Origin of the sequence: Kitasatospora sp. NPDC008050, from assembly GCF_042957465.1 — a bacterium.
In the GTDB taxonomy this organism is placed as follows: domain Bacteria; phylum Actinomycetota; class Actinomycetes; order Streptomycetales; family Streptomycetaceae; genus Kitasatospora.
This window is the reverse complement of record NZ_JBIBIJ010000028.1, coordinates 33,657-91,327: the sequence shown is the minus strand read 5'-3', so window position 1 is coordinate 91,327 and position 57,671 is coordinate 33,657. Positions and strand designations below refer to the sequence as shown.

Here is a 57,671-nt window from a genome sequence, read left to right as displayed (position 1 = left end):
CCTGGACGGGCATCGTCTGCGGCACCGCCACGCTGTACGGCTTGCCCTGGCCCGCGATCGGCGCCGGCACCTGGAAGTGCACCGGGGTCGGGTCGGCCTTGCCCTTGAAGTCGAACATCGAGGTGAGGTCACCGCAGACGGACCGGCGCCAGTCGCTGATGTACGGCGAGGCGATGCCGAAGCGCTGCTCCAGGAAGCGCAGCACCGAGGTGTGGTCGAAGGTCTCCGAGCAGACGTAACCACCGCGCGACCAGGGCGAGATGGCGATCATCGGTACCCGCGGGCCGAGCCCGATGGGCTGCAGCCCGGTGGGGCCCACGGTGCCGGCCGGGCTGGTCCACGGAAGGTTGGTCATGTCCAGGAACTCGTCCTGCAGGCCGGCCGCGAGGCTGTCGGAGACCATGCCCTCACCGCCGGGCGCGCTGTGCAGCGGCGGCACCGGCGGCAGGACGTGGTCGAACAGGCCGTCGTTCTCGTCGTAGTCGAGCAGCAGCACGGTGCTGCCCCACACCTCCGGGTTCGCGGTCAGCGCCTCCATCACCAGGTTGATGTAGTAGGCGCCGTCGGTCGGCGAGGAGGACGGGTGCTCGGAGTACTGGGCCGGCGGCACGATCCAGGTCACCTGGGGCAGGGTGCCGTTCTTCACGTCCTGGGCGAACTCGACCAGCGTGTGGTCGCAGGCGCCCTTCTTGACCAGCGGGCTGTTGGGGTCGGCGCCGTCGGCCGGCTGGAAGTTGTGGAAGAACATCAGCGAGTTGTCGGTGAAGTTGTCCGTGGGCTGGCCGGGGATCCCGCTGCCGCCCTGGTACAGCTTCCAGCTGACGCCCGCCTGCTCCAGCAGCTCGGGGTAGGTGGTCCAGGTGTAGCCGTTGGTGTCGTCCCGCTCGCCGGTGGCCGGCCCGTTGAGCTTGGTCTTGCCGTAGACGTTGCGCGGGTCCATCGTGCCGGTCCACAGGTAGATGCGGTTGGGCGCGGTGTCGGCGTGCACGGAGCAGTGGTAGGCGTCGCCGATGGTGAACGCCTCGGCCAGCGCGTAGTGGTAGAGCAGGTCCTGCCGCTTGAGGTGGCCCATCGTCAGGACGTCCTGCTTCTGGGTGACCCAGGAGTCCCAGCGCCCCCCGTTCCACGCCTGGTGGCCGCTGGGCCAGCCGTGGTCGGTGCCCGCGGTGTGCTCGGTGGTGCTGCGCGGGTCGATGTACCAGGGCAGCACCTCGCTCTCGCTGGCCGGCAGGTTGCGGCCCTGGTAGCGGGCGGTCTTGATGGTGCTGGTCGGCTGGTGGAAGACCGGCTTGCCGTTGGGCAGCAGCGCCGGCCGCGGGTCGGCGAAGCCGCGCACTCCGCGCAGGGTGCCGAAGTAGTGGTCGAAGGAGCGGTTCTCCTGCATCAGGATCACCACGTGCTGGACGTCCTTGATGGACTTGGTGCGGGAGATGGCGGGCAGCGCCATCGCCTTCGCGATGGCCGGGGGGAACATCGACAGGCCGGCCGCGGCGGCACCGGCGCCGCCGAGCTGCAGGAACCTGCGACGGCCGAGCTGGGGGGAGGTCTCGGGGGTACCCATGGATCTGCCATTTCTGAGCGGACTTGGCTGGACAACTAAAACCCTTCAGTTGAATGGGGACCGGGAAGGGGCGAGCAGGGGACGGCTGCGTGAGCATCGGCACAACTTTGGCTTCGTGCACGGCTTTTCCCTTTCGGGCACGGCCCCCTTCCCCGGCCGGTGCGGCCCCTTCCTCGGCCGCCCCTTCCCCCAGTGGGCCCGGCCCCTTCCCCGGCGTGCCCGTCGGCCGGTGGAACCGGACCCGCTGCTTCCGGCGTCCCCTCCGGCTGGGCGCCCGGTATGGGCCGACTTCCCGATGGGCCGAATTCCCGGTTGGAGAGGCTGGACGGTGTGAGCGGTGGGCTGCGGGTGCTGGTCGTCGACGACGATCCCGAGGTGCGCGACGCGCTGGAGACCGGTCTCGCGGTCGAGGGCTACCAGGTGCGCGGCGCCGCCGACGGGCTGGCCGCGCTGACCGAGATCGCCACCTGGCAGCCGGACGCGCTGGTGCTGGACGTGATGATGCCGGTGCTGGACGGGCTGGCGGTCTGCCGGCGGCTGCGCGGCCTCGGGGACCAGCTGCCGATCATCGTGCTCACCGCCCGGGACTCGGTCAGCGACCGGGTGGACGGGCTGGACGCGGGCGCCGACGACTACCTGGTCAAGCCGTTCGCGCTGGACGAGCTGACGGCCCGGCTGCGTGCGGTGCTGCGCCGCACCGCGCCCGACGCCGAGCTGCGCGAGGGGCGCGAGGACGGCGGCGGGAGCGACGGACGCGACGGGCGCGAGGGGTGGGAGCGCTGGGACGACCGGGGCGTGCGCGGCTTCGAGGACCTGAGCGTGGACCCCGCCAGCCGCACCGGCAGCCGCCGCGGACGCCCGCTGTCCTTCTCGCGCACCGAGTTCGCCCTGCTGGAGCTGCTGCTGCGGCACCCCGGGCAGGTGCTGACCCGGGAGACGATCATGGACCGGGTCTGGGGTGCCGACTTCGGCCCCGCCTCCAACTCGCTGGCGGTGTACATCGGTTACTTGCGCCGCAAGTTGGAGGCGGCCGGCGAGCCGCGCCTGGTGCACACCGTGCACGGCGTGGGGTACCGGCTGGACCTGTGCTGAGCCGGCGCCGGCGCGTCCCCGCGCGCCGGCGCCGTTCGCCCCGCGCTACTTCAGCGGCGCCTGCGGCAGCGTGGTCGGGCAGAGCCGGCGCGGCTGCCGGTCGCCCTTGAGCGTGGCGTCCACGCAGCCGCCCGGCAGCGCGTCGGGGCCCGAACCGTACGCGGTGCTGCCGAAGTTGGCGGTGACCTGGAGCACGCCGTCGCCGAAGGAGCTCTGCTGCACCTGGTGGTCGGCGCTCAGGTAGCGGAAGCCGGTCATCGGCTGGGTGCCGGCGGCCTCGTGCAGCGGCGCGAAGTACTGCTGCAGCGCGGCCAGTTGCTTGCCGTCGGTGTTCAGCACCGGGCCGTCGAGGACCAGGTTCAGCGGGGTGTTCTGGAGGATCGCCTGCAGTGCCCGGGTGGTCTCCAGCGCGGGGAGCTTGGTGTAGGACAGCTCCCAACGGTCGAGGTTGACCTGGACGTCGTGCAGCGCGGTCTCCAGCAGCGGGATCCGGTAGGCGGGGTCGAACATCTGCTTGGTCAGGTCGGCCGGCAGGTCGGCCGGCTTGAAGAAGACCCCCGGAGCGCCGGCCGGCGCGTAGCCGCCCCAGAGGTCCTTGTTCTTCTCCAGCGGCCACAGCCCGTCCGCGGGCGGGGTCAGCGAGCCGTGGCTGAAGGCGACGACCGGGCTCGCCCAGCTGTGCGCGGCCTCCGAGCCGAGCACCAGCTTGTCCGGGCCGGACAGTTGACGCATCCGGGCGATCCGGTTGGCCTCGTCCTGCTGCTGGTTCATCGGGTGGTCGGCGCTGAAGTCGTCGTACAGCTCGCCCGCCGCGTCGACGTCCAGGAAGTAGCTGTTCGACCCGTTGGCCGTCATCTGCGTGGTGCGCTGGGCGAGGACGTCGTCGTGCTGCGCGAAGGCCTGCGAGCTGAGGTAGCAGCCGCGGTCGTGGAAGCCCGCGAGCACCGAGCCGTCCTGCTGGTGCACGCAGTAGTCCGGGTAGACCGGGGCCGGCCAGACGGAGGTGGGCGCGTCGGCGGTGCTCGGGTCCTGCCCGTTGGCGAACGAGTCGTACGGGCCGACCAGATAGCCCGCCTGCTTGGCGGCGGCCACCGCCGAGGCGTCCATCGGCTGGTCGTCGGCGTCGTAGCCGAGCCAGAGCCGGGACAGGCCCAGCGCCTGCATCTGCTGCACGCCCTGCGCGGTGCGGGCGCTGCCCCAGGTGTAGGCGTGGAAGGCGCCCAGCAGCTTGCCGACCTCCGGGTTGGCGGCGATCTTGCTGTTCAGGGTGACCAGTTGGCCGTGCTCGCTCAGCCAGCGGCGGTAGTCCTGCGCGGGGGCGACGGGGGAGGGGGCGGTGAGGGCGAAGGTGACGGTGTAGTCCTGGGTGCCCGCCCGCTGGGAGAAGGTGTGCACGGCGGTGCCGCGTAGCCGGCCGCCCTGCGAGGCGAGGCCGAGCGAGGTGCCGATCGGCTGCGGGACCAGGTAACTGACGCCCTGACCGCCCAGCGTGTAGCCCCACAGCGGCATGCTCAGGTCGGCTTCGAGGTCGTAGCTCTTCCCGGCCACCCCGGTGTCGGCGGAGTTCTGATACGGGTCGTCCACCGGCAGGCCCAGGCCCTCGCCGCTCGGCAACTGCAGCTGGGTGGCGGCCGGATCGGTGCCGGTGACCGGCCAGGGCAGCGTGGCGCCGTCCTGCTCGTTGTGGACGGTCACCTGCAGCCGGCCGCGCACCGCGGCGGCGGTGATGCTCAGGCCGTGCTCCGGCAGCGTCCAACTGGCCGTGCTGTTACGGACGGTGACCCGGCCGGGCTGCCCCAGCGACTGCGCCGCGGGCGCCGAGAGCGTCAGGGTGCGTCCGCCCTGGCCGCGCGCGGTCAGGGCCAGCGAGTCGGTCCGCAGCTGCGCGAGGCCGCCGTTGACCGGGATCTCCAGAAGGGTGCCGTGCACTCGGATCGCGCCGTCGCCGTGCGCTGCGCCCGCGGGTCGGGCGCTCGCGCCGTAGGCGGTGGACCAGGTGGCGCCGGTCAGTGTGCAGGCGCTCACCAGGGCGAGCGCCGCCAGCGCCGCCCGGCGGCTTCGGGCGCGGGTTGCTGGACGCGGGGTCGTGGTTGTCATGTGCTGAAAGGATGCTGACTGGTCATAAGAACAGCTCTTAGGAATATCTGTGGACGTCTCGCCGGGTATCGGGGGAGCGGTACGGTGACGAGGTGACACCGGACGATACGCTGCGTGCGCTGGCCGCCCTGGAAGCCGCCTGGCGGCAGGACAGTCGCGCCCTGGAGGCGCTGGCGGAGTGCGGACCGGGCGAGACGCGGCTGCCGGTCCTGGTCGCCGACTACGGCGACCTGGTCCTCGACTCCATGCTCTCCCTGGCCTGCGGCATCCACGGCGGGATGGACGAGGCGGAGTTCGACGCCGCGATGGAGCGCAAGGAAGCCGACGTGACCGTGCGGATGTGCGCCGCGCTCGGCCGGACGCTGAAGAGCTGGGCCGCCACCGCCCCCGACAGCGCCTCGGGCGACGTGGCACGCGCCGTGGTGGACGCCGTGCACACCTTCACCGCGGCCGGCGAGGAGGACGTGCTGCGCCTGCTCGCGGCCCTGCGGGCCGGCGTGCTGGGCGGCAGCTGACCGGTCGTCCCCACCATCCCCGCTGGGGGCGGGGCCTGTTCGGGCCGGGCCCGAACGGATACCGTGTGCCAGGCCTGTCCGGCGACCCGGAGGAGACCTGATGGCCGTCGACCCCACCATGCCCGCCGCGCCCGCCCGTTCCGGCGACACCGCGCCCGCCCGTTCCGGCGACACCGCGCCCGCCCGTTCCGGCGACACCGCGCCCGCCCGTTCCGGCGACACCGCGCCCGCCGCGCTGCCGACCGGCGGCGAGGCCCCGCGGCCCGACCGGACCCTCGCCTACGGCCCGCACCCCGACCAGGTGATCGACCTGCGCCGCCCGACCGGCCCGCCCCGCGCCCTGCTGGTACTGCTGCACGGCGGCTTCTGGCGCCCCGCGATCGATCGCACCCACGCGGCCCCGCTGGCCACGGCCCTGGCCGGAGCCGGATACCTGGTCGCGGTGCCCGAGTACCGGCGCACCGGGTTCCCGGAGATCTTCGACGACGTCGCCGCCGCCATCGACCTGCTGGCCGCCGGCGAACCGGCTGCTGGGGACCCGGCCGTGGGGGACTCAGCCGTGGGGGACCCGGAGTGGGCGGGCCTCCCCGTCGTCCTGGTCGGCCACTCGGCCGGCGGCCACCTCGCGCTCTGGACTGCCGCCCGCCCGCACCTGCCCGCCGACTCCCCGTGGCACACCGACCGCACCCCGGACGCCGTCCTCGCGCTGGCCGGCTGCTCCTGCCTGACCCTGTGCGACGAATGGAAGCTGGGCGAGGACGCCACCGCCGCGATGATGGGTGGCCGGGCGGCCGAGCTGCCCGCCCGCTACGCCCTCGCCGACCCCGCGCAGCTGCTCCCGCTCACCGTCCCGACCACGCTGATCCACGGCACCGACGACGAGCGGGTACCGGTCGAGCTGAGCCGGGTCTTCACCGACCGGGCCCGCGCAACCGGCCCGGCACCGGCACTCATCGAGCTGCCCGGCGCGAGCCACTTCACCCTGATCGACCCGCTCTCGCCCGCCTGGCCCGCCCTGCTCGCCGCCCTGGACGGCCTGCGCGAGCAACTGGGGTAACGCGCCGGCCGGCCAGGCACTCGGCCAGGGAGCAGCAGGGTTCGTTGAAGGTTGCCCGCCGCAGCGATCGCGGCGGGCACTTCGGGGCGGTCTCAGTCCTGCCAGCCGTCCGGCAACCGGTAGAACGTGGTCGGCAGCACGTCGACCTTCCGCACCAGATCGGGGCCGGCCTGCGTGATCGTGATCGGGATCCTGACCTTCACCAGGTCATCGAGGTGGATCTGCCCGGTCTCCAGTGCCCGCATCGCGATCGCATGGTGCTCCAACCACTTGTGCGCCTCGAATGGGGCGCTGCTCTTCTCGGTCATGCCCCCGATCCTGCCAGCAGCTCAGCCGTTGCCGGGCTTGTTCATGCAGGACACCTGGCAGTCAGGCGGCGAGTGCTGGCAGTTCGCCGCAACAACGATCTCCCCGGAGGCCGGGTTGCCCCACAGGAACCGGTCAGCGGGGTAGCCCGAGGCGGCCATCAGCTCGATCGTGCGCTCGATGATGACGCCGTTGAACCGGGCCGGGTCCGGGCGCTCCGGGTAGTGGTGGACTGGGCCGCCGACCTGGGCGCACAGGTCCTCGTAGGCCTTGGTGTGGAGGATGAGGGCGTGCCAGCCCTCGTCGACGACGCGGGAGGGTGCCATGCGCCGGTCCCGGTGCTCGCCCACAGCGGCGATGAACTTGAGGGCCTCGGCGACGATTCGGTCGGCGAGTGGCTGCTCCATGCCCGGGTTGTTGTCGCGGACGGTCGCGGAGACGGCGGCGAAGGTCTCGGGCGGGCCTGCACCCTGTTTGCGGGCCGTGCACACGGCGTGCATGGTTGGCCGACGGAGCGTCAGCGAGTACCGTGCGGGTCACCGATTGGGGAGGCTGCTGCCGTGAACGGCATCGACATCGGCTCAGTGATCCGCGGCGCCCGATCCGCAGCACGGATGACGCAGAATCAGCTGGGGGAGAAGGTTGGCTATTCGGGGTCGGCGATCTCCCGGATCGAGTCCGGGCGGCTGCGACCGGACTGGGACACTGTCGCCAGGATCGCCATGGTGCTGAATATCGCCCCAGGACAGCTCGGATTACAGGAGGGCACGGTGCGCCGCAGAGAACTGCTCGCCGGAGCCGCGGGCGTCGGCATCACTCTCGCCGGTCTGCCGGCGGTGGCGGCCGCTGCGCCAGGCCCGACAACCGGGGCCCCCGCCAGTGGGCTGGAAGTGGCACTGTTCTCCCTGCCCGCTGTCGAGGCGGTCCCGCTGCCGAAGCTCGTGCGAGGCCTGGCCGCCGCCAGAGCCGAATTCACAGGCGCCCGCTACGGGGCTCTCGGTGCCCGCCTGCCGGCTCTCCTGGCTGCTGCCGAGGCCGCTCGTGATGCCGCGTCGGGGCAGGCTCGGGAAAGGGCGCAGGCGGCCGTCGCGCGCGGCTACGTTCTGGCGACGGAGCTGGCGCTGAAGGAGCATTCGGAGATCGCGTGGGCGACCGCGGACCGGGCTCTCGCCGCCGCGCGCACGAGCGGCGACCCGATCGTCCTCGGCGAGGCCACCCGCGTCCTCGCGATCACCATGCGGAGGGCCGGGCGCACCGGGGCCGCCGTCGACCTGCTGCGCCGCACCGCCACCGGCCTGGACGACGACGCCCGCCAGCGGGCGGTCGGGGCCACCCTCCTGATGACCGCGGCCTATACTGCCGCAACGAGCAGCCAACGTGCGGACGCCCTGGACCTGATGGGCGGCGCCGAGGAATCGGTCCGGGCGTTGTCGGCCGGACCGGGCGGCCCGCTGTACACCGTCGATGCCTCCAGCGCCCAGGCGGACCTGTACTGGGTAGGCATCCACAACGCGCTCGGTACCCCGGACGAGGGCGTCGGCTACGCGCAGCGCCTCACCGCGGTCCGCTGGCCCACCGTCGAGCGCACGGCCCGGGCCGGTACGGACGTGGCCCGCATGTGGCAGCAACTCGGCGACCCCAGGAGGACGTTCGCGGCACTGAGGCAGGTCGAGCAGGCCGCGCCAGAGGAGGTGCGGCGCCCGGCACTGCGGGCGATGACGTCGAGCCTTTTGTACGGGCCGACCGCGCTGCCAGGGTTGCGGGAGTTCGCGCAGCGCACCGGCGCGATCTGAGCGGACAAGGCGCCCACCGTCGTGGTGAGCGCCTCCGCCAGGTGGATCGCCGGACAGGTCCTAATCGAGGCGGGAGACCTGGTAGTGGGCGAGGCGCCAGGTGCCGTCGTCCGCTCGCTGGGCCAGCACGCTGAGCCAGATGCCCAGGGTGGGGCGGTCGGTGAAGGAGAAGTCCACGCTCAAGTAGCCGAGGACGAGGTCGTCGGTGGGTTGCCTGGTCTCCAGGATCCGGTAGGTGGCCGTCATGCCGAGGGGCTGGGAGGCGTAGTACTCGGCGATGCCCTGCGGCCCGACGCTGTACGGGTGCAGGCCCTGGAAGATCGCGTCCGTCGTGAAGAGGGCGGCCACCTGGTGCGGTTCGTGGGCGTCGACGGCCGTCTTCCAGCGGTCGAGGAGGCTGCGCAGGACCGCCTCGGCGGCCGGTGTGCCGGTCACCGGGTGTTCCCGTCGGACGGGTCCTGGGACTCGGTCGGGCGGCCCGGGTCGCTGGGGTGCGGGGAGAGCGGCGTCACGGTGTCCTGACGCCAGACCCGCAGTGGCATCGAGGCGAGCACCTGCTCCAGCCGCTCCGAGTCCGGCGCGCTGAACAGGCCCCAGGTGCGCCATTCGCCGGGGGCGTGCGGTGGTCGCCACAGTCGCAACAGGCTTCCCTGGGCGGCCAGTTCCTGCGACCGGGCGGACTCCTCGGCCCGGATGCGGGCCACCGTCTCATCGGCGGTGCCCGTCGGGACGGTGGTGACCATGTCGACCAGGAACTCCATGGGCGGTCCTCTCCTCGGCATGTCGGAAACGTCAGAACCTTCAGAACGCCGGGTCCGACCGGCACCGGACCACGCTAGGCCCTGCCCGACCCCTCGCGTCGGATCAGCACGCGGTTCCCCAGGCTTCGGCCGGGAGGTGCCCCCACGACGCCCGGTTCAGCGTTCGCCGAGGAGTCGGCGCAGCAGCGCCTCGTCGTCCGGTGTCAGGTCGTCGACGAAGTGGCTGAGCACGGCCTTGCGGTCGGGGTCGGACTCCATGGCCTGGCGCATCCGGCGGGCGGTGAGGCCGTGGGCGTCGGTGACGGGCGCGTAGGCGTAGGCGCGGCCCTGCTTGGTGCGGGTGAGCAGGCCCTTGTCGTGCATCCGGGTCAGCACGGTGACCACGGTGGAGTACGCCAGCCGGCTGCCGAGACGGGTGAGGACCTCACCCGCGGTGAGTGGTGCACCGGCCGCCTGGAGCTGCTCCAGGACCTCGGCCTCCAGGGCGCCGACCGGTCTTCGCTCGCTCGAAGCCCCTGCGCCATGCCCGGAGTTCACCTGTTGGTCACCTTCCCGTATATCGTCTACAGTCCTGTAGTACTTCTACGGCAGTGTAGAAGGAGGCTCGCTGCCGAGTCTGCCAGGCCAGCGGGCTCGGCGAATCCGACGGCGCGCCGCACCGACCCGGAGAGAGCCCCACCTTGACGACAGTCCACCCCGCGGCCCACCTCGCCTTCGACGGCTCCGGCATCGACGGCTCGCTGTTCACCTCCGTCACCGGCTTCGCGCACGACACCAAGTGGCTCAACACCCCGCTCGACCTGTGGACCAACGCGGGTCTGGGCGTGTTCGCCATCCTGATGCTGCTGGGCTGGTGGAACGCCCGCCGCCGGGACGACCGCACCATGACGCTCGCGCTGGCCGCGCCGATCGCCGTCGGCTTCGCCTTCGCCGTGGCCGAGGTGGCCAAGAAGCTGGTCGCCGAGGTGCGGCCGTGCTACTCGCTGCCGCACGCCTACTTCGTCGACACCTGCCCGGTCCGCACCGACTACGCCTTCCCCAGCGGTCACAGCACCACCGCCTTCGCCACCGTCGCGGCCCTGTGGCTGCTCGACCGCTGGCTGGCGGCGATCGCCACCGGCTTCGCCTTCTTCGAGGGCTTCACCCGCGTCTACCTCGGCGACCACTACCCGCACGACGTCATCGGCGCCGCCCTGCTCGCCCTGCCGGTCGCCTTCCTGGCCAGCTGGTTCCTGGGGCGCGTCGCCGTCCCGCTGGTGGGACGGCTGCGCGAAGGGGCGCTGTCGCCGCTGCTGACCGCGCCGACCCGGGCCGCGCACGCGGCTCGCTGACGGGGTACGGCCGAGCGGATACCGGAACCCCGCAGGGGTATCCTGAGCGGCGAGTACTGATGGGAGCCGTCGCGGGAGTGGGGTGAGCAGACCGTGGACCGTCGCCGGCTGCTCGCCGTCTGCGCGGTGCTGTTCGGCCTCTTCCTCATGCACGGCACGCCCGCCACGGCCGCCAGTGGCTGCCACGGCGGGATGCCTGTGACGGCCGGGGTGTCCGAGGCCGGGGGAGTCGTCGCGCACCCGATGGCGGTCCCGACGGCCGTGCCGGCGGCCGCGCCGGCGGGCGGTTCGCTGGCGCGGCCCGCCGTGATGGCGCAGCCGGGCGGTGCGGTGTGCGTCGCCGCCCCCGCGCGGGGCGGGGCCGTCCTCGCGGCGGCGGGGCTGCTCGCGCTCGCCGTCCTCGCGGTCGTCGCCGACCGGGGGCCGGGCGGCCGTCACCCGGGTGCCTCGGCCCACCGGCGGCGAGGGCCGCCGAGTGGCGGGCGGGCGCTGCTGCTTCAGGTGTGTATCGCGCGGACGTGACAGGGCCGCGCCGGATCCGCGTGTTCGAGCGGGTTCGGCCAGGCGTCCTGTTCACCGCGCGCCGCCGAGGTGCGCCGCCACCTGAGAGAACCTCCATGATGTCCGTTTCCTCCCGTTCGACCCTGCGCCGCCGCACCCTGGCGGCCGCCGCCGCGACCGCCGTGCTGGCGTTGACGCTCGCCGCCTGCGGCTCGTCCGCCTCCTCGACGCACTCCGACGCCCACTCCTCGGGCAACTCCTCGATGAGCTCCGCCACGAACTCCGCCACGAGCTCCGCCACGAACTCCGCCGTGCCGGGCATGCCGGGTACGCCAGGCATGTCAGGCATGCCGGGCATGGGCACGGGGACGCCCATGGCGATGGCCGCCGGCAACGGCCTGGCCGCCGAGCAGGACGGCTACCGCCTCGACGCGCCGAGCGCGACCCTCGCCGCCGGGCAGCCGGTCCAGTACCGGTTCTCGATCACCGGGCCGGACGGCAAGCCGGTCACCGACTTCGCCGTCGAGCAGACCGAGCAGCTGCACTTCTACGCGATCCGCTCCGACCTGACCGGCTACCAGCACGTCCACCCGGTCCTCGCCGCCGACGGCGGCTGGACCGCCGACCTGGCGCCGCTACGGCCCGGCAGCTGGCGGCTGTACGCCTCGTTCACCCCGAACAGCGGCAGCGGCAAGGGCACCGACTTCGTCCTCAGCCGCACCGTCACCGTCCCCGGTCCGGCGGCGGACGCAGCGGCGGACACGCCGCTCCCGCCCGCCGCGTCGAGCACCACCGTCGACGGCTACACCGCCACCGTCCAGGGCGAGCTGATGGCGGGCATGGCACACCCGCTGACCATCACGATCAGCAAGGACGGGCAGCCCGTCACCGATCTCCAGCCCTACCTGGACAGTTACGCCCACCTCAGCGCCTTCCACGCGGGCGACCAGGCCTTCGCCCACCTGCACCCGGAGTCCACCGTCAACGGTGATCACGGCGGGCCCTCGCTCGCCTTCCACGCCGAGCCGGCCACGGCCGGCGACTGGCGGCTGTTCCTGCAGTTCCGGACCGCCGGGCAGCTGCACACCGCCGCGCTGACCCTGCACGTCGACTGAGCCGACGTCCGTCGTCCGACGCCACGTCGCCCGTCGCCCGGCGCCGGTTCGGTGGCGCCGGGCGGGACCTCGGGCGGGACCTCGGGCGGGGGACCGGGGCGGGGGCTCAGGCGGCGGGGCGGAAGTGGCGCAGGCGCAGGCTGTTGCCGACCACGAAGACCGAGGAGAAGGCCATCGCGCCACCCGCGATCATCGGGTTGAGCAGGCCCAGGGCGGCCAGCGGCAGGGCCGCGACGTTGTACCCGAAGGCCCAGAACAGGTTGCCCCTGATCGTGCCCAGGGTCCGGCGGGCCAGCCGGATGGCGTCCGCGGCGGCGCGCAGGTCGCCGCGGACCAGGGTGAGGTCGCCGGCCTCGATCGCGGCGTCGGTCCCGGTGCCCATGGCGAGGCCGAGGTCGGCCTGGGCGAGCGCGGCGGCGTCGTTGACGCCGTCGCCGACCATGGCGACCGAACGGCCCTCGGACTGCAGGCGCCTGACGACGTCGACCTTGTCCTGCGGCAGCACCTCGGCGATCACCTGCTCGGGCGCGATACCGACCTCGGCCGCGACCGCCCGGGCCACCGCCAGATTGTCGCCGGTGAGCAGGATCGGCGTCAGACCGAGGGCCCGCAGACGGGTTATCGCCTCCGCGCTGGTGGGCTTGACCGCGTCGGCGACCTCCAGCACCGCGCGGGCCGCGCCGTCCCAGCCGACCGCGATGGCGGTGCGGCCGGCCTGTTCGGCGGCCGTCCTGGCCGCGGCGAGGTGCGCGGGCAGCGGCTGGGACCAGGAGGTGAGCAGCTGCTCGCGGCCGGCGAGCACCGCGTGCCCGTCCACCACGCCCTGCACGCCCAGGCCGGGGAGGTTCTCGAAGCCCTCGACGGCGGGCAGCGGGCCCGACGCGGCGGCGGCGGTGGCGATGGCGCGGGCGATGGGGTGCTCGGAGGCGTGCTCCAGGGCGCCGGCCAGGCGCAGCACCTCGGCCTCGGTGGTGTCCTCGGTGGTGTGCACGGCGAGCAGGGTCATCTGGCCGGTGGTGACGGTGCCGGTCTTGTCGAGCACGATGGTGTCCACGGCGCGGGTGGATTCGAGCACCTCGGGGCCCTTGATCAGGATGCCGAGCTGGGCGCCGCGCCCGGTGCCCACCATCAGGGCGGTCGGGGTGGCCAGGCCCAGCGCGCACGGGCAGGCGATGATCAGGACGGCGACGGCGGCGGTGAACGCGGCGGTCCAGCCCTGGCCGGTGGCGGCCCAGGCGGCGAAGGTGGCCAGGGCCAGGGCGATGACGATCGGCACGAAGACGGCCGAGATGCGGTCGGCCAGGCGCTGGGCGGCGGCCTTGCCGTTCTGCGCCTCCTCGACCAGCCGGGCCATCCGGGCGAGTTGGGTGTCGGCCCCGACCCGGGTGGCGCGCACCACCAGGCGGCCGCCCACGTTGACGGTGGCGCCGGTGACCGGGTCGCCGACGGTGACCTCCACCGGGACGGACTCGCCGGTGAGCATGGCGGCGTCCACCGCGGAGCTGCCCTGCTCGACCGTGCCGTCGGTGGCGATCTTCTCGCCGGGCCGCACCACGAACAGCTCGCCCACGGCCAGTTCGCCGATCGGGACCAGCTGCTCGCGGCCCTCCCGGAGCACGGTGACGTCCTTGCTGCCGAGTTCGAGCAGGGCCCTGAGGGCGGCGCCCGCCGTGCGCTTGGAGCGGGCCTCGAAGTAGCGGCCGGCCAGGATGAAGGCGACGACCCCGGCGGCGGCCTCGAAGTAGAGGTTGGACGAGCCGTCCGAGCGGGCCAGGCTCAGCTCGAAGCCGTGCCGCATGCCGGGCATTCCGGCACTGCCGAAGAAGAGCGCCCACACCGACCAGGCGAACGCGGCGCCGGTGCCGAGCGAGACCAGGGTGTCCATGGTCGCCGCGCCGTGCCGGGCGTTGGTGAACGCCGCCTTGTGGAACGGCCAGGCGGCGTAGGTGACCACGGGGGCCGCCAGGGTCAGCGAGAGCCACTGCCAGTTGGTGAACTGCCAGGCCGGCACCATCGCCAGCAGGATCACCGGGACGGCCAGCGTCACGGCGGTGATCAGGCGTTGGCGCAGTGGGGCGAGGTCGTCCGCGGCCTGCTCGCCGCCGGTCGCCGCTGAGGGGGTGGCGCTGGTCGCGGCGGGACGGGGCGGGGTGGCGGTGTAGCCGGTGGCCTCCACGGTGGCGATCAGGTCGGCGACCGCGACGCCCTCGTCATAGCTCACCTTGGCCTTTTCGGTGGCGTAGTTGACGCTCGCCCGGACGCCGTCCAGGCGATTGAGCTTCTTCTCGATCCGGGCGGCGCAGGAGGCGCAGGTCATGCCGCCGATCGCGAGTTCGACCTCGCTGGTGGCGGGGACGGTGGTGGTCATCGGTGCTCGCTCCTCGTTCGTGCGTTGTCCGTGCGTCCGTGCGTTGTCCGTGCGTCGCGTTGGGGCGGTCGGTTGCGGCTCGCCTCGTCCATACCCGGGTGGGGTATCCAGTAATCTTTATACCCCCGAGGGGTATCGGGCGCAAGGGGTCGAAGGGGCGCTGGGGGGTGTGCACGCGGGGTGCATGCCGCTCCGGTATCCGGTTTTATATCCGTCCAAATGAGCATAAAGTGGCCAGACGAGGGCGCACGCCAGTGCCGGATGTGACGGCTGTGACGGCCATGACGGATGTGACGGAGGCGGCCGATGGCCGACCCGAAGGGCTTCCTGACCACCCCGCGCCAGACCTGGCCCCGTCGTTCGGCCGCCGAGCGGGTCGCCGACTGGAACGAGGTCAACGAGGTCTACGCGGGGCAGCACCTGCTGCCGCTCGTCAGCCGCCAAGCCGGACGCTGCATGGACTGCGGCATCCCCTTCTGCCACGACGCCTGCCCGCTGGGCAACCTCATCCCGGACTGGAACGACCTGGCCTTCCGCGACACCTGGCAGGCCGCGGCGGAACGGCTGCTGGCGACCAACAACTTCCCCGAGTTCACCGGGCGCCTCTGTCCGGCGCCGTGCGAGAGCGCCTGTGTGCTCGCCATCGACTCCGAGCCGGTCACCATCAAGAACATCGAGGCCGCCATCGCCGAGCAGGCCTGGCGCCTGGGCTGCGAGCGACCGCTGGCCCCGCCGGGGCCCTCCGGCCGCAGCGTGGCGATCGTCGGCTCCGGACCGGCCGGCCTGGCCTGCGCCCAGCAGCTGACCCGGGCCGGACACCGGGTGGCGGTGTACGAGCGGGACGACCGGATCGGCGGACTGCTGCGCTACGGCATCCCCGGCTTCCGGCTGGAGAAGCGCCTGCTGGACCGCAGGATCGACCAACTCCGGCTGGAGGGAACCGAGTTCCATGCCGGAGTCACGGTCGGCGCCGACCTCTCGGCCGCCGAGCTGCGCGCCCGGTACGACGCCCTGGTGATCGCGGTCGGCGCCACCTGCCGGCGCGAGCTGCCGGTGCCGGGGCGTGCGTTGGACGGCGTCCACCAGGCGATGGAGTACCTGCCGCTCGCCAACCGGGTCCTGGAGGGCGACTTCGCCACCCCCGCGATCAGCGCCCGCGGCAAGCAGGTCGTCATCGTCGGCGGCGGCGACACCGCCGCCGACTGCCTGGGCACCGCCCTGCGCCAGGGCGCCCTCGGGGTCACCCAGCTCGACATCAACCCGCGCCCGGGCGAGCGCCGCACCGCCGAGCAGCCCTGGCCGGTCCACCCCAAGACCTACCGGCTGACCGCCTCGCACGAGGAGGCCCAGGCACTGGCCGGCCGCTGGGACGGCGGCCGCGACGGCGCGCGCGACGGCGCCCGGCAGGGCTGGGACGCACCGGTGGCCGACGCGGTCGACATGGCCGACGCGGTCGACGCCTTGGCAATGGCGGGGGAGGGGGCGGCGGGAGCGGACGCGCGGATCTTCTCCGCCGCCACGCTGCGCCTGGAGGGCGACCCGCAGGGCGGCGTCGCCGCGCTGCACCTGGCCGAGGCCGCACCGGCCGACCGCCGGCCGCGGCCCGGCACCCAGCAGGTGATCCCGGCCGAACTGGTGCTGATCGCACTGGGTTTCTGCGGCCCGGAGCCGGACAGCCCGCTGCTCGGCGAACTGGCCCTGGCGCTCACCCCCGAGGGCACCCTCGCACGCGACAGCCGTTTCGCCACCCGACTGGACGGCGTCTTCGTGGCGGGCGACGCGGGGCGCGGGCAGTCGCTCATCGTCTGGGCGATCGCCGAAGGCCGCGCGGCGGCTGCCGCCGTGGACACCTACCTGACCGGCGCCACCGCCTTGCCCGCGCCGATCACGCCGACGGACCGGCCGCTGGTGGTGTGAGCGCCGCGCGGCCGGTGCGGCCAGGATCGCGGGTGACCGGTATCGCGGGTGACTGGTATCGCTGACGACGGCCCTAGGGCCTGTCGTCAAACCCCCTTCTGCTCGGCGACGCCATGCACGCACTCTCGCCGCACCGGGCACAGACCCGAGTACGTCCAGTACGAGGGCCCGCGCCCGGCACGCCGAGAGCACGCACCTGACGCCGCCAAGCCGCCCTGCGGGCGAACGAAGGGGGTTTGACGACAGGCCCTAGTGCAGGAGCTCCTGCCAGTTGGCGGGGACCATGCCCGCCGGGCCCGGGGTCGGCTGGCTGGCCGGGTGGGCCGTGGGCGGGGCCAGCGGCGGGCCGTCGTAGAACTCGCCGGTCTCCAGGTTCCAGAACCACTCCTCGCCGGGTTCGAAGCTGACCAGGAACGGGTGGCCTGCCGTGCGGGCGTGCTTCGTCGCGTGCTGGGCGGGCGAGGAGTCGCAGCAGCCGATGTGGCCGCAGGCCGCGCAGCGCCGCAGGTGGAACCACCAGCCGCCACCGGCCAGGCACTCCGCGCAGCCGTCGCCGCCGGGTGCGGCGGTGGGGTCGATTCCCGGGATCGATGCGCTGGTCATGGCTGCCTCCTCGGCTGTGCGGCCCGTCCCCACCAGCCTGGCCCGGCCGCCGCGCCGCTGCCAGTCCGGCAGGCGGCGGGGTCGTGCGGACGACCGTGTGCCGACTTCGTCCTACGCTGGCTGGAGGGGGCGCGGGCACCACACCGACCACCACCCCACGGAGTCGCCATGGCCACCACGAAGTGGTTCTTCGAGCCCAGCCACACCGGCGCGGAGTTCCGTGCCAGACACATGATGGTCACCTACGTACGCGGCCAGTTGAAGAACGTGCGCGGCTTCCTGGAGGTCGACCCGGACGTCCCGGAACAGGCCCGGATCGAGGCGACGATCGATGCGTCGCAGGTGTACACCGGTGCGCCCGAGCGGGACGCGCATCTGCGCAGCGCCGACTTCTTCGACGTCGAGCACCACCCGACCTGGACCTTCGTCGGGTCGCGGGTCCACCAGGTGAGCGCGAGCGGCTTCGAGGTCACCGGCCAGCTCACCATCCGTGGCGTGACCCGTCCGGTCACCTTCGACGTGAACTACCTGGGGCAGTGGGACACCCCGTGGTGGGAGGACGGGCGTGACCTCGGCCCCCGGCGGCGCGCCGGATTCGCGGCCACCACGAGGATCAACCGCCAGGACTTCGGCGTGAGTTGGAATGACGTGGTGGACCGGGGCGGTGTGGTGGTGAGCGACCTGGTGGACGTCGAGGTCGACGTCGAGGCGGTGCTGGAGACCGTCCCCGACCTCACGGAGCAGACCACCTAGCGCTCCTGCCGGCGCACCGCCTCGGCGGTGACGGGCGTGAAGAAGTTGATCAGGTTCCCGTCGGGGTCCCGGAAGAGCAGGGAGCGGTTGCCCCAGGGCATCGTGGTCGGCTGCTGGACGAACGCGCGGTCGAGGTGCGCCAGGCGCTCGTACTCCGCGTCGACGTCGGCGACGCGGAACTCGGTGATCACCGAGCGGTTGGCGGCGGGCTCGGCGGAGCCGGCGCCGAACAGGGCCACGGTGCGCTCGCTCGCGATCGCCAGGGTGCAGGACGGTGTGACGAGCTCGGCGAAGTCGGGGGTCGCCCAGCGCGCCGGGACGGTGGTGACCTCCTCGTAGAACCCCACCAGGCGGGCGACGTCGTGGGTGATGATGCGGATCGAGACGAAGTTCATCAGAGGCTTCCTGACCAGGGGGATCCGTGCAATTCACGCCGGAGGTCGGCGCGCCTCGAACGCTACGACCGATACCGGACAGGATCCGCCCGGTATCTGCGGCAGACTTTCCCGCGTGACCACATCGACCGCCCGGGTGCTCGCTCTGCTGGAGATCCTGCAGGCGGGCGGCCTGCGTACCGTCCCCGACCTGGCCGCCCGCCTCGGCGTCGACGAGCGCACGGTGCGCCGGTACGTCGGCCACCTGCTGGACCTCGGCGTGCCCGTCGACTCGGTGCGCGGCCGCCACGGGGGCTACCGGCTTGCCCCCGGCTATCGGATGCCGCCGCTGATGCTGACCGACGAGGAGGCGCTGGCCGTGCTGCTCGGCCTGCTGGCCGGGCGCCGGGCCGGGTTGGCCGCCGCATCCGCCGCGGCGGGCGAGAGCGCCGCGGCGAAGCTGCGCCGGGTGCTGCCCGAGCCCCTGGCCCGGCGGCTGGACGCGCTGCTGGAGACGGTGGACTTCACCGCGCGGCCGCACCCGGGCGTCGCCCCGCAGGCCCGGGTGCTGCTCGAACTGGCCGAGGCCGCGCGCGATCAGCGGCCGGTGGAGATCGGCTACACCGACCGGCAGGGCCGCGACAGCGTCCGCGTGGTCCGGCCCTACGGTCTGGTGGCGCACACCGGGCGGTGGTACCTGACCGGTGCCGACCCGGGGAGCGGGGAGCTGCGCAACTTCAGGCTCGACCGGATCACCGCCATGGCCGTGCAGCCCGGCTCGTTCGAGGTCCCTGCCGGGTTCGACCCGGTGGCCGCGGTGCTGGACGGTCTCGCGCGCACGCCCTGGCAGCACGAGGTGTCGCTGCGGGTCCGTGCCGACCTCGCGCACCTGCGCACCCAGCTGCCGGCCGGCCTCGCCACCCTGACCCCGGTGGCCGAGGGGGAGGCCGGGTGGGTCCAGGTCCGGCTGCGGGCCGAGCGGCTGGACTGGATCCCGCCGCTGCTCGCCGCGCTGGACCGTCCGTTCGTCATCGAGCACCCCGCCGCCCTGCGCGACCTGGTACGCGCGCTGGCCCGCCGCCTCGACGAGTACGCCACCGGCGGTCCCAGCACCAGCTAGTGCCGCGTCAGGCAACCTTCGCCCCGTCGCGAAGTTGCCTGACGCGGCACTAGTCGAGGACGCGCGACACCGGCAGCGAAAAGGGCGTCCGCCGGGGCGGACGCCCATGCCTCACCGGCTGACCGAACAACCCGGCGAACCTCCTGGGTCACGGCACCGGTCAGCGGCTCGGGTCCAGCAGGAGCTTGCCGAAGGTGCGACGGGCGCGCAGGTCGGTGTGGGCGCGGGCTGCCTCGGTCAGCGGGTAGACGCCGCCGACCTGCGGCTTGAGGCGGCCGTCGGCGGTCATCGCGAACAGCTCGGCCATCGGCTCGCGGAACATGCCGGGGCGCCCGATGCAGTGCATCAGCCAGAAGCCGACCACCGCCCGGGAGCGGCCCATCAGCGCCGCCGCCGTCACCGGGGTGGGCGCCACCCGCGAGGCCATGCCGTAGCTGACCAGCCGGCCGAACGGGGCGAGCGCCGCGAGCGAGGCGTCGAAGACCGGGCCGCCGGTCATCTCCAGGACGATGTCGACCTTGGCGCCGCCGTTCGCCTCGATCAGCGCCTCCTTGAGGCCCGCCCCGTCGGCGGGGGCCTCGATCGCGACGTCGGCACCCAGCTCCAGCGCCAGCTCCCGCTTCTCCTCGGAGGAGGCGGTGGCGATCACCAGCCCCGCGCCGAACTCCTTGGCGAGCTGGACGGCCAGCGACCCGGTCCCACCGGCGGCGGCGTGCACCACCACCGACTCGCCCGGCGCGATCCGCGCCGAGGTCCGCAGCAGGTGCCAGGCCGTGAGCCCCTGCACCACCAGCGCCAGCGCCTGCCCGTCGGTGACCTCCTCGGGCACGTCGTGGGCCGTCGCCTGGGCCACCAGCGTCCGCTGCGCGTATCCGCCGCCGTCGGTGATCGCGACCACCCGCCGGCCCTCGGCGGTGCGCCCGACCACCTCGGCGCCGGGCACCATCGGCAGCGTGCTCCTGGACAGGTAGGAGTCCTCGACGGCATGCGTGTCCGCGTAGTTCACCCCGGCCGCCGAGACCTCCAGCAGCAACTGCCCCGGCTGCGCCTCGGGCTCCGGCAGGTCGACGACCTGCAGGACCTCGGGGCCGCCGAACTCGGTGATCTGGATCGCGCGCACTCGCACTCCTTACTCGCGGGTAGCTCCTCGCCGCTCAGCCAACACCGCCGGGGCCCGCTTGTCCAGAGCTAAGCAAGCGCTTATTCACTGGCTCTGTCGAGACCGGCGCCGGGGGCGAGAAGGGTTCTGGTCGGACCGGTGGTGCCGCCGTTCCCGTCAGCCGCGGCGCTGGGCGTTGCGTCCTGCGGGTGCGAGAGATCGTAGGCGTGATCGCGAGGGAATCCGTCGAGCTGGGCCAGGCCTTCCTGGAGGGCGTCGATCGCGGTCGGCCCTGGGGCCCGCCCGCCTGCGCCCCCCAATGGTGGCACCTGGTGTTCGGGCCGGTGTCGGCGTCGTCTCCCGGTGGAAGAAGGAGGGGATGCCCGGTGTAACCGAGGAAGTGACAGGGATCGTCCGGCGCGGGCTGCGCGATCCGGCCGTGGTGCAGACGGTGCGCGCGACGGTGGCGGCGACGCTCGCCTATGTCGTCGCGCTGCAGGTGAGCAGCGAGCCGGCGCCGCTGACCGCGCCGCTGACCGCCCTGCTCGTCGTGCAGGTCACCCTGTACGCCACGCTCACCACCGGCGTGCGACGGGTGAACTCGGTCGTGGTGGGCGTGGTGATCGCCATCGGGTTCAGCTCGGTGATGGGGCTGAGCTGGTGGAGCCTGGGGCTGATCATCCTGGCCGCGCTGACCATCGGGCGCTTCGTGCGGGTCGACGAGTTCGTCAACGAGGTCGCGATCAGCGCGATGCTGGTGCTCGGGGTGACCAGGCTGGCCTCGCAGGCCTGGGACCGGGTGCTGGAGACGCTGGTCGGGGCGGTGGTGGGGCTGCTCTTCAACCTGGTGTTCGCCCCGCCGGTGTGGGTGGACACGGCCGGCGAGTCGATCGAGGACCTGGCCCGCCGCGCCCGCCACCTGCTGCTGCGGATCGGCGAGGAGCTCGGCGAGCCGATCCCGGTCGCGCGCGCCGCCGAGCGGCTGCACGAGGCCCGCCGGCTCGACCAGGCGATCGCGGACGTGGACGCGGCGCTGCGCCAGGCCGAGGACAGCCTGCGGCTGAACCCGCGGATCACCGAGGGCCGGCTCTCGCGGATGGTGCTGCGCACCGGGCTGGACACCCTGGAGATCTGCGTGGTCGTGGTCCGGGTGCTGGCCCGCTCGCTGACCGACCTGGCCAAGCGTCGCGAGCCCGGCGAACGGCTCTTCCCGACCGAGGTGGCGGTGGAGCTGGAGGAGCTGCTGGAGCACATCGGCAGCGCCCTGGTGAGCTTCGCGGTGCTGGTGACCACGCAGGTCAGCAGTGACGCGCAGCAGGCCGAGAGCCGGCTGGCCGAGGAGCTGGCCGCGGCCTGGACCAGCCGGGACCGGGTCGCCCAGCTGCTGCTGCGGCGGGTCCAGGAACACCCCATGGCCTGGCAGCTGCACGGCTCGCTGCTGGCCGAGGTCGACCGGATCCTCGACGAGCTGGACCTGGACCACCGCTCGCGGCGCCTGATGGAGGAGCTGGACCGGGCCTCGGCGGCCGACCGCGAGCGGTTCTCCCGGTTCGGCCGGCTGCGTCGGCTGATCCGCGGCGAGCGGGTGGGGCGGGACGGGCGGTCACGGCGCCGCCGTGAGAAGGCGAAGCGGTCCGGCGACGAGCGGGTCAGCCGCGTTTGACCGCCACGCCGCCGTACATCGCGATGTCCTGGTCGCGCACCGGGGTGGCGTCCGGGTCCGGCCGCCACTGGTGGACCAGGGTGACGCCGGGGTCGAGCAGCTCGTAGCCGTCGAAGAAGGCGGTCGCCGCCGCCTTGTCCCGGACCTGGAGCGGGATGCCGCGTGCGTTGTACTCGCGGCTCACGCCGCCCACGCCCGCCGGGTCGGTGTCCCCGGTGAAGACGGTCAGCGCCAGGAAGCTGCCCGGGGCGAGCTGGTCCATGAGCCGGCGCACGATGCCCTGCGGGTCGTCCCGGTCGAGCACGAAGTGCACGATCGCGATCAACGACAGCGCCACCGGGCGGCTCAGGTCCAGCACCTCGCGCAGCCGCGGGGAGCCGATGATCGAGTCGACGTCGCGCAGGTCGGCGTCCAGGTAGCAGGTCCGGCCCTGCGGGGTGCTGGACATCAGGGCCCGGGCGTGGGTCAGCACGATCGGGTCGTTGTCGACGTAGGCGACCCGCGCCTCGGGGGCGATGGCCTGGGCGACCTCGTGCACATTGGGCGAGGTGGGGATGCCGGTGCCGATGTCCAGGAACTGGCGGACCCCGTACTGCTCGGTCAGGTGGCGCACCGCGCGCTGCATGAAGGTGCGGGTGGTCCGCATCGAGACGGGCAGCGCCGGCCAGGCCGCGACCGAGGCGTGGGCGGCCACCCGGTCCGCCTCGAAGTTGGTCTTGCCGCCGATGAGGTAGTCGTAGACCCGGGCCGAATGCGGGACCTCCATCCGCAGGTCGACGGCCGGCAGGTCGTCGTCCTGCGGCTTGCGCCTCATCCAGTCCGTCTCTGACATCCTCGGCCTCTTCTCGTGGTCGTCGCCGTTGCGGGACCCGGCGGCGTTCCGGGACAGAGTAACGGTCGTTCCGGCCTGCCGTGGCATGAAGATGAAAGATCGTCATGTTCGTTCGTCGCCTCCGATTCATCTGCCGTACAGGGAAGTTGTCCAGCCAAGTTCCTTGCCGCTGCACGACCTTTCTCGGTAGTCCCCAGCCTCGAAGAAAGGTCCCCGCATGTCCCCGATCTCCCGCCGCGCCCTGCTCGGTTCGGCCGCCGCCATCGGTGCGGGCAGTGCGCTCGGTGTACTCCCCGGGTCGGTGCGCCGAGCGATGGCCGCGAGCACCGGGAGCGGTTCGCTCTCCTCGGTCAAGCACGTCGTGATCCTGATGCAGGAGAACCGGTCCTTCGACCACTACTACGGCACCCTGTCCGGGGTGCGCGGCTACGGCGACACCTCGCTGCTGCGCTTCCCGAAGAGCTCCAACGTCTGGAACCAGAACACCAAGGGCTCGGCCGGCGGCGGCAGCATCCTGCTGCCCTGGCACCTGAACACCGCGCTCACCGACGCCCAGCAGGTGGAGGACCTTGACCACTCGTGGAGCGGCACCCACGGTGCCTGGAACGGTGGCCTGAACAACAACTGGATCCCGGAGAAGTCCGGGTACACCATGGGCTACTACACCCGCGCCGACCTGCCGTACCACTACGCGCTGGCCGATGCCTTCACCATCTGCGACCAGTACTTCTGTTCCGTCCAGGGCCCCACCAACCCGAACCGGCTCTACCAGTGGACCGGCATGGTCGACCCGGCCGGCACCGGCGGCGGTCCGGTCACCGACAACAGCGAGGCCGGCTACTCCTGGACCACCTACCCCGAGATGCTGCAGGACGCCGGCGTCTCCTGGCGGGTCTACCAGGAGGCCGACAACTACGACGACAACCCGTTGGCCTGGTTCGACCAGTTCAAGAACGCCTCGACCAGCGACCCGCTGTACGTCAACGGCATGGCCCGGGTGGCCGACATCGCCGGTGCGATCAGCTCGGACATCGCGGCCGGCACCTTCCCGACCGTCTCGTGGGTGGTCGCGCCGACCGCGCAGTGCGAGCACCCGGCCAACCGCCCGGCCGACGGCGCCGACTTCGTCAACGGCGTGCTGGCGGCCATCGCGGGCGACCAGGCCACCTGGGACTCGACCGTGGTCTTCTACAACTTCGACGAGAACGACGGCTTCTTCGACCACGTCGCCCCGCCCACCGCGCCCTCCGGCACCACGGACGAGTACATCAGCGGCCTGCCGATCGGCATGGGCCCGCGGGTGCCGATGACGGTGATCTCGCCCTGGTCCACCGGCGGCCGGGTCTGCTCGCAGACCTTCGACCACACCTCGCCGCTGCGCTTCGCCGAGCTGGTCACCGGGGTGCGGTGCGGCAACATCTCCGACTGGCGGCGCTCGGTCAGCGGCGACCTCACCAGCGCGTTCAACTTCGGCGTCAGCCCGGTCGCCTTCCCGGCCAACCTGCCGAACACCGCCGCGCTGGTCACCGCCGCGAACAACGAGGAGAAGCTGCCCGCGCCGACGGTGCCCACCGCGGGTGCGCTGCCCGCCCAGGAGTCCGGGGACCGGCCCGCGCAGGCGCTCGGCTACGTCTTCGACACCACCTCCTGGACCGACACCGCGACCGGCCGGATCTGGTTCAAGACGGTCTCCGGCGGCCCGCTCGCCGGCGCCTTCACCGCCTACACCGTCAACGACCGGACCTACGCCGCCTGGCCCTACACCTGCGCGGCCGGCGGCTCCATCTCCGACTACTTCTCCGCCAAGACCTATGGCGGGGGCGCCTACGACATCGACCTGCACGGCCCCGACGGCTACCTGCGCGGCTTCCAGGGCAATGTGCTGACCTGGTCGAACAGCGGCAAGGCGCACCCCGAGGCGGCCGTGGTGGACGGGAAGGACGGCGCCACCCTGACCCTGACGCTGACCAACGCGGGCTCCGTCGCCGCGGTCTTCACCATCAACGCCAACGCCGCCTACCTGGCCGCCGGCGGCTCCGCGACGCAGGTGACCGTCGCGGCGGGCGGCTCGGCGACCCGCACCCTGAACGCCACCGCGGCGGGCCGCTACGACTACACGGTCACCGCCAACACCGGCGACGGCTTCGCCCGCCGCTTCGCCGGTCGCCTGTACGCGCAGTAGTCGCCGCCCCGCGGTCGATCACCGCCCGTGAGCCGGCCGGGACTTCGCCCCCGGCCGGCCCACGGTTCGCCCATCTTCCCTGTTGAAGAGGGGTTTGCGTGACAACCTGTTCGTCTAAAGTACTCAGGTCAGATCGCGACACCAGGTGACCTGCGAAGGAAAACGGATATGCCGACTGAGACGTTCGAGTTTCAGGTGGAAGCACGCCAGCTTCTGCAGATGATGATCCACTCGATCTACTCGAACAAGGACGTGTTCCTGCGTGAACTCGTCTCCAACTCCTCCGACGCGCTCGACAAGCTGCGGTTGGAGGCCCTGCGGGACGGCGCGCTCGACGCGGACGTGTCCGATCTGCACATCGAGATCGAGGCCGACAAGCAGGACCGGACGCTGACCGTGCGGGACAACGGCATCGGCATGTCGCACGATGAGGTGGTCCAGCTCATCGGCACGATCGCCAACTCCGGTACCGCGAAGTTCCTCAAGGAGCTCAAGGAGGCCGAGAACGCCGCCACCGCCGAGGGCCTGATCGGGCAGTTCGGCGTCGGCTTCTACTCCAGCTTCATGGTGGCCGACGAGGTCACGCTGGTGACCCGGCGCGCGGGCGAGGGCCAGGGCACCCGCTGGTCGTCGACCGGCGAGGGCACCTACACCGTCGAGACCGTCGAGGACGCCCCGCAGGGCACCTCGGTCACCCTGCGGCTCAAGCCGGAGGACACCGAGGACAAGCTCTACGACTACACCTCGCCGTGGAAGATCCGCGAACTCGTCAAGCGCTACTCGGACTTCATCACCTGGCCGATCCGGATGGCCGTGGAGCCGGTGGCGCCCGCCGCCGCCGCCGACGCGGACAGGGACGAGGCGACCGACGAGGCGCAGGCCCCGAGCGAGCCCGAGACGCTGAACTCGATGAAGGCCCTGTGGGCGCGCTCGCGCGACGAGGTCACCGACGACGAGTACCACGAGCTGTACAAGCACATCAGCCACGACTGGAACGACCCGCTGGAGGTCATCCGGCTCCAGGCCGAGGGCACCTTCGAGTACCAGGCGCTGCTGTTCATCCCGGCGCACGCGCCGCAGGACCTGTTCATGCAGGGCTACCAGCGCGGCATCCAGCTCTATGTGAAGCGTGTCTTCATCATGGACGACTGCGAGGCGCTGATGCCGCCCTACCTGCGCTTCGTCAAGGGCGTGGTGGACGCGCAGGACCTGTCGCTCAACGTCTCGCGCGAGATCCTGCAGCAGGACCGGCAGATCCAGCTGATGCACCGCCGCCTGGCGAAGAAGGTGCTCTCCACGGTCAAGGACCTGATGTCCGCGCACCCCGAGCGCTACGCCACCTTCTGGCAGGAGTTCGGCCGGGTCGTCAAGGAGGGGCTGCTCAGCGACTTCGACAACCGTGACGCGATCCTTGGCGTCTCCTCCTTCGCCACCACGCACGTCGCCGCCGGTGAGGACGGCAAGGAGCAGCCGACCACGCTGGCGCAGTACGTCGAGCGGATGAAGGAGGGGCAGGAGCACATCTTCTACCTCACCGGCGAGTCCCGGCAGGCCATCGAGAACTCCCCGCACATGGAGGCGTTCCGGGCCAAGGGCATCGAGGTGCTGCTGCTCACCGACCCGGTCGACGAGGTCTGGGTCGACGCGGTGCCCGCCTTCGACGGCAAGCAGTTCCGCTCGGTGGCCAAGGGTGAGGTCGACCTCGGCACCGAGGAGGAGAAGAAGGAGGCCGAGACCGAGCGCGGCAAGCAGCAGGAGGAGTACGCGGGCCTGCTCTCCTGGATGTCGCAGCAGCTGGGCGACACGGTCAAGGAGGTGCGGCTCTCCTCGCGCCTGACCGTCTCGCCCGCCTGCATCGTCTCGGACGCGGGGGACGTGACGCCGGCGCTGGCGAACATGTACCGCGCGATGGGGCAGCCGCTTCCCGAGACCAAGCGCATCCTCGAACTCAACCCGACGCACGCGCTGGTCAGCGGCCTGAACCGGGCGCACACCGGTCGCGCGGAGGGGGCCGAGGACGCCGCTCTGGCCGAGGCGGCCGAACTCGTCTACGGCATGGCCCTGCTGGCCGAGGGCGGCGAGCTGAGCGACCCGTCGCGGTTCGTCAAGCTGATGGCCGACCGCCTGGAGCGCACGCTCTAGTCGCACGGCCGACGTCGGGCGTCGGATGTGGGCCACGGTTGCGCGAGGGCGCGGCCGTGGCCCACGCGCGTTCCCGCTGCGTCGGCCCCGGTGTCGGCCCCGGCCGCTCAGACCCAGTCGCGGCGCTTGAAGGTCACGTAGAGCAGCACCGAGAGCACGATCATGATCAGGGTGGAGGCCCAGAAGCCGGCCTGGGTGCCGAAGCCCGGGTAGGGCACGTTCTGGCCGTAGAAGCCGGTGACGGCGGTGGGCACGGCGATGATCGCGGCCCAGCTGGTGACCTTCTTCATGATCATGTTCATCCGGTTGCCCTGCACGGTCAGGTTGGTCTCCATCACCGTGGTGACCAGGTCGCGCAGGGACTCGGTCCACTCGGTGGCGCGCAGCACGTGGTCGTAGACGTCCTGGTAGTACGGCATCAGCTGGTCGTTGACCACATGGACGTCGCGGCGCAGCAGCGAGTTGACCACCTCGCGCATCGGCAGCACCACGCGGCGCAGCTTGACCAGGCTCTTGCGCAGCTCGTAGGAGGTGCGCTGGACCTCCTGGATCTGCTCGGCGCCGTCCTCGAAGAGGAGGTCCTCCAGGTTCTCGATCCGCTCGTCCAGCGCCTGGACGGCCTTGAAGTGGCTGTCGACCAGGTAGTCGAGCAGCCCGTGCACCAGGAAGCCCACCCCGTGTTCGGCCAGGTCCGGGGCGTTGTCCCAGCGCTCGACGACGTGGTCCATGTCGCAGTGCCGGCCCTTGCGGATGGTGATCAGGGCGTTGGGGGTGATGAAGGCGGCGACCTCGCCGACGCTGAAGGCGGCGGTGTCGGGGTCCAGGCTGACCGCGTAGGCGGAGAGGAAGAGGTGGGTGCGGTACCGGTCGAGCTTGGGGCGCTGGTGCTCGTTGCGGGCGTCCTCGACGGCGAGGGCGTGCAGGCCGAACTCCTCGATGATCGTGTCGAAGTCGGCGGATTCCGGGTCGTGTACGTCCAGCCAGACCGTGGAGTCGGGGTCCCCTATGTAGTCGGAGATCTCCTCGGCGGGAAAGTCCTCCAGTTTCAGGGTGCCGTTGCGGTACAGCCGGGTGCGCATCATGGCGGACACCCTAGCCCGGCTGCCGACACCGCCCACATCGGCATCGGGGGAAGGGACTTGCGGTGCGATTCGTGTTACGAACTGATGATCCATAAGATGCGCCCTGTGACGATCACCAAACGACGATGGCCGGCCCGTCCGGCCGCCCTGCTGACAGCCCTGCTGACGGTGGCCTTCTCGGTGCTGGGCGGCGATCTGCCCGCACAGGCCGACGACCCGACGCCCGCCACCAGTGCGCCGACCACCACCGAAGCACCCAAGGTCGACCTGATCCTCGACGTCAGCGGCTCCATGGCGACCGCCGACATCGAGGGCAGGAGCCGGATCTCGGTGGCCCAGCAGTCCATCGACGAGGTGATCGACGCACTGCCGCCCGAGGCCGAGTTCGGCATCCGCACCCTGGGCGCCACCTACCCGGTGAGCGACAAGACGGACGGCTGCAAGGACACCAAGGTCCTCTACCCGGTCGGGAAGACCGACAAGGTCGAGGCCAAGACCGCCGTCGCCACTCTGCGCCCCACCGGCTGGACCCCGATCGGCCTGGCCCTGCAGGGCGCGGCCCAGGACCTGGGCACCGGGCAGGCCACCCGCCGCGTGGTGCTGATCACCGACGGCGAGGACGACTGCGCCCCGCCGGACCCGTGCGACGTGGCCCGCCAGCTGGCCGCCCAGGGCACCCACCTGGTGGTGGACACGCTGGGCCTGGCCCATGACGACCAGGTCCGCCAGCAACTGCTCTGCATCGCCAACGCCACCGGCGGCACCTACACCGACGTGCACACCCAGCAGCAGCTCAGCCAGCGGGTGCAGCAGTTGGTCAAGAAGTCGGACACCAGCTACCGGGCGACGCCCGCCGAGATCACGGGCTCCGACAGCTGCGCCGGCGCGCCGCTGCTCACCCCCGGCGTCTACGCCGACCGCGAGAAGTTCTCCGAGCACCGCTACTACCGGGTCTCGGTCAAGCCGGGCCAGGAGCTGCGCGCCTCGGTGAGCGTCACCCCCGACCGTGCGGTGGCACGCGACTACGGCGTGCTGTTGCAGGCCGCCGACGCCTCCGGGCAGGAGCTGGTGCGCGGTTCGGACGCGGGCAGCGGGCGTACCGACGTGGCCTCCACCGGGGTGCGCTGGTCCGCCGCCGACTCGCCTTCGGCCGGCGCCACCGCGACGCCGACCGGTGCGGTGAGCGGGACGGCGGCGGACGGGACCGTGAGCCAGATCGTCTGCCTGACGGTCAGCAACTCCTTTGCCGGGCAGCCGGGTGTGCAGACCGATCCCGGTCTGCCGGTCGAGCTGACGGTGGACGTCGTCAAGGCCTCGCCCGCACCGGCCGGCCCGGCGCTGGGCCTGGGCCGGGGCTGGATCATGCTGCTGGTGCTCACCGGAGCCGGGCTGGTCACCGGCCTGCTCTGGGGCTGGATCGCCCGGTGGCGGATCTCTGTCTGGCGGGAGAACTGACGATGCGTGGCACCCCTTTGACCGTCCTGTCCGTCGGCGCGGCAGCCCTGGCGCTCGGCGTGCTCGGCGCACCCGCGGCCCAGGCGGCCTCGCCCTCGGCGCAGCCCTCCTCCTCCTCCTCCTCCTCCTCGGCGAGCGGCGCGGCGCCGGTGACCACCTCCGGCACTTCCTTCCTGACCGCCACCACGCTGGCCCCGGGGCAGTCGGCCCAGGTCGCCGCCTCCACCGGCGACTACCTGTACTGGGCGTTCGCCGCCTCGGCCGGCCAGACCGACACCGTCAAGGTCGACGTCACCCTGCCGCCGTCCGCCCAGCGGCACGGCACGCAGACCTGGACGGTGGACGTCTTCGACGGCCTGCGCCGCCGCCAGGCCTGCACCGCCGGCCCGCAGAGCGGCACCGCCGACCAGAACACCGGCGCGGTCTCGATGAGCTGCACCCTGCGGCAGATCCGCTCCTGGGCCGAGCCCTGGTCGGGCGACCCGCTGCCGGGCACCTACTACGTCCGGCTCTCCGTCACCGACGTGCAGCAGCCTGACCTCGGGCTGGCCGCGCAGGTGAACCTCCAGGTCGGCTCGGCGGGCGGGGCCGACGACGCCCAGCCCGAAGGCGGCGACCTGAAGGCACCGCTGGTGCCGCCGGTCAACCCCGGCGCGACCGCCGCCCCCGGCGCCGTGAGCGCACCGAGCCCGACACCCGCGGCCACCGCCGCCGCCACGCCCGGCGGCGCCCTGGTCGCGGCGCCCACCGCACCGAAGAGTCACTGGTACTCCGGACTCTTCTCCGGCTGGAACACCCGCTGGTTCTGGACCCTGGGCGGCGCCGCCCTCGCCTCCCTGGCCGGCGTCGGCGGCTACACCCTCACCCGCCACCCCCGCGGCCGCCGCCCCTGGCCGCCGCGCCCGCCCCGCTCCCAGGGCGACTTCTCCTGATCTGCCCCGCCCCCACCCCCGGGCCCGGCGCGCCACGGCGCACCGGGGCCGGGGGTTTTGCGTGGGCGGGGTCGTCGTGGGCGGGGTCTTTCGTGGGCGGGGTCGTCGTGGGCGGGGTCAGAGCTCCGTGGTGTCCAGCTCCAGCTCGAAGGGCGCCGGTAGCAGCACCGGTGTGCCGAAGGGGTGCGGGCCCTCGGCGTGCGTGTAGCCGAGCCGCCCGCCCGGCTGCGAGTACAGGGTGCAGGTCCGCTCCTGGCGGTCCACCAGCAGGTAGAGCGGCGGCCGATCTGTTCGCGGATCAGGTCGGCGGCGTTCTCGTGCGCCCAGGACGGCGAGTTGAGGGTGATGGCTCCCTCGATGATCTCGGCGCGGTCTGCGGCGATGTGCTGGATGGCGTACTTGAGGGTGCGTTCGGAGTCGGTGACGCTGCTGTAGTCCTGGGGGAGGGTCACGCGAGCCCACCGTAGTGGAACGTGGTGTCCGATTGCCGCCAGGAGTGTTGGCGGTCGTGGGCGAGGCGCCGGGCAGCGGTGCGGATCAGTCGGGAACGATCATTTGTGGTCGGAACCGATTGCCAACCGACTTGCGCGGCGGGTTCCGGGCTTCCGCTGGCGGAAAAGTATCTTGCCCACCCGTCACGCCCGGTGAAAGTTTTGCCACGATCGGTAATGATCGTGGGCGTCGGTTCCGCGACGCCACTGACCTATGAGGCGACAGGGTTGACGGAGAATCAGCATCTGGCGAAGGTCTACAGCGACCGCGCTTACCTGCACACCACCACCGTGCGGCACCAGGGCAGCACGGTGGCGTTCGCGATGGACGAGCGGCGGCGGATCGTCTACACGGTCCTGGACCTGTCGCAGCACGACGAGGCGCGCGGGGAGGCGGACGCGGCCTACTGGTCGGAGAATCCGCTGCCGTTGCGGTTCCCGGGCGAGCTGGCCCGGGTGGGTTATGCGGTGGCGGGTGCGGTGCGGCTTCCCTCGGTCAAGCGCGGTGGGCGCATCGAGGCGGACGCGGCGGAACGGCTGGAGGAGGACGAGCTCGACCCGTTCCTGTCCAGCACGGCGCGGCTGGGCGCGGCCGCGCCGTTCCAGGTGGTCTCCGACGGCACCCACGTGTACGTGCTGCGCCAGTCGATCCGTGCCGATGACGCGGACGCGGTCTTCCGGCTGGCCGACGGCACCGGATCGTCGGGCGATGCGGCGCGCACCGACTACCTCACCCGTGGCGGCGGGGGCAGGGCCGCGGTGGTCGACGCGACCCTGCTGTGCGACCGGTTCGTGCTGGTCGGCGGTGAGTTGAAGCCGGTGCTGGAGGTCCGCTACCGGCGCAGCCGGCACAAGGGCCGCCCGGACTCCGCGAAGGACAGCCTGGGCACCCGGGACATGGAGGGGCGGGCCTTCCACGAGCCGACCCAGGAACTGTCCTTCGTCCGCAGCCTCTCCGGCGGCCGGTTCACCGCCCTGCTGGTGCCCACCGCCGTGCAGGGCCGCGAGCGCTGGCAGTTCTTCGCGCACAACGACGCCACCGGCCGCATCGACGGCTTCAGCGTGGAGCGCAGCCGCGACGGGCTCTTCAACACCCAGGGCTCGCAGGCCTGGACCAGCCCGGACGAGCGCTACCGCGACGCCGTCTACGAATCCGCGCCCGGTACCTGCCCGTTCACCGGCCGGCCGCTGGTGCCGGTGGTGAGCGAGAGCGGCCATGCCGAGACGGCGCTGCGCTTCGACGGCGTCGACGACGTGGCCGAGCTGTCGGGCTCCGCCCTCCAACTGGCCGATTCCGACTTCACGGTGGAGTTCTGGGCCCGGCGCACCGCGACCGGCGGCCGGGAGGACTTCCTGGTCGGCCACGGTGCCGCCGCCGGCGCCAGGCTGCGCAGCCTGCACATCGGCTTCCGCTCGGACGACACCTTCGCCTTCGCCTTCTACGCCGATGACCTGAACGTCGCCCAGCGCACCACCGACACCGACTGGCACCACTGGGCATGTGTCTTCGTCCGCGAGACCCGCCAGCAGATCGTCTACCGCGACGGCGTCGAAGTCGGCCGCCGCACCACCGACATGCCCTATGCCGGCCTCGGCCCGCTGACCCTCGGGCGCGCGCTCGGCTCGTTCGGCCGCGCCGAGTTGGACGAGGTCCGGATCTGGAACCGTCCCCGCAGCGGTGCGGAGATCGCCGTCGACCGCGGCCGCCGCCTGATCGGCAACGAGCCCGGGCTGGCCGTCTACTACCGCTTCGACGAGGGCTCCGGCGACACGCTGTTCGACCAGACGGACAACGCCCGCAACGCCACCCTGCGCGGGGGACCGGCCTGGATCACCTCCCAGGCCCCGATCGGGGAGAACCCCGGGGTGCGCCGTGACAGCTTCGCCTTCACCGGCCGTCGCGTGGTCTCCGGCCTGTCCGCCGTGCTGCACCACCAGCAGGAGGCCGCACCGGCCGGGTACGACGGCGCGGCCAAGCCCGTCAAGCGCCAGGCCCGGGTGCTGCTCGCCTGCGCCACCAGCGGCCCCGACCCGGTGACCGGCAAGGCCACCGACGACGCCTACCTCGCCACCCTCGACCTGGGCGTCGGACGGGACGGCCGACTGGCCGAGATCCCGGACCAGTTGCCGCTACCGGTGCTCGCCGCCCCTGAGTCGAGCGGCACCGTGGACGCGGTCGGCGACCTGGACGCCCAGGTGGCCCAGCTGGTCCAGGACGTCGCGACCACAGAGGCGGAGATCGCCCGCCTGCAGCAGGAGACCGTCGAGATCCCGGAGTTGGAGCGCCGGCGCGCCGCCCTGGTCGCCGGCCGGGACGACGATGTCACCCTGTGGCGCTACCGGCTGCGCTTCAAACTGCCCAAGGACGGCAAGGACCAGTACCTCGCGGTGGAGAGTGACCGCAGGGACGCGAAGGCCCCGCTGGTGCGCACCACCAACCGGACGGCCGCCTCCACGCTGTGGACCTTCGAGCCCACCGGAACCAGCCTCAACGGCATCACCTGCTACTTCCTGCGCAACGTCAACTCCGGCCAGGACATGAACGTCTACGGCGGTAAGACGGACAACGACACCCCGGTGATCCAGTACCACCGCGAGGCCGACAACGACGCCACCCACTTCGCGCTGGACAACTGGAACGGCCGTAGCCTGGTGGTTCGCCGCAGCGGCAAGGTGGTCTGCGCCCGGGACGGCCAGGGTGACCGCATCGTGCAGTACGACTACTGGACGGTGAACGCTTCAGGCGAGGGCATCGTCGTCCTGGAACGCGATGGCGCCTCCAGCAGGCAGGGAAGCGGTGCCGACCAGCGGAGCCAGCAGATCCTGGAGATCGACAACCAACTGCTCACCCTCTCCACCAAGCAGGAGGCACTCGGCCGCTACCGCCGCGACCTGCCGGCCCGCCAGGCCCAGTTGGCCGCCAAGCGCGAGGAGCTGGGCCGGCTCACCGGCGGGGTGCGCGGCTCCGACGACATCGCCCTGCCGATGCCGCAGCTCGCCGTGGACCGCACCGGCCTCAGCAGCTCCGGCGCGCTGCTCGCCTTCGCCCGCGGCACCGACCGGCCGTTCCTGCTGGACAGCGCCACCGGCAGCGTGGTGCTCTACTTCCGCGGTGCCAACGGTCAGTTCTTCGCCGGCTACTACGACACCCAGGTGCTGCGCTCCAGCCGGCAACTGGCCGCCGGCGGCAAGGCGGTGGCCTTCACCGCCCGTGACGCGGGCATCGAGCTGGCGACGGCCGAGATCGGCATCGAGACCGGGGACAACCCCGCGCAGGTCAAGCTGACCATCCGTCAGGGCGGGCAGCTGGAGCAGTGGTCCCACCTGCCGCGCCGGGCCGAGGACTTCGCCGCCGTGGTCAACGGCGCCGCCGAGCAGCCCGTGCCGATCGGCACCGTGCTGCGGATCGACGGCGACACCGTGCAGTTCACCGAGGGCACCCTCGCCCCGCTCGCCGGCCCGGGCTTCGTCACCGTCGGCGGCCACGGCTTCCGCTTCGAGGGCAGCCACCCCTCGAGTGCCAAGTCGCTACGCCTGGGCGCGGGTGCGGACCTGACCCTGCTGAAGCCGGGCATGAGCGTGCAACGCGTGCGCTACGACCAGCGCTGGGCCACCTCCTCCGAGCCCGGCGTGACGCTGTCGGCCGGTTCCCGGCTGGTCACGGTCGATCCCGGCGGCCTGGCCGAGATCCCCGTCGGCATCGCGGACGGCCTGCTGCGCGGCCACGGCGGCCGCTGGCGCGCCGACATGCCGGGCCGCGCCTACGCCTTCGACGGCCAGGGACGGTTCCTGGCCCTGCCCGCCGAGCAGTTGCCGCGGGTCGCCACCCCCGGGGACCTCACCGTGGAGGCCTGGGTCAACCCCGAGCGGGTCGAAGGCCCGGTGCGGCTGGTGCACGCCAACGCGGGCGACAGCCCGTACGGCCTGGGCCTGCTCGGCAGCCCCGCCGCCAGCGCGCTGGCCTACGACGGGGTGAGCGCCGTCGCCGCGGTGCCCGGCGCCTTCGGCTTCGGCGAGGGCGACTTCAGCATCGAGTTCTGGGCCCGCCGCACCGCCGTCGACGACCGCAACCACTACGTGCTCGGCCACAGCGGCGACCAGGGCCGCGACAGCGAGACCCTGCACATCGGCTTCCGCTCGAACGGCAAGTTCACCTTCGCCTTCTACAGCGACGACCTGGACACCACCCAGCGCTTCGGCGACACCCAGTGGCACCACTGGGCCTGCGTCTTCGAGCGCGGAACCAGCCAGCAGGTGATCTACCGCGACGGGCAGGAGATCGCCCGCCGCACCGCCAAGGCCCCCTACCGGGGCCAGGGCAAGCTCTCCCTGGCCCAGGTGCCCTGCTGGCCGCGCGAGTTCGCCTCCGTCCAGGTCGACGAGGTCCGGCTCTGGTCCACCGCGCGCGGCGGCGACGACGTGCGCGCCGCCATGAAGCGCCGGCTGACCGGTGCCGAGGCCGGGCTGCTCGGCTACTGGGTCCACTCCGCCCCGGCCCCCGGCGCCCAGCCCGTGCTGAGCGACCGCTCGGCCAACAAGCGGCACGCCGAACTGCGCGGCAAGCCGGGCCCGGTGGCCGCGGTGTCGCCGATCGAGGGCGGCCGCTACTGGGCGGTGGCAACCGTGGGGGAGCGGCGGGTGGTCAGCCGGGAGACCTTCCCGCTGCGCGAGTGGAGTCACTTCGCCGCGGCCTACCAGCAGTCCTGGGCCGTCCGGTTGGACGCCGGGGCCTACCTGGAGGTCGCCGACGACGACGCCCTGGACATCGCCGACGACCTGACGCTGGAGGTCTACGCCCGGCTCGACCGGCTCGGCGAGACCCAGGGCCTGCTCTCCAAGGGCCGGACGGCCGACGGCGCGGGCGGCAGCGTTCCGTACCGGCTGGCCGTCCTGCCGGACGGCCGCCTGGAGTTCGCCTTCGAGGAGCCCGAGGGCCGCGCCGTGCGCTTCACCTCCACCGAGGGCGTCAAGGCCGGCACCTTCCACCGGATCGCGGTGGTCCGCAAGAGCGGACGCTCGATGCAGGAGCAGAAGGGCACCCGCCAGATCACCGCCGCCGGGGCCGACGGCAAGCCGGTCACCCAGAGCGTGGAGCTGGTCGAGTCGGTCGCCGTCCGCGAGTGGCAGGACATCCGCTTCCACCTCGACGGCCGGGAGATCGGCACCGCCCGCTACGAGGGCCCCGGCCCGCGCGGCAACGACGCGCCGCTCGAACTCGGCCGCGCCCGCGAGGGCTCCCTGGTGCAGCAACTGACCGGTGTGCTCGCCGAGGTGCGGATCTGGGGCGCCGCCCGCGACGCCGCCCAGCTCGGCACCGCCGTCACCGCCCGCGACCGGGGCCTGACCGCGCGCTGGCGCTTCGAGGAGAACGCCGGCAGCACGGCCGCCGACGCCACCGGCTCGCACCCCGCCAAGCTGCGCGGCGCCCGCTGGGTGCGCAACCCCGACCCGCGCGGCAGCGTCTTCCGCCTCTACCGCAACGGCGTCGCGATCGCCTGCGACCCGGCCGACGCCCCGGGCACCCCCGACAGCGCCGCCCTCGCCGACCCGGGCGACGCCCAGCTCACCCTGGGCGCGGTGCTCAAGGGTGGCAAGGCCGCCGAGTCCTTCAACGGCGTCCTGGAGGAGGTGCGGATCTGGCGCACCGCCCGCACCCACGAGCAACTGCTGGACAACCTCTTCACCCGGCTCAAGGGCGAGAAGGAGGACCTGATCGCCTACTGGCCCTTCGACCGCGACTCCACCGAGCCCGACGTCGCCCAGGTCCGCGACGACGGACTGCGCGGCAACCACCTGCGCCTGGGCCCGGAGGCGACCCGCCCGCGCACCGTCCTGTCCAGCGCGCCGGTCTCCACCGACACCGCCCAGGTCCGCTCGGCCCTGGCCGGCATGCGCACCCCTTTCCACGAGACCATCGCCGCGGCCCCGGCGGTCGCCGAGTACGCCGACATGCAGTACGGCGCCCGCGGCGAGGCGTTCGGCGTCCTCAAGCGCGCCTACAGCTACCTGCGTGACGGGCGCTGGCACCTGGTCACCGGCTACAAGGTCGGCGAGCTGGTCAGCGAGTGGGTCAGCCAGATCCAGTTCGACCCGCAGCTCGTCGGCTACGTGGAGGGCGCCCCGCCCGTCCCCTCGGAGAACCTCACCGCCGGACTCACCGACCCGGCCGGCGACACCTTCGAAGGCGCCTCCACCGTCCAACTCACCGAGGCCGAGCAGGTGGTGCGCTCGCTCTCCTCGGCCAAGGAGCGCAGCGTGGACGCCGCCTTCGGCTTCGCGCTCTCCAACGAGGTCGACGTCGACGTCTGGATGATCACCGCCCCGCTCGGCTTCGGCATCGCCAAGGCCATCGCCAAGGGCGGTGTCTCCGCGAGCGTGCGCGGCAACCTGGAGTTCTCCAACAGCTGGGCCGAGGAGACCTCCGTCTCCCAGGGCGAGAACACCGCCCGCACCACCAAGGTCTCCCTCACCGGCCACTGGGAGGACCCGGGCCGACTCCTCAACCCCGCCACCGGACGCCGCTACGTCCCGGCCAACACCGGCTTCGCCGTCGTGCAGTCGCAGACCGCCGACGTCTTCGCGCTGCGCCTGGCGCACAGCGGAGCGCTCGTCGCCTACCGCATCCAGCCCAACCCGGACATCCCCAAGGACTGGAACGTCATCCCGTTCCCGATCAACCCCCGCTACACCAAGCAGGGCACCCTGGACGGCACCGTCGGCTTCGACCAGCGCGGCAAGGTCGCCGACCCCGACTACCAGGGCGCCCGCGACCGCGGCGAGTACAGCTACTTCAAGCCCCGCGAGGCGTACGCGCTCAAGCGCCGCATCCAGCGCGACCAGCAGCGCCTGCACAGCTACTACGACACCGTCTCCACCGAGACCCATGCCCCCGACCCCACCGCGCAGCGGGCCGGCCGGGTACTCGGCGGTGCGATCGGGACCGACGCCGCACCCGCCCAGCAGCGGGAGACCGCGGACAGCGCCACCGGCCAGGGCTTCTCCCGCCGCGACCTGGTCAACACCTACGTCTGGACGGCCGCCGGCGGGTTCTTCGCCGAGACCACCGAGACCACCGACGTGGTCAGCGAGACCACCTCGGGCTCGTACTCCCTGTCCGGCTCGGTCGCCACCTCGATCGGCACCTCCTTCCAGATCGCCGGCATCGGCATCGGCGCCCAGCTGGACGCCTCGGTCGGCGGCGGCATGACCGCCACCCGGGCCCGCGGCAAGGAGGCCACCCGCTCGTTCGGACTGAACGTCGAAGTCGCCCCCGCCACCAACCTCCAGCGCTACGACCAGGACCGCAAACCCGTCTTCGACCAGGACGGACAACCCGTCAAGGTCCCCGGCAAGGTCGACGCCTACCGCTTCCTCAGCTTCTACCTCGGGGAGGACAGCGAGCACTTCGACACCTTCTTCCACAAGGTCGTCGACCCGCAGTGGCTCGCCAACGGCAACGACCCCAACGCGGCCGCCCTGCGCCAGGCCCGCCAGGCCGACCGTAAGCCCCCGTGCTGGCGCGTGCTGCACCGCGTCACCTTCGTCAGCCGGGTGCTGCCCGACGTCCCGCCGGCCGGCGCGCCGCCGCTGGAGAAGGCCATGCGGCAGATCGACGTGGAGAGCAACTACGAACTCATCCGCCGCCTCGACCCGTACGTGAAGGGCGCCGCCACCAGCCTGCCCGAGCTGGCCGAGGCCACCCGCTCCGTCCTCGCCGCCCAACTGCCCGACCTGCTCCCGCACGCAGCCGACGTGACCGGCTTCCTCGCCCAGTACTACGGCGTGGACGCCTGACCACCCGGTGGGGCGGCGTCCGGGCACTCCACCCGCATGCCGCCCCACCGGCCCCGTGCCCGTGGGGCCGGGTTTTCTCGCCGAACTCCTGACGCTGACCAACTACGGTGACACCGACGTGGTGAACCCGACGATCTCGTTCCGGGTGCCGAACGGTGTCACCGTCTCGCCGCACAGCGGTGAGGTCACGCAGGACGGCACCACGGTCACCGCGTTCCTGCCCAACTACCAGAACACCATCGCGGCCGGTGCCGTCCAGGAGCTCACCGTCGGGTGCAACCTGCGGGGCGACGGCAGCACGCCGCCCGCATGGCTGCCCGACACCTTCACGGCCAACGGTGCCTCCATCGACTCGGCCCTCGGTCGTCCTGTACCAGCTGACGCCCACCACCGACTACGCCGTGCGGGTGCGGCCCTTCGACTTCTCCGACAACTTCTCGGACCGGTCCGCGCCGTTCACGGGGACCACCACCGCACCCGCCGACCACGGGGACTGGGACGTGCCCCGGGCCGTCGTCGTCAACTACCTCGACGACCCGATCCCGCGGTCCGGCATGTCGCCGCGATCGGCCGGCTCCTGCAGGACAACCCCGCGCTCAAGCTCTCCTACCCCCTGCCCGCCGACGGTGACCCCACCGGCGTGCTGGGCCTGACCGGGGAGAGCGTGCGGCTGCTGCAGCGCCTGGCGGCCGCCGGCATCCAGCCCGCCCTGATCAACGGCGCGCTGCTGGGGTTCGGGCAGGGTGCGCCCGCTGACGTCTTCGACGCCGTCAAGAACGCGCCGAACGGGATGTTCACCCAGTTCCAGGCCGTCTGGCCCGACTGGGACGGCGCCAAGGTATGGCGGCGGATCGGCGCCTGCCCCATGTTCGGTCGCACCTTCAGCGACAAGGTCTTCACGCTGGAGAACATGCGCCGGCTCGCCGCCTTCGCCACCGAGCGGAACATCGGCTGCCTGTCGGGCTGGACCGCCAACCGTGACGCCGAGCCGGGCGGCCAGGTCCGGGGCACCGGCGTCGACCAGCAGCCCTACGACTTCACCAAGATCATCGCCACCTACCGGAAGTGAACCTCGACCAAGCCCTACCGGGCACCTGACGCTGTCGGAAGGCCGGTCACCGCTCCTAACGACCCTGACGGCGTTTCAGGCGGGCGTGCGCGTCGGCCGCCTGGAAGGCTGGACGGAGCAGGTGCCCGGTAGGTGTCTTGTTCGGAGGTGGCGCACATGCAGGCGATCGTCAGAACGGCGCACGGCCAGGTACGGGGCCGGGCCCGGGACGGTGTGGCGGTCTTCCTCGGGATGCCGTACGCGGCGGCGCCGTTCGGCGCGAACCGTTTCGCCGCCCCGCAGCCGGTCCGGCCGTGGGACGGGGTCCGGGACGCCTTCGCGTTCGGGGCCACGCCGCCCAAGCCGCCCTATCCGAAGCCGATCGACGAACTGCTGCCCGACCCGCGGGTGGCGGGCGAGGAGTGTCTGAACCTCAACGTGTGGACCCCCGATCCGGGTGGGCCCGGGCTGCCGGTCATGGTGTGGATCCACGGCGGGGCGTTCATCGCGGGGGCCGCGAGTGAGCCGGTCTACGACGGCGCCGCGTTCGCCCGCGACGGCGTCGTCCTGGTCACCGTCGAGTACCGGCTGGGCGTCGAGGGCTTCGCCCAGCTGCCCGGCGCGCCCGGCAACCGCGGGCTGCTCGACCAGATCGCCGCCCTGCGCTGGGTGCAGGAGAACATCGCCTCCTTCGGCGGCGACCCCGGCAACGTCACGCTCTTCGGCCAGTCCGCCGGCGGCTCCAGCGTCGCCACCCTCCTCGCCCTCGACCTCGCGCGCACCGACGGCCTGTTCCACCGCGCCATCGCCCAGAGCGGGGCTGCCACCCTGGTCCACTCCGCCGAGGACGCCCGGCTCGTCACCCGTGAGCTCGCCGCGAGGCTCGGCATCGAGGCCACACGGGACGCCTTCGCCGCCGTCGACCCGCAACGCGTCATCCACGCCCAGGAAGCGGCCGCCGCCGAGGCCGGCCTGCCGCCCGACCCCGCCCGCTGGGGCCGGACCACCGCCGCCACCGGCACCCTCATCACCCCGGTCATCGACGGCGAGCTGATCACCCGTCACCCCCTGGACTCCCTGGCGGCCGGAGCCGGCGCGGACGTCGACCTGCTCACCGGCTGCACCAGCGAGGAGATGCGCCTGTTCCTCGTCCCCACCGGCATGGCCGCCAAGGCCACCGAAACGCTCGCCGCCCACCTGCTGACCGGCTTCGGCATCGACCCCGCCCTGCTCACCGCCTACCGCGACGCCGACCCGCGGCTGACGCTCGGCGACGCGCTGTGCGCCGTGGTCACCGACGGCTTCTACCGCTTGCCCGTCATCCGCCAGGCCGAACAGCACGCCGCCACCAGCCGACGCCCCACCCACCTGTACGAGTTCGCCTGGCGCAGCCCCGTCGCCGACGTCGGCGCCTGCCACGCCCTGGAACTCCCCTTCGTCTTCGACACCCTCGGCACCGGATTCCCCCTCGCCGGCCCGAACCTGCCCCAGCCGTTGGCCGACACCATGCACCGGGCCTGGGTCGACTTCGCCACCCACGGCGACCCCGGCTGGCCGCCCTTCGACCCCGCCACCCGGCTGGTGAAGGTCTTCGACGGAGCCGACAACCGGATCGCCACCGACCCGCACGGTGTGACCCGCCGCCTGTGGCACTGACCACTCGATGAGCCACCGCAGGACCGCAGGACCGCAGGACCGCAGGACCGCGACCGCCACCGCGGTTCGGTCGCGGAGCCGGCCGCGGGGAGCAGGTCCTGCCTGAGTGACCGTATGCGAACGGATGGGCCCATTGGTCAGCGCGCCTGGTACCGGCGCGCTGACCAATGGGCCCTGGGGCCTGTCGGCAGGTTCCGTTGCCGGCCGGGGGAGCGGTGGTCAGCGTCCCACGGCGTCGGATCGGGTCAGGTGATGGTCCAGTGCTGCAGGGCCGAGCCGGTACCGGCCTGCTGGGTCACCAGCGAGCCGTTGGCGGTGGAGGCGGTGGTGAGCAGCAGGCCGCTCTGCTGGTTGGCGATGGTGTAGCCGCCGTTGACGGTGTTCACCACCCAGCGCTGATTGCTGTTGCCGGTGCAGTTCCACTGGATCACCTGGGCGCCCGCGGTGAGGGAGCCGCCGTTGACGTCCATGCACAGGCCCGACTGACCGTTGGTGATCTGGTAGGAGCCGTCGGGTTGCTGGGTGAGGACCCAACTCTGGTTGGTGCCGCCGTTGGGGGTCCAGGTGATCAGCTGGGTGCCCGCGCCGGTGGAGTGGTTGGGGTCGTCCAGCGCCATGCCGGAGGCGGTCAGGGTGTGGGTTCCGTTGAGGGCGGGGGCGACCGACCAGGTGAAGGTGGCCGATCCGGTGGCGGTGCCGGAGGCGGCGGTCACGGTGACCGTGCTGGTTCCGGTGGTGGTGGGTGTGCCGGTGACCAGGCCCGAGGGGCTGATCGACAGGCCGGCCGGGAGGCCGCTCGCGCTGAAGCTGAGCGCGTTGCCCGCCGAGTCGGTGCCGGTCAGCTGGAGCGAGACCGCGGTGTTGTGCGCGGTGGCCTGGTTGCCGGGGTTGGCCACCGTGACGGTCTCGGCCGCCGGGCCGGTGGGGGTGAAGGTGAGGGTCTGCTCGTCGGGGGTGCGTCCGCCGCCGACCGTGCTGCCGGTGGTGTCGGTCCAGCTGCGGGTGGGGGTGGTCTCGGTGAGGCGGCTGTTGTCGGCGGAGAGGCCGAGGACCAGGCCGCTGTAGCGGTTGACCAGGCGGAAGCTGCCGGAGGCCGTGGCGCTGGGCACCAGGAACCACTGCTGGCCGACCGTGGGGCCGCCGGTGGGCGCCGCGGTGACGGTGGGCGCGGTGCCCCAGGCGCGCGCGGCGGTCTGGGTGGAGTTGACGCCGAGCAGCTGGCCGGTGGCGGTGTTGACGACCTGGTAGGAGCCGTCGCCGTCGGCCACGAAGTTCCAGGAGGTCAGTGCGGAGCCGGCGGCGGAGGCCAGCGAGGTGGTGGCGGAGCCGCCCTGGACCTGGGCCAGGATCCGGCCGGCGGCGCCGGCGATCTGGTAGGACTGCGCGGTGTTCACCGGCGGTGCGGCCGGGCTGGGGGAGTCGAGGGTGACGTTGGTGTACTCGCCGTTGGATCCGTTCGAGCAGGACCAGGCGCAGTAGGAGCGGAAGGTCTTGCCGACGATGGTGTTGTTCGTCCGGTTGGCGCTGTCCAGGAACCAGCGGTACCAGGAGGCGGTGTGGTAGCTGCCGCTGTCGCCGAGCAGGAACCACTTCTGGGTGGTCAGGTCAGTGGTGGCGTAGTACTGCTGGGGGGCGTTTCCGCTCTGGTCGACCGATTGGGGTTCGCCGATGTAGAGGCCCAGGTAGGCGTCGTAGGTGACGTCCATGACGAACAGCGGTGAGGTGGCGGGCATCTGGCCGGCCGCGAGCTGCTGTTCGGCCGTGCCGGTGTTGGCCGGGTTGTACTCGCCTCCGGGCGGCGTGTAGCCGGTGGGGTTGCTCGAGTCGACGGGCACCAGGTTGCTCTCCTGGCCGCCCTGACCGGGCTGGGACCAGGAGCCGTTGTACCACTTCTGCCAGGAGCTGGGAGCCATCTTGTCGGCGATCGGCGCGCGCGCCACGTGCTCGTAGAAGGCCTTCCAGCCGCCGCTCTTGTCGATGACGCGCGAGCCGTAGTAGAGGTAGAAGTAGCCGGAGGCGGTGTCGGTGTAGAGCCGCTGGTCGCCGTCGCCGTAGTAGTACGTCTGGCCGGGGAACTGCGTGGTGTCGCCGCGCTGGGTGCTGTACGGCGAGGTGATGGCGTGGTCCTTGATGGTCCAGGTGTGGCCCTGGTCGGTGGAGAGGGCGTAGTCGATGGCGTCGTAGTGCAGGCCGTCGTTGAACGGGGAGGGGGTGAACTCGTTGTGCACCAGGCCGTACCAGTTGCCGGTGTCGGGGTCGACCCAGGTGCCGACCAGGTCGCAGTAGTTCTTCTGGGCGTAGCTGGTGTTGCCCACCGAGTAGGTCGCGTTCTGGCCGGTGGGGCTGTTGTTGCAGCGCCAGGTGGTGTCGTTGTTCTTGTCGTTGGCGTTGGCGGGGTTGACCGCGTTGTCCAGGCCGCTGTCGGCGGTGGCGGAGTCGAAGTCGCCACCGGTGAAGAAGGTCCAGGAGCGGTTGTCGCTCGCGCCGTAGAGGGCGTCGGACTGCTGGTAGTGGAAGGTGCCGTCCTTGTCGACGTACGGCGTGGCAGGACTGTCGGTGATGTTGCCGAACGGCACGGGGGCGCTGACGTTGACGCTGTACCCGGTGGTAGACACGGTGCCGGCCGCGCCGGTGGGGACGGCTGCTGCCGGGGTGGCGGCCAGGCCGGCCAGGCTCAGGGCCGTGCTGGTGAGCAGCGCGACCAGGGCGCTGCGGGGTGGGTGGAACACGGAGTCTCCTTTACTGTGCCGAGGGCACAACCGCTGTGGGGGTTCGGTGGAGTCAGTGCCAGTCCACGACCAGCCAGCCGCGGTGCGGCAGGTCCTGGTCGAGGGTCAGCCCGCGCTGGTGCTCGGTGACGCGGGCCGAGATCGGTGGGGCGAGCGGGGCCAGCAGGGTGGCGTCCGGGCCCTGAGGGGCGTCCGGCCAGGCGATCCGCGGCCGGGCCGGGTCGGCGCTGCCGTTGGCGACGGCCAGCCGCCAGCCGTGCTCGGAGCGGGACAGGTGCGGGAGCAGGTGGGGACCGCCGCTCACCAGGGGCAGGGTGGGGTGGTCGCCTTCGAGGAAGCGGACCATGGCGTGCAGCAGTTGCCGGCCGTCGTCGTCGTAGGGCAGCAGCTGGGGCGCGGTCGCGGCCAGCACGGCGACCCGGCCGCCGGCCGCGTTGCGGTGGACGAACCTTCCCGGACCCCAGTGCTGCTGGTCCGGCGTCAGGATCGTGGTCCAGGTCTCGGCATCGGGTGAGATGGCGAACCTGGCCAGTGCGGGTTGGCCGTTGACGCTGAGGTACACGTCCTCGCGCACCGCGTACTCCAGCGCGTACGGGCCTCCTGGGCCCGTGCCCTCGCGGTCGACCACTTCGCACGCGCTGATCCCGAGCAGATCTCCGAAGCCGCGCCGGGTGAGGATCTCGGCGGCCGCGCCGTCCAGGAGCAGCCCGCCCGACAGTATCCGCTCGATCTCGAAGTCGCTGAGGGCCCAGGCGAGTTGGCCGAAGACTGCCGTCACGGGGGCCTCGCCCGCGGTGACCGGGACCCCGTAGCGCAGCAGGAGGTCGGCGGCGGGCCCGGCGTCGACGCTCAGTGCGGCGAGTTCACCGCCGGCCCTGGTGCGCACGTGTGCGGCGGCGTGCTGCGGCATCGGGAGTCCGACCCCGTGGGTGCTCGCCGTGCGCGGCTGCTGTCCGGCGACCCAGTCGAGGGCGGGGCGGGCGCGGCACAGCAGGTCGGCCACGCGTGGGAAGCGCAGGGCGCGGCCGGACTGCATCGGGTGGACGTTGAGGAACATGGCGTCGGAGCCCGCGAGTTGGGCGGCGACCAGCTCGGACCAGGTCTGGGTGTCGGACTTCGACCAGGCGGTGTGAGGCCAGTTCTCGATCTCGGGCTCGCTGGTCGCGTACTTCGGGCGCAGGGCGCGTTGGGCTTCCAGTGCCCAGAGCGAGAAGCTGAGTTCGCGCCCGGGTGCGTCGCCGTAGCGGGCGAAGTGCGGGCGGTGGGCGACCCTGCCGTTGATGCTCAGCGCCTTGAACAGGGCCGGCCAGTCGCGGCCCTCGACCGAGTGGACGCCGAGTTCGGAGCTCATCAGGCCGAGTTGGACGCGCCCGCCCGACTGCTCGCCGACCGCGGTCGCCACCTGCTCGGCCACCTCCAACTGGGCGGTGCGCCAGACTTGCTGGAGCACCGCCCGCCAGGGGTGGGGTGCGCCGGGGGCGGTGACGGCGGCCACGAGTTCCTCGCGGGTGACCGCTGTGCCCACGGCCGCCGCGAACCGCTCCAGCATCAGCGGTTCGAAGCCGCCGCCCCAGTGCAGTGGGGCGTGGTTGTGGTAGCGGAAGTCGTCCTCCAGCCAGAGCACCCGCAGGTCCAGGGTGGCGTACCGGGCGTAGTGGGCGGTCAGCCAGGCGCGCCAGCGCGGGCAGGCGAAGGAGGCCTGGGCGGTGGCGACCCGCCCCTGCGGGTCGACCAGCGGGGCGAAGCCGAGGGTGTCGGTGCGGCCGCGGTCGGCGTGGCCGACGGTGATCCAGGGGTTGAGACTGACCGCCAGGCCGGCCTCGCGCAGGATCGCTGTCGCGGTCGCCGCGGTCTCGAACAGTCGCTCCGCTGCCTCGCCGACGGGATGCCCGCCGTGGAGTTCCTCGGCGCCGAGCAGCAGCACCACCTCGCCGACCCCGGCCTCCACACAGAACTTGGCCAACTCGCCCGCTCGCTGGGCGGCTTCCGGCGTGGGGTGGAGCTGGAAGCGCAGGTGGTACCGGGCCGGCATGCGCGGGCTCCTCACTTGGTGCTGCCGGCGACCAGGCCGGAGCGCCAGAAGCGTTGCAGGGACAGGAAGAGAATGACCAGCGGGATCGCGGAGATCATGGCCGCGGTGATCACGATGTTGAAGGGGACGGCGCTGGGCCCGATGGCGCGTTGGGCCTGCCAGCCGACGATGCCGACGGTGACCGGCTGGAGGCGGTCGTTGGCCAGCATCAGCACCGGCAGCAGGTAGTTGGTCCAGATCGCGACGAACTGGAAGAGGAAGATGGTCACCAGCGCGGGGGACATCACCCGCAGCGCGATGGTGGCGAAGATCCGGAATTCGCCCGCGCCGTCGATCCGTCCGGCCTCGATGAGTTCGTCGGGGACCGAGGCCCCGGCGTAGATCCGGGCCAGGTAGACCCCGAACGGGCTGATCATGCTCGGCAGCAGCACCGCCCAGTAGGTGTTGACCAGATGGATTTCGGAGAACATCAGGTAGAGCGGGACGGCCAGCAGCGGCTGCGGGACCAGCACCGCCGCGAGCACCGAGTTGAAGGTGAACTCCCGCCCGCGGAACCGGTACTTGGCCAAGGTGTAGCCGGCCAGCGCGGAGACCAGGGTGCTGACGGCCGCGCCGCCGACGGCGTAGAGCGCGCTGTTGGCGAGCCACTGCCAGTAGATGCCGCCCTGCTGGGCGAAGACCTGGCGGACGTTGTCGAAGAGCGCGAAGCGGGCGAACCAGAAGCCGTTGCCGGTGAACAGGTCGGCGTTGGTCTTGGTCGAGGAGACCAGCAACCACCAGACCGGGGCCAGGAAGTAGACCGAGGCGATCAGCAGGACGCCGAGCACGAGCCAGCGCGAGAGCGGGGCCCGCCGGGAGCCGACGGGCTGGGGGGAGGTCGTCACAGGGCACCTCCACGGCGCTGGACCAGCTTGAGGAAGCCGAAGGAGAGCACGAAGGCGAGCAGCGCGAGGATCACGGACTCGGCGGCGGCGGCGTTGAAGTTGTTGGCGTTCACGGCGTCGTAGGCGGCGTAGATCGGGGTGTAGGTGCTGCTGAGATTGGGGGCGACGTTGTGCAGGATGGCCGGCTCGTTGTAGAGCTGGGCGGTGCCGATGATGGAGAAGACCGTGGTGAGCACCAGCGCCGGGCGCACCAGCGGCACCTTGATCCGCCAGGCGATGCCGAAGGCCGAGCAGCCGTCCATGGTGGCCGCCTCGCTCAGTTCGGCGGGGATCGCCTGGAGGGCGGAGTAGATGATCAGCATGTTGTAGCCGGTCCAGCCCCAGGTCAGCATGTTGCCGATGGTGGGGGCGAGCATGGCGTTCGAGGTCAGGTCCAGGTGCAGGCCCAGGTGGTGGGCGGCGGCGCTGATCGGGCTCAGCCCCGGGGCGACCAGGTAGGACCACATGATGGCGCCGACCACCCCGGGCAGCGCGTAGGGCAGGAAGAAGGCCAGCCGGAAGAACCGCTTGAAGAGCGTGGACCTGGCGTCCAGCAGCAGGGCCAGGCCGAGCGCGATCAGCAGCATCAGCGGCACCTGCACCAGGCCGATCAGCAGGACCCGCAGCAGCGAGCCGCGGAAGTCCGCATCGCCCAGCGCGGTGGCGTAGTTGGACAGCCCGGCGAAGACCTGGGTGGGTGCGCTCAGGCCGAGGCCGGAGCGGTGCATCCGGAACAGGCTCTGGTAGACCGTGTAGCCGATCGGGGCCAGGTAGAGGGCCGCGAACGGCACCAGGAACGGGGCGAGGAAGAGGGCGACGGGCCGTCCGCGACGACGGCTGCCGGTGCGGCGCGGGCCGGCGGGCGTGGTCCGGTCGGCGGCCCGCTCGCTCAGAGCGGTGGTCATGACGTGTACTGCCTTTCCGTGCTCGGAACCTGGGGCACTGACCGCGGCGCCGCACCGGAGGAGGGTGTGGCGCGGGTCGGTTGGTGGCGGATCAGCCGCCGGCGACGCTCAGGCCCTGCTGCTTCATTCCGGCCACCGTCTTGTTCTGCACGGTGGTGAGCATGTTCGGCAGCGTGGTGCCGCCGGTGCCGGCCTGGCCGAGCCCGTCACCGAGGTCGGTGGCGGTCTGGGTCATGGTCGGCCCCCACTGCCAGTCGGTGCCGATGTGGGCGCTCTCGCTCTTGAAGACGTCGTAGATGGTCTGGCCGCCGTAGAACGGGTCCGGCGCGGTGAGTGCGGGGTTGGACAGGCCGGCGGTGGCGGCCGGGTAGATGCCGGTGACCTTGATCAGGTTGCTGACGCTGTCGGCGTCGGTGCTCATCCAGGTGGCGAACTCGGTGGCCTCCTTGGCGTGGCCGCAGCCCTTGAGCACCGCGGTGGCCGAGCCGCCGTCGTTGCCGTAGACCGGGTTGGCGGCGTCCTGGACGGGCATCGGCGCCACCGCCCACTGGCCCGCGCCGGCCTTGACGCTGCTGGCGATGATCGGCGCGTCCCAGACCGCGTTGACGTCGGAGAGCACCTTGCCGTTCGCCATGTCGCTGTAGAGCGAGGGGTCGTAGCTCGGGTCGGTCTTCAACAGCTTCTTGTCCAGCAGGCCCTGCCAGTAGCCGGCCACCTTCTGGTTGGCAGCGCTGTCGACGCTCACCTGCCACTGGTCGCCGGCGGTGCCGAACCACCCGGCGCCGGCCTGCCAGGCCAGGCCCGCGTAGTTGTAGGCATCGTTGCCGAAGTCGCCGAGGTAGACGCTCGGGTCGGCGGCGTGCACCTTGGCCGCGTCGGCGGCGTAGTCGTCCCAGGTGGCCGGGGGAGTGGTGATGCCGTACTTGGCGAAGAGGTCCTTGCGGTACATCAGGGCCATCGGCGCGGTGTCCACCGGGATGCCGTAGCTCTGGCCGCCGATCGTGACCTGCCGCCAGGTCCAGTCGGCGAACTGGGCCTTGGCGGGCGTGGCGTACTTGGTGATGTCCGCCAGGGCGCCGGCGGCGGCGAAGCTGGGCAGTGTCTCGTATCCGACCTGGGCCAGGCAGGGGGCGTTGCCGGCCTTGGCGGCGGTGAGCATCTTGGTGTAGCCGCCCTTGGAGCCGGAAGCGGTCTTGTCGAAGCTGACCTGGATGTTCGGGTGGGTCCGGTTGAACAGGGCCACCGACTGGTCGTAACCCGGCGCCCAGCCCCAGAAGTCCAGCTTCACCACCCCGCCGGAGGAGCCGGCCGAGTCCTTCGTGCCGGCGCTCCCGGAGGAGCAACCGCTGACGACGGCTGCCACGGTGAGGACGGCGATCGTGGCGGTCAGGGAGTGGGAGCGTGCCTTCACGTGCGTCTCCTGGAGTTCATGGGGGTGCGTGGTGGGCGGGGGCCGTGGCGATCAGGGGGCTCTCTGGGGGGAGGAGCGCGGGGATCGAACAGAACCAGCCAGTGGTGAACAGAGCTGGACAGAAGCAAACAAGCCAAATTCGTTCGGCCATTGTTCGAACTAATCCCTGGTAAGTCAATAGGCTGGACTCGTACACACAAGAGGAGGTGTCGGTGAAGCAGGCGCTACGAGGCGTGGGCGTACGGGAGCTGGCCATGGCGCGCCCGACCGTCGCACGGGACCGGTCCGCGTCCCGACGGGCGAATCTGAGCATGGTGCTGCGGCTGCTGCGGGACGAGGGGGCGCGCTCCCGCGCCCGGATCGCCGAGGCCACCGGTCTGCCCAAGGCCACCGTCTCCCACCTGATCGCCGAGCTCCTGGACGGCGGCCTGGTCGGGGACGGCGGTGTCGAACGGGGCCGTGGCGCCGTGGGCCGGCCGGGCCAGCCGGTGGAGGTCGACGGACGCGCCGTGCACGGCCTGGGCGCCGAGATCAACGTGGACTACGTCGGCCTGCTCGCCCTCAACCTCCGCGGCGAGGTCACCTTCGAGCGGCGCCGGCAACTGGACGTGCGGGCCGCCGGCCCCGAGGCCACGCTCGACGCGGTGGCCTGCCTGACCGACGACGCGATGGCCGCCCTGCGCGACGCGGGTGGGCGCGTCGTCGGCCTCACCCTGGCCACGCCCGGAGCGGTGGACATGGACGCCGGCGTGGTCAAGTACGCCTCCAACATCGGCTGGCGGGATGTCCAGGCGCTGGCCGGGCTACGCCGGCGGCTCGGCCCCGGCGCGCCGCAACTGCACCTGGAGAACGACGCCAAGCTCGGCGCCCTGGCCGAATACGTGCTGGCCGGCGCCGACAACGTGCGCGACCTGGTCTACGTCACCGGCCAGACCGGCGTCGGCGTCGGCATCATCGCCGGCGGCCAACTCGTCCGCGGCACCGGCGGATACGCGGGCGAGGTGGGGCACCTGCGGCTGGTCCCCTCGGACGAACTCTGCGCCTGTGGGCGGCGCGGCTGCTGGGAGACCACGGTCGGGCGGGACGCACTGCTGCACCATGCCGCCGATCCCACCGACCCGGTCCGCGATCCGATGATCGACCTCGGACAGCGCCTGGCCGAACTGCGCAACCGCGCGCACGCCGGTGACCCGCGCACCGTGGCGGCGCTGCGCCGGATCGCCGACCACCTGGCGCCCGGACTGGCCCTGCTCGCGGACATCCTCAACCCCCGACTCCTCGTGCTGGGCGGCCACTTCGCCTACTTCGGCGAGCACCTGATCGACGCGGTCACCGCGCAGGTCCACGAGCTGGTGATGGCGCCGGACGCCGGTGGTTGCGAGATCGTCCTCTCCCAGCTCGGCCTGGCGGGTACCGCGCGAGGCGGCGCACTGCTCTCGCTGGACGCCGTCTACCAGGATCCGACAGCGGTGATGGCGGGCGCCCAGGGCCTGTCGGACACGCCCCGACCAAGCACTACCAGGGCGCAGGGGCAACCGGCGTGATGCATGCATCCAGGCTTGGATCCAGTGGGCCCGATAGATCCGAGCTCGCATCTATCGGGCCCGCCCGGCGGGGCCGTGGCCGGAGGGGCCGGGGCGGTGCGACGGCATGCGGCGTGCAACCCGTGATCGCACAGGTATCAACAGCTGCGAGCAAAAAACACCGAGAGGCGCTCCACGACCCTGTTGCATGATGAGCGAACATGCTTAAATCTGGTCGACATCGAGCATGAACAAGCAAATGATCATGAAGGAGTCGCTGTGACGCATGTCGATGCCGAGATCGCGAGTCAGCCCGAGTGCTGGAACCGGGCGGCTGAGAGCGCCCTGACACAGCGCGCCGTCCTTCCGCGGACCGGGGAGCGCGTCGCCGTCATCGGCTGCGGCACCTCGTGGTTCATGGCCCAGGCCTACGCGTCGCTGCGCGAGTCCGCCGGCCTCGGCGAGACCGATGCGTTCGCGGCCTCGGAGTTCCCGCTCGGCCGCTCCCGCGCCTACAACCGCGTGATCGCACTGACCCGCTCCGGGACCACGACCGAGGTGCTCGAACTGCTCGGCGCTCTGAGCGGATCGGTGCCCACCAGCGCCATCACCGCCGACCCGAACACCCCCGTGATGTCCGCCGCCGACCAGGTGGCGGTACTCGACTTCGCCGACGAGCAGTCGGTGGTCCAGACGCGCTTCGCCACCAGCGCCTTCACCTTCCTGCGCGCGGGGCTGGGCCTGCACAGCCGAGCGGTGGAGGCCGACGCCCGCACCGCACTGGCACAACCGCTGCCCGAAGGCCTCACCGACTGCGGCCAGTTCAGCTTCCTCGGCCGCGGCTGGACGGTGGGCCTGGCCAACGAGGCCGCGCTCAAGATGCGCGAGGCCGCGCTGGCCTGGACCGAGTCCTACCCCGCGATGGAGTACCGACACGGCCCGATCAGTATCGCCGCACCCGGGACCGCGACCTGGATGTTCGGCGAGGCACCGACCGGGCTCGCCGAGCAGGTGGGGGCCACCGGCGCCCGCTGGATCGGCGGCCGGCTGGACCCGCTGGCCGAGCTGGTGCGCGTCCACCGCCTGGCGGTGGCCCTGGCCGGTGCGCGGGGCCTGAACCCGGACGAGCCGCGCAACCTCACGCGCTCCGTCATCCTCGCCGGCTGACCACGGCCATGGCCCAGGTCATCGCCGTCGACGTCGGCGGCACCGGGATCAAGGCGGCGCTGCTGGACCGGGACGGCGCTGTGCGCGAGGAGTTCCGGCGCGGCACCGGGCGCGAGTGCGGTGCCGGCCTCGCTCGGGGACCGGGGGTGCCGTCCACGCGCGGGCCTGCGAGCCATGGATCGGAGAACAGCACGGATCCGAGGACCTACCTGGGCGAGGGGCGCCGGGCCATGGCGGATGCGGTCGCGCAGTTGCTCGTCACCGTGGTGGGCGTGCACTGAGCACAGCCCGGGAACGAGCGGGAAGGACCTGGGGCTGAGCGTCGACGTGCGCTGCGTGTGACTCACCCGGATCGGAGGAAGTCATGGCGATGACGGATGTGTTGGCTCGCGAGCGCCGGATGCTGATCCTTGAGTCGGCGCGGCGGCGCGGTGCTGTGCGGGTGGGGGAGCTGACCGATCGGTTCGAGGTGTCGGCCGTGACGATCCGCCGAGACCTCGACGCTCTGGCGTGTGCGGGAGTGATGAAGAAGGTGCACGGCGGCGCGGTCGCCGTGTCGGCGCCAGGCTTTGACGAGACCGGATTCGAGGCGCGGACCGGGCGCCAGGACGAGACCAAGCGGGCCATCGCGAAGGCGGCCGCGACTCTCGTGGAACCCGGTACGGCCGTCGCGATCTCGGCGGGTACGACGGCCCTCGCGGTAGCGAAGGAACTGCTGAACGTTCCTCGGCTCACCGTGCTGACCAACTCCCTGCCGGTGGCCGACCTGCTGCGCGCGGAGCGGGAGAAGAAGGGGGCCCGAGCCCCGGAGCTGCTTCTGACCGGTGGCTCACCGACACCGTCGTGCGCCCTGGCCGGCCCGGTGGCCGAGCGGACGATCAGGGCCCTCCACGTCGACCTGCTGATCCTCGGCGCGCACGGTGTCTCGGCGCGTGCCGGCCTGACCACCCCGGACCTGGCCGAGGCGCAGACCAATCGGGCGCTGATCGCCGCCGCCCGGCAGGTGGCCGTGGTGGCCGACCACTCCAAGTGGGAGATCGCGGGTCTGGCCCGGTTCGCGGACCTCGGCGACATCCACTGCTTCGTCACGGACAGCAAGCTGCCGGGTACCGCGCAGGCGATACTCAGGAAGAGGGTCGCCTCGCTGAAGCTCGTTACCGTGCGCGGCCGTTGAGACCGAGGACCGTGGACGCCGCAGCGGCCGAGGATGCGGCCTCTCACCTCAGTGACGATCCGCGGGCGAGCACGGCCTGCGACAGGCTGTTGACCAGTGCGCGGTTGCCGCAATCGCAGGTCGTGCGCCGGCCGGCCGCCGCGGCTCTCGGCGTGGGCGAGCTCCTCGGGGGCGTACAGGTGACGTAGGAGACGGCCGTGCCGCATGGTCTTGGCCAGGGTCCCGATCCGGAGTACGTCGATGCCCAGGTACAGCGGCACCCAGTGGCCGCCCGCCGGCGCTTCCTCCACTCACTGTCGACTCCCGACTCCGGGCGGGCCTGTCGGTGGGCGGTTCTAGGGTTGGTGTCATGCGATCGCTGATCAGTGCCATCCGGGCCCGCGAGGACGTCTGGGACTTCCTGCTGTGCGGGCCCGCGGACTTCGACCTTGACGCCGCCGACCACGTGGAGGAGGTGCGGCTGGCCTCCGGGGTGTCGTTGGAGGGATTCGCCGGGGACGGTGGTGGCGGAACCTACTTCTTCTGCGGTGAGGGAGGTGAGGAGCGGCCGGTGCTGTACGCCGACTCGGAGGGTGGCGCGGCCCTGCTGGCCATCGGGCTGCGGGAGTTGCTGGACGTGCTGTTCGTGGTGCCCTGGTGGGGTGACTGCCCGGGGCTGACGGTCGAGGAGAGTCGGCAGGCCGCCGATTCGTACCTGGCGGACGAGCCCGAGCTGTTCGCCGACCGGGCGGCGGCGGCTGCCGCGCTCGGCCTCGCCCTTCCCGAGGAGGCGGTGGTGCTGGCCCGGCTGCGTGAGCTGGCCGTCGGGCCGGGGCGCGACCATGTGCTGCTCAACGCGGTCGAGGGGACGGCCTATTCGGCGCTGATCGCGGAGCGGCCGTGAGCGGCACACTGTAGAGCAGGTGTCGGGCCGAGCCGGGCGCGGCGCACGGTGGGTCGCCCGAACGGGTCGTGGGTGGGGTTTCGGCTGCGCAAGCGGGCCGGGCGGGGGCATTCTGCTGTCATGGCTGAGCTTGGTGAGGACGTCCCCGGGTACCGGACGATCAGGATGACCGCGCTGGAGGCTCCCGTCGCGGTGCTGGCCGATGTGGAGGCCTGGCAGGCGAGGGACGGCTATCCCGACCTGGTGTCGGGTGGCGGCCCGGTCTTCGGGGTCGCCCGCGAGCAGGAGACGGGCGGCTGGAAGCTCCGTCGGCTCTTCTGCAACGACACGCCGCAGGGCGCCCGCGAGAGCATGTCCGCGACGTTCCGTCGGCTCGCCCAGGCGGCGGAGCGGGAGGGACGGAGCGCCGACCATGACGAGTGCATGGCGGCTGCGGTCAGGCTCGACTGGGAGAAGGTCGACGAGATGACCGTGCTCGGCGCCCGTTACCGGGTGGTGCGGGCCGAGCGGTTCATCCGCACCGGCCCCGACGGCCCCGAGCCCCCGCGGCCCAGCGACCCGGACCCCGCCGGGCTCGGCGAGGGCACCGAGGCCCCGGACCCCAGCAAGGACCTGGTGATCGACCCGGTGACCCCCACCGGCATGTCCGAGGGGATCCTGAAGGCCGAACTCCTGGCTCTGGTCCGGGCCGAGGGGACCGTCCCGGCGGACGTCCGGGACGACTCGCGGGTGGCCACCCGCACGTACCCCGGCGGGGTGCTGCTCCCCGCCACCTTCATGACCGCCGAGCGGACCGCGGGACGCTGGGCCCCCTTCTCCGCTACCGACTCGACCAGCCCGCAGGCCGCCCGGGAGGTACTCGCGGTCCACCTGCGGGTGATGGCGCCGATCATGCACCGGCTCGGTCCGAAGGAGCGTGCCGTCTACACCCGCGCGGCCGACCGGTTCGAGGAGGAGCGGGGCTCCGACCTGGAGGTGGCGGGCCGGCACTGGCGGATCGTGCGGGTCGAACGCCTGGTCCGGTTCGGCCCGGACGGGCCGGAGACGCCGCGCCCCAGCGACCACGATCCCGAGCTGCCCATCCTGGAGCACGATCGCATCCTGCGCGAAGCGGGCGAGCTGTCCGACGAGGACGAGGACGCGCCGATCGAGCTCAACGAGGCCCAGGAGGAGATGCTGCGCGCCTTCCAGTACGAGCAGGAGCGCAGGCAGCAGCGCCGGAAGCGCTCCTCCTGACGCCCTCTCAGCTGAAGCACAGTCAAGTCCAGGATCCAGCACGGTCCTGGACTTCTGACTGTCCGGATGCCGGCGAACCGTGTCACCCGCCGGGTGCGGGGCAGGCCGATCGGATCGATGACGAACCGTCACCGGACCTTCATGATCAGGAGGTTGCCGTCGCGTGGCGCACCGGTGATCCGTGCCTGTCAGGCACGCTCCGGCGCAGCCCCCGCCACCTCGGCGGGGAGTCGTGCGCCACAAATCTTTTCATTGCGCCGCGCCGGTGACTCCAGTTAGGCTCCAAGAGGCCGACTACCTGGGCGATGTGAAGCGGTTCCGCATCGTGGGGAATCCGGGGTTACGGTCGCGATGTCGAGGCGAGTGCTGGGCGGGCGAGCTTGCGAGGGGGATCGCTATGAGGTTCTACACGTTCTAGCGGGGGGTTGCTTCCAATCCTCCGCCGTGGCGGCGTTGCCGGGTTCTTTCCCGGTGCTGCCAGGGTAACGAGGTGCGTCCGAGCAGGCCTGGCGCCGTCGACACTCGTCGAACCGGTGGAATTCACGCATGCCCTGAACGCGCATGCCCTGAACAGGGTTTGCAGAAGCAGATCCCGGGTCTGTTCGCAGGTGATCCCGGCCATTTCTCTACGCTGTTTTCCTCGTGTGCTCTGGAAGTTTCCTCCGGTGTCGCCGTATCGGGCCGCCGCCGGTTCGACGCTGTTCTGGGATGGATACCGATGACCGATTCGTCCATGTTCGCCGAGACGTTCACCGAGACCTTGACCGTGACCGCGGACAACCCTCTGCTGGCCGGTCATGTCGTCTACGGGCGCACCCTGCTGCCCGGCGTCGGCTATGTGGACATGGTGTTGCAGGTCCTCGCCCGGCACGGAATGGCCATGCCGAACGTCGAGTTGCGCAATCTGACCATCCTCGCGCCACTGGTGGCCGCGCCGGGTGAACGGGTACTGACCACCGTGGCGGGACGCCCCGCGCCGGCGGGCGGCTGGCGGATCGAGGTCCGCAGCCGGCGGCAGCAGGACACCTCCGATGTCCTGCACGCGGTGGTGACCGCGCACCACCGGCCCGCGGCCCCTTATCAGGCGCGGTTGCCGCTGCCGCTGGACGGCGTGCACAAGGTCACGCAGCTCACCGAAATCTACGCCTGGTGCCGGCAGTACGAGTTGTTCCATTCCGGCTTGATGAAAATCGCCGGTGCGGTGCACCACCGCCCCGGCGACTGGATCGCCGAGCTGGAACTCGCCCCGGAGCACCAGGGCACCGCGGAGGCCTTCCTCTTCCACCCCGCGCTGTTCGAGGCCGGGTTGCTCGGCGGCGGCGTCGGTACCAGCATGCTGCACCAGGGCCCGGCCGGTCCGGAGCTCTATCTGCCGCTGGTCTTCGAGTCGTTCCGGGCGGCGGCTCCGCTGGGCAAGCGCTGCTTCGTTCGGGTACCGGTCGACTCGGTCCGCCGGGATGACGAACTCATCAGGCTGGCCGTGGAGTTCTACGCCGAGGACGGCCAGAAGGTGGCTGAGGTGAGCCAGTTCGTGGCCAAGCGGGTCCGTGCCGCGACCGCCCTGGACGTGCGCGGGGACGCCGCTCCCGAGACCGCTGCGCCGGTGGAGATACGTGTCCAAACGGCTGTCGCTGCGCCGGTGGTGGGTGGTGGGCGTGATGTGGTGGGTCTGGTGCGGGAGTTGGTGGCGGCTCGGTTGGGGGAGCCGGATGTCGGGGTTGATGTGGGTACCGGGTATTACGAGTTGGGGTTGGGGTCGGCGGATCTGTTGTCGGTGGTGGCTGATCTGGAGGGTCGGCTGGGGTTGTCGTTGTCGCCGACGGTGATGTTCGAGTACAAGACGATTGCTGATCTGGCGGAGTGGCTGGAGACGCAGCTCCCGGCGGAGGCGAGCGTCCAGGTGGCGGCTGTCGCTGCGCCGGTGGTGGGTGGTGGGCGTGATGTGGTCGGTTTGGTGCGGGAGTTGGTGGCGGCTCGGTTGGGGGAGCCGGATGTCGGGGTTGATGTGGGTACCGGGTATTACGAGTTGGGGTTGGGGTCGGCGGATC

At 72.0% G+C, this 57,671-nt stretch carries 43 protein-coding genes and 1 pseudogene (1 of these 44 only partly in view); 25 read left to right on the top strand and 19 right to left on the bottom strand.

The window, feature by feature from the left end:
• Positions 1–1,561, bottom strand: the 5' portion of a protein-coding gene (locus tag ACFZB9_RS34720; RefSeq protein ID WP_391453868.1) for a phosphocholine-specific phospholipase C. It extends 587 nt beyond the left edge of the window; 1,561 of the gene's 2,148 nt are visible here — the first part of the coding sequence; its start codon is at positions 1,559–1,561; its stop codon lies off the left edge, out of view.
• A gap of 330 nt (positions 1,562–1,891) precedes the next feature.
• On the opposite strand from ACFZB9_RS34720, the gene ACFZB9_RS34715 reads away from it, so the two are divergent.
• Positions 1,892–2,653 (top strand): response regulator transcription factor, encoded by a 762-nt coding sequence (locus tag ACFZB9_RS34715; RefSeq protein ID WP_391453866.1) that lies wholly within the window; start codon positions 1,892–1,894, stop codon positions 2,651–2,653.
• A gap of 45 nt (positions 2,654–2,698) precedes the next feature.
• On the opposite strand, the gene ACFZB9_RS34710 is transcribed toward ACFZB9_RS34715, so the two are convergent.
• Positions 2,699–4,750, bottom strand: a complete 2,052-nt coding sequence (locus tag ACFZB9_RS34710; RefSeq protein ID WP_391453864.1) for a glycoside hydrolase — start codon at positions 4,748–4,750, stop codon at positions 2,699–2,701.
• Between the two features lie 92 nt (positions 4,751–4,842).
• Here ACFZB9_RS34710 and ACFZB9_RS34705 point away from each other — a divergent pair, with 92 nt between their 5' ends.
• Together ACFZB9_RS34705 and ACFZB9_RS34700 are read left to right on the top strand one after the other, a co-directional pair.
• Positions 4,843–5,265 (top strand): hypothetical protein, encoded by a 423-nt coding sequence (locus ACFZB9_RS34705; protein WP_327070710.1) that lies wholly within the window; start codon positions 4,843–4,845, stop codon positions 5,263–5,265.
• A 100-nt stretch (positions 5,266–5,365) separates the two neighbouring features.
• Positions 5,366–6,322, top strand: a complete 957-nt coding sequence (locus ACFZB9_RS34700; RefSeq protein ID WP_391453863.1) for an alpha/beta hydrolase — start codon at positions 5,366–5,368, stop codon at positions 6,320–6,322.
• 92 nt (positions 6,323–6,414) lie between these two features.
• On the opposite strand, the gene ACFZB9_RS34695 is transcribed toward ACFZB9_RS34700, so the two are convergent.
• Positions 6,415–6,630 carry a hypothetical protein gene (locus ACFZB9_RS34695; RefSeq protein WP_391453862.1) on the bottom strand — a complete coding sequence of 72 codons (216 nt, stop codon included), beginning with the start codon at positions 6,628–6,630 and terminating at the stop codon, positions 6,415–6,417.
• A 21-nt stretch (positions 6,631–6,651) separates the two neighbouring features.
• Positions 6,652–7,119, bottom strand: a complete 468-nt coding sequence (locus ACFZB9_RS34690) for a glycine-rich domain-containing protein (RefSeq protein ID WP_391453861.1) — start codon at positions 7,117–7,119, stop codon at positions 6,652–6,654.
• 69 nt (positions 7,120–7,188) lie between these two features.
• Here ACFZB9_RS34690 and ACFZB9_RS34685 point away from each other — a divergent pair, with 69 nt between their 5' ends.
• On the top strand, positions 7,189–8,421 hold the full coding sequence (locus ACFZB9_RS34685; RefSeq protein WP_391453860.1) for a multiprotein-bridging factor 1 family protein: 1,233 nt from the start codon (positions 7,189–7,191) through the stop codon (positions 8,419–8,421).
• A 60-nt stretch (positions 8,422–8,481) separates the two neighbouring features.
• Here the strand turns inward: ACFZB9_RS34685 and ACFZB9_RS34680 are convergent, their stop codons facing one another.
• The 3 genes from ACFZB9_RS34680 to ACFZB9_RS34670 all read right to left on the bottom strand — a co-directional run bounded on the left by ACFZB9_RS34680 (position 8,482) and on the right by ACFZB9_RS34670 (position 9,719).
• Entirely contained in the window at positions 8,482–8,856 is a 375-nt protein-coding gene (locus ACFZB9_RS34680) for a YybH family protein (protein ID WP_391453859.1), read from the bottom strand.
• Positions 8,853–9,182, bottom strand: a complete 330-nt coding sequence (locus ACFZB9_RS34675) for a muconolactone Delta-isomerase family protein (RefSeq protein ID WP_391453858.1) — start codon at positions 9,180–9,182, stop codon at positions 8,853–8,855. The genes ACFZB9_RS34680 and ACFZB9_RS34675 overlap by 4 nt, the downstream gene beginning before the upstream one ends.
• Before the next feature lie 156 nt (positions 9,183–9,338).
• A complete protein-coding gene (locus ACFZB9_RS34670; RefSeq protein WP_391453857.1) occupies positions 9,339–9,719 on the bottom strand; it encodes a BlaI/MecI/CopY family transcriptional regulator in 381 nt (126 codons plus the stop codon).
• 143 nt (positions 9,720–9,862) lie between these two features.
• Here ACFZB9_RS34670 and ACFZB9_RS34665 point away from each other — a divergent pair, with 143 nt between their 5' ends.
• From ACFZB9_RS34665 to ACFZB9_RS34655, 3 genes are all read left to right on the top strand, one after another.
• The gene (locus ACFZB9_RS34665) at positions 9,863–10,513 is read left to right on the top strand and encodes a phosphatase PAP2 family protein (protein ID WP_391453856.1); all 651 of its coding nucleotides are present in this window, start codon (positions 9,863–9,865) and stop codon (positions 10,511–10,513) included.
• Positions 10,514–10,606: 93 nt separating this feature from the next.
• The gene (locus tag ACFZB9_RS34660; RefSeq protein WP_391453855.1) at positions 10,607–11,035 is read left to right on the top strand and encodes a hypothetical protein; all 429 of its coding nucleotides are present in this window, start codon (positions 10,607–10,609) and stop codon (positions 11,033–11,035) included.
• 95 nt (positions 11,036–11,130) lie between these two features.
• Positions 11,131–12,129 (top strand): hypothetical protein, encoded by a 999-nt coding sequence (locus tag ACFZB9_RS34655; RefSeq protein WP_391453854.1) that lies wholly within the window; start codon positions 11,131–11,133, stop codon positions 12,127–12,129.
• A 106-nt stretch (positions 12,130–12,235) separates the two neighbouring features.
• Here ACFZB9_RS34655 and ACFZB9_RS34650 read toward each other — a convergent pair whose 3' ends face one another.
• Complete coding sequence (locus tag ACFZB9_RS34650) at positions 12,236–14,497, bottom strand: heavy metal translocating P-type ATPase (protein ID WP_391453853.1); 2,262 nt, start codon at positions 14,495–14,497, stop codon at positions 12,236–12,238.
• A gap of 306 nt (positions 14,498–14,803) precedes the next feature.
• On the opposite strand from ACFZB9_RS34650, the gene ACFZB9_RS34645 reads away from it, so the two are divergent.
• Positions 14,804–16,414: a glutamate synthase subunit beta gene (locus tag ACFZB9_RS34645; protein WP_391453852.1), complete on the top strand. Its 1,611-nt coding sequence runs from the start codon at positions 14,804–14,806 to the stop codon at positions 16,412–16,414.
• A 249-nt stretch (positions 16,415–16,663) separates the two neighbouring features.
• Here the strand turns inward: ACFZB9_RS34645 and ACFZB9_RS34640 are convergent, their stop codons facing one another.
• A complete protein-coding gene (locus ACFZB9_RS34640; RefSeq protein ID WP_391453851.1) occupies positions 16,664–17,017 on the bottom strand; it encodes a UBP-type zinc finger domain-containing protein in 354 nt (117 codons plus the stop codon).
• 168 nt (positions 17,018–17,185) lie between these two features.
• Here ACFZB9_RS34640 and ACFZB9_RS34635 point away from each other — a divergent pair, with 168 nt between their 5' ends.
• On the top strand, positions 17,186–17,770 hold the full coding sequence (locus ACFZB9_RS34635; protein WP_391453850.1) for a YceI family protein: 585 nt from the start codon (positions 17,186–17,188) through the stop codon (positions 17,768–17,770).
• On the opposite strand, the gene ACFZB9_RS34630 is transcribed toward ACFZB9_RS34635, so the two are convergent.
• Positions 17,767–18,165, bottom strand: coding sequence for a VOC family protein (locus tag ACFZB9_RS34630; RefSeq protein ID WP_391453849.1), 399 nt, complete (start codon positions 18,163–18,165; stop codon positions 17,767–17,769). The two genes, ACFZB9_RS34635 and ACFZB9_RS34630, sit on opposite strands and share 4 nt — an antisense overlap.
• A 115-nt stretch (positions 18,166–18,280) precedes the next feature.
• On the opposite strand from ACFZB9_RS34630, the gene ACFZB9_RS34625 reads away from it, so the two are divergent.
• Complete coding sequence (locus ACFZB9_RS34625) at positions 18,281–19,264, top strand: helix-turn-helix transcriptional regulator (protein WP_391453848.1); 984 nt, start codon at positions 18,281–18,283, stop codon at positions 19,262–19,264.
• A 160-nt stretch (positions 19,265–19,424) separates the two neighbouring features.
• On the opposite strand, the gene ACFZB9_RS34620 is transcribed toward ACFZB9_RS34625, so the two are convergent.
• Positions 19,425–20,384: a zinc-binding alcohol dehydrogenase family protein gene (locus ACFZB9_RS34620; RefSeq protein WP_391453847.1), complete on the bottom strand. Its 960-nt coding sequence runs from the start codon at positions 20,382–20,384 to the stop codon at positions 19,425–19,427.
• 358 nt (positions 20,385–20,742) lie between these two features.
• Here ACFZB9_RS34620 and ACFZB9_RS34615 point away from each other — a divergent pair, with 358 nt between their 5' ends.
• Positions 20,743–22,026, top strand: a complete 1,284-nt coding sequence (locus ACFZB9_RS34615; protein ID WP_391453845.1) for an aromatic acid exporter family protein — start codon at positions 20,743–20,745, stop codon at positions 22,024–22,026.
• Here the strand turns inward: ACFZB9_RS34615 and ACFZB9_RS34610 are convergent.
• Positions 22,013–22,858, bottom strand: coding sequence for an SAM-dependent methyltransferase (locus ACFZB9_RS34610; RefSeq protein ID WP_391453844.1), 846 nt, complete (start codon positions 22,856–22,858; stop codon positions 22,013–22,015). The genes ACFZB9_RS34615 and ACFZB9_RS34610 overlap by 14 nt on opposite strands.
• Positions 22,859–23,075: 217 nt before the next feature.
• On the opposite strand from ACFZB9_RS34610, the gene ACFZB9_RS34605 reads away from it, so the two are divergent.
• Together ACFZB9_RS34605 and htpG are read left to right on the top strand one after the other, a co-directional pair.
• Complete coding sequence (locus ACFZB9_RS34605; protein ID WP_391453842.1) at positions 23,076–25,040, top strand: phosphocholine-specific phospholipase C; 1,965 nt, start codon at positions 23,076–23,078, stop codon at positions 25,038–25,040.
• 168 nt (positions 25,041–25,208) lie between these two features.
• On the top strand, positions 25,209–27,182 hold the full coding sequence (htpG, locus tag ACFZB9_RS34600; RefSeq protein WP_391453840.1) for a molecular chaperone HtpG: 1,974 nt from the start codon (positions 25,209–25,211) through the stop codon (positions 27,180–27,182).
• A gap of 107 nt (positions 27,183–27,289) precedes the next feature.
• On the opposite strand, the gene ACFZB9_RS34595 is transcribed toward htpG, so the two are convergent.
• Positions 27,290–28,264: a magnesium transporter CorA family protein gene (locus ACFZB9_RS34595; protein WP_391453839.1), complete on the bottom strand. Its 975-nt coding sequence runs from the start codon at positions 28,262–28,264 to the stop codon at positions 27,290–27,292.
• Between the two features lie 96 nt (positions 28,265–28,360).
• On the opposite strand from ACFZB9_RS34595, the gene ACFZB9_RS34590 reads away from it, so the two are divergent.
• Entirely contained in the window at positions 28,361–29,719 is a 1,359-nt protein-coding gene (locus ACFZB9_RS34590) for a VWA domain-containing protein (RefSeq protein WP_391453837.1), read from the top strand.
• 2 nt (positions 29,720–29,721) lie between these two features.
• Complete coding sequence (locus ACFZB9_RS34585) at positions 29,722–30,651, top strand: peptidase (protein WP_391453835.1); 930 nt, start codon at positions 29,722–29,724, stop codon at positions 30,649–30,651.
• 117 nt (positions 30,652–30,768) lie between these two features.
• On the opposite strand, the pseudogene ACFZB9_RS34580 reads toward ACFZB9_RS34585, so the two are convergent.
• Positions 30,769–31,103: pseudogene (locus tag ACFZB9_RS34580) on the bottom strand (hypothetical protein).
• Positions 31,104–31,370: 267 nt separating this feature from the next.
• Here ACFZB9_RS34580 and ACFZB9_RS34575 point away from each other — a divergent pair.
• The 3 genes from ACFZB9_RS34575 to ACFZB9_RS34565 all read left to right on the top strand — a co-directional run bounded on the left by ACFZB9_RS34575 (position 31,371) and on the right by ACFZB9_RS34565 (position 41,640).
• Entirely contained in the window at positions 31,371–38,936 is a 7,566-nt protein-coding gene (locus ACFZB9_RS34575) for a LamG-like jellyroll fold domain-containing protein (protein ID WP_391453833.1), read from the top strand.
• A 55-nt stretch (positions 38,937–38,991) separates the two neighbouring features.
• Entirely contained in the window at positions 38,992–40,005 is a 1,014-nt protein-coding gene (locus tag ACFZB9_RS34570; RefSeq protein WP_391453831.1) for a cellulose binding domain-containing protein, read from the top strand.
• Between the two features lie 156 nt (positions 40,006–40,161).
• A complete protein-coding gene (locus ACFZB9_RS34565) occupies positions 40,162–41,640 on the top strand; it encodes a carboxylesterase/lipase family protein (protein ID WP_391453829.1) in 1,479 nt (492 codons plus the stop codon).
• 245 nt (positions 41,641–41,885) lie between these two features.
• Here ACFZB9_RS34565 and ACFZB9_RS34560 read toward each other — a convergent pair whose 3' ends face one another.
• From ACFZB9_RS34560 to ACFZB9_RS34540, 5 genes are all read right to left on the bottom strand, one after another.
• Positions 41,886–44,369, bottom strand: a complete 2,484-nt coding sequence (locus ACFZB9_RS34560; RefSeq protein ID WP_391453828.1) for an RICIN domain-containing protein — start codon at positions 44,367–44,369, stop codon at positions 41,886–41,888.
• A gap of 52 nt (positions 44,370–44,421) precedes the next feature.
• Positions 44,422–46,401, bottom strand: coding sequence for a hypothetical protein (locus ACFZB9_RS34555; RefSeq protein WP_391453827.1), 1,980 nt, complete (start codon positions 46,399–46,401; stop codon positions 44,422–44,424).
• Between the two features lie 11 nt (positions 46,402–46,412).
• Positions 46,413–47,285, bottom strand: coding sequence for a carbohydrate ABC transporter permease (locus ACFZB9_RS34550; RefSeq protein WP_391453825.1), 873 nt, complete (start codon positions 47,283–47,285; stop codon positions 46,413–46,415).
• Positions 47,282–48,229 (bottom strand): carbohydrate ABC transporter permease, encoded by a 948-nt coding sequence (locus ACFZB9_RS34545; RefSeq protein WP_391453823.1) that lies wholly within the window; start codon positions 48,227–48,229, stop codon positions 47,282–47,284. Before ACFZB9_RS34545 ends, ACFZB9_RS34550 begins: the two co-directional genes overlap by 4 nt.
• Positions 48,230–48,320: 91 nt before the next feature.
• Positions 48,321–49,640 (bottom strand): extracellular solute-binding protein, encoded by a 1,320-nt coding sequence (locus tag ACFZB9_RS34540; protein WP_391453822.1) that lies wholly within the window; start codon positions 49,638–49,640, stop codon positions 48,321–48,323.
• A 212-nt stretch (positions 49,641–49,852) separates the two neighbouring features.
• On the opposite strand from ACFZB9_RS34540, the gene ACFZB9_RS34535 reads away from it, so the two are divergent.
• From ACFZB9_RS34535 to ACFZB9_RS34505, 7 genes are all read left to right on the top strand, one after another.
• Positions 49,853–51,184 carry an ROK family protein gene (locus ACFZB9_RS34535; RefSeq protein ID WP_391453820.1) on the top strand — a complete coding sequence of 444 codons (1,332 nt, stop codon included), beginning with the start codon at positions 49,853–49,855 and terminating at the stop codon, positions 51,182–51,184.
• Positions 51,185–51,442: 258 nt separating this feature from the next.
• Positions 51,443–52,330 carry an SIS domain-containing protein gene (locus ACFZB9_RS34530; RefSeq protein ID WP_391453818.1) on the top strand — a complete coding sequence of 296 codons (888 nt, stop codon included), beginning with the start codon at positions 51,443–51,445 and terminating at the stop codon, positions 52,328–52,330.
• 8 nt (positions 52,331–52,338) lie between these two features.
• Positions 52,339–52,611: a hypothetical protein gene (locus tag ACFZB9_RS34525; RefSeq protein WP_391453817.1), complete on the top strand. Its 273-nt coding sequence runs from the start codon at positions 52,339–52,341 to the stop codon at positions 52,609–52,611.
• An 89-nt stretch (positions 52,612–52,700) separates the two neighbouring features.
• The gene (locus ACFZB9_RS34520; protein ID WP_391453815.1) at positions 52,701–53,504 is read left to right on the top strand and encodes a DeoR/GlpR family DNA-binding transcription regulator; all 804 of its coding nucleotides are present in this window, start codon (positions 52,701–52,703) and stop codon (positions 53,502–53,504) included.
• Between the two features lie 349 nt (positions 53,505–53,853).
• Complete coding sequence (locus ACFZB9_RS34515; RefSeq protein ID WP_391453813.1) at positions 53,854–54,387, top strand: hypothetical protein; 534 nt, start codon at positions 53,854–53,856, stop codon at positions 54,385–54,387.
• 120 nt (positions 54,388–54,507) lie between these two features.
• Positions 54,508–55,623: a DUF5954 family protein gene (locus tag ACFZB9_RS34510; RefSeq protein ID WP_391453812.1), complete on the top strand. Its 1,116-nt coding sequence runs from the start codon at positions 54,508–54,510 to the stop codon at positions 55,621–55,623.
• 577 nt (positions 55,624–56,200) lie between these two features.
• Positions 56,201–57,671, top strand: a 1,471-nt coding sequence (locus ACFZB9_RS34505) for a phosphopantetheine-binding protein (RefSeq protein WP_391453810.1), incomplete at its 3' end; no start/stop codon positions are given.

What these genes read in the sequence shown, in the direction of transcription:
- ACFZB9_RS34710 (WP_391453864.1), bottom strand. Translation starts at nt 4,750, where the DNA reads ATGACAACCACGACCCCGCGTCCAGCAACCCGCGCCCGAAGCCGCCGG.
- ACFZB9_RS34700 (WP_391453863.1), top strand. Translation starts at nt 5,366, where the DNA reads ATGGCCGTCGACCCCACCATGCCCGCCGCGCCCGCCCGTTCCGGCGAC.
- ACFZB9_RS34695 (WP_391453862.1), bottom strand. Translation starts at nt 6,630, where the DNA reads ATGACCGAGAAGAGCAGCGCCCCATTCGAGGCGCACAAGTGGTTGGAG.
- ACFZB9_RS34675 (WP_391453858.1), bottom strand. Translation starts at nt 9,182, where the DNA reads ATGGAGTTCCTGGTCGACATGGTCACCACCGTCCCGACGGGCACCGCC.
- ACFZB9_RS34655 (WP_391453854.1), top strand. Translation starts at nt 11,131, where the DNA reads ATGATGTCCGTTTCCTCCCGTTCGACCCTGCGCCGCCGCACCCTGGCG.
- ACFZB9_RS34650 (WP_391453853.1), bottom strand. Translation starts at nt 14,497, where the DNA reads ATGACCACCACCGTCCCCGCCACCAGCGAGGTCGAACTCGCGATCGGC.
- ACFZB9_RS34645 (WP_391453852.1), top strand. Translation starts at nt 14,804, where the DNA reads ATGGCCGACCCGAAGGGCTTCCTGACCACCCCGCGCCAGACCTGGCCC.
- ACFZB9_RS34640 (WP_391453851.1), bottom strand. Translation starts at nt 17,017, where the DNA reads ATGACCAGCGCATCGATCCCGGGAATCGACCCCACCGCCGCACCCGGC.
- ACFZB9_RS34635 (WP_391453850.1), top strand. Translation starts at nt 17,186, where the DNA reads ATGGCCACCACGAAGTGGTTCTTCGAGCCCAGCCACACCGGCGCGGAG.
- ACFZB9_RS34630 (WP_391453849.1), bottom strand. Translation starts at nt 18,165, where the DNA reads ATGAACTTCGTCTCGATCCGCATCATCACCCACGACGTCGCCCGCCTG.
- ACFZB9_RS34615 (WP_391453845.1), top strand. Translation starts at nt 20,743, where the DNA reads ATGCCCGGTGTAACCGAGGAAGTGACAGGGATCGTCCGGCGCGGGCTG.
- ACFZB9_RS34610 (WP_391453844.1), bottom strand. Translation starts at nt 22,858, where the DNA reads ATGTCAGAGACGGACTGGATGAGGCGCAAGCCGCAGGACGACGACCTG.
- ACFZB9_RS34605 (WP_391453842.1), top strand. Translation starts at nt 23,076, where the DNA reads ATGTCCCCGATCTCCCGCCGCGCCCTGCTCGGTTCGGCCGCCGCCATC.
- htpG (WP_391453840.1), top strand. Translation starts at nt 25,209, where the DNA reads ATGCCGACTGAGACGTTCGAGTTTCAGGTGGAAGCACGCCAGCTTCTG.
- ACFZB9_RS34595 (WP_391453839.1), bottom strand. Translation starts at nt 28,264, where the DNA reads ATGATGCGCACCCGGCTGTACCGCAACGGCACCCTGAAACTGGAGGAC.
- ACFZB9_RS34590 (WP_391453837.1), top strand. Translation starts at nt 28,361, where the DNA reads ATGCGCCCTGTGACGATCACCAAACGACGATGGCCGGCCCGTCCGGCC.
- ACFZB9_RS34585 (WP_391453835.1), top strand. Translation starts at nt 29,722, where the DNA reads ATGCGTGGCACCCCTTTGACCGTCCTGTCCGTCGGCGCGGCAGCCCTG.
- ACFZB9_RS34565 (WP_391453829.1), top strand. Translation starts at nt 40,162, where the DNA reads ATGCAGGCGATCGTCAGAACGGCGCACGGCCAGGTACGGGGCCGGGCC.
- ACFZB9_RS34555 (WP_391453827.1), bottom strand. Translation starts at nt 46,401, where the DNA reads ATGCCGGCCCGGTACCACCTGCGCTTCCAGCTCCACCCCACGCCGGAA.
- ACFZB9_RS34545 (WP_391453823.1), bottom strand. Translation starts at nt 48,229, where the DNA reads ATGACCACCGCTCTGAGCGAGCGGGCCGCCGACCGGACCACGCCCGCC.
- ACFZB9_RS34525 (WP_391453817.1), top strand. Translation starts at nt 52,339, where the DNA reads ATGGCCCAGGTCATCGCCGTCGACGTCGGCGGCACCGGGATCAAGGCG.
- ACFZB9_RS34520 (WP_391453815.1), top strand. Translation starts at nt 52,701, where the DNA reads ATGACGGATGTGTTGGCTCGCGAGCGCCGGATGCTGATCCTTGAGTCG.
- ACFZB9_RS34515 (WP_391453813.1), top strand. Translation starts at nt 53,854, where the DNA reads ATGCGATCGCTGATCAGTGCCATCCGGGCCCGCGAGGACGTCTGGGAC.
- ACFZB9_RS34510 (WP_391453812.1), top strand. Translation starts at nt 54,508, where the DNA reads ATGGCTGAGCTTGGTGAGGACGTCCCCGGGTACCGGACGATCAGGATG.